General features: G+C 69.1%; 58 protein-coding genes (2 of these 58 only partly in view). 17 read left to right on the top strand and 41 right to left on the bottom strand.

From position 1 onward, the window contains the following. Both groL and groES read right to left on the bottom strand, forming a co-directional pair. On the bottom strand, positions 1-92 hold the start of the coding sequence (groL, locus tag BJ970_RS11730; protein ID WP_184726285.1) for a chaperonin GroEL. It extends 1,531 nt beyond the left edge of the window; 92 of the gene's 1,623 nt are visible here — the first part of the coding sequence; it begins with the start codon at positions 90-92; the stop codon falls past the left edge of the window. A gap of 113 nt (positions 93-205) precedes the next feature. Further along, entirely contained in the window at positions 206-496 is a 291-nt protein-coding gene (gene groES, locus BJ970_RS11725; protein WP_010316109.1) for a co-chaperone GroES, read from the bottom strand. A 798-nt stretch (positions 497-1,294) separates the two neighbouring features. On the opposite strand from groES, the gene BJ970_RS11720 reads away from it, so the two are divergent. Both BJ970_RS11720 and BJ970_RS11715 read left to right on the top strand, forming a co-directional pair. After that, complete coding sequence (locus BJ970_RS11720) at positions 1,295-1,882, top strand: SanA/YdcF family protein (protein WP_312864216.1); 588 nt, start codon at positions 1,295-1,297, stop codon at positions 1,880-1,882. A gap of 149 nt (positions 1,883-2,031) precedes the next feature. Then, a complete protein-coding gene (locus BJ970_RS11715; protein WP_376775024.1) occupies positions 2,032-4,848 on the top strand; it encodes a PQQ-dependent sugar dehydrogenase in 2,817 nt (938 codons plus the stop codon). Positions 4,849-4,926: 78 nt separating this feature from the next. Here the strand turns inward: BJ970_RS11715 and tsaD are convergent, their stop codons facing one another. The 6 genes from tsaD to BJ970_RS37735 all read right to left on the bottom strand — a co-directional run bounded on the left by tsaD (position 4,927) and on the right by BJ970_RS37735 (position 10,261). Continuing rightward, complete coding sequence (tsaD, locus tag BJ970_RS11710; RefSeq protein WP_184726284.1) at positions 4,927-5,982, bottom strand: tRNA (adenosine(37)-N6)-threonylcarbamoyltransferase complex transferase subunit TsaD; 1,056 nt, start codon at positions 5,980-5,982, stop codon at positions 4,927-4,929. Beyond that, positions 5,979-6,476: a ribosomal protein S18-alanine N-acetyltransferase gene (rimI, locus tag BJ970_RS11705; RefSeq protein ID WP_184729038.1), complete on the bottom strand. Its 498-nt coding sequence runs from the start codon at positions 6,474-6,476 to the stop codon at positions 5,979-5,981. Before rimI ends, tsaD begins: the two co-directional genes overlap by 4 nt. A 20-nt stretch (positions 6,477-6,496) precedes the next feature. After that, positions 6,497-7,153 (bottom strand): tRNA (adenosine(37)-N6)-threonylcarbamoyltransferase complex dimerization subunit type 1 TsaB, encoded by a 657-nt coding sequence (gene tsaB / locus BJ970_RS11700; protein ID WP_184726283.1) that lies wholly within the window; start codon positions 7,151-7,153, stop codon positions 6,497-6,499. Between the two features lie 77 nt (positions 7,154-7,230). Further along, positions 7,231-8,595, bottom strand: coding sequence for an allantoinase AllB (gene allB, locus BJ970_RS11695; protein ID WP_312864215.1), 1,365 nt, complete (start codon positions 8,593-8,595; stop codon positions 7,231-7,233). A 101-nt stretch (positions 8,596-8,696) separates the two neighbouring features. Beyond that, positions 8,697-9,818, bottom strand: a complete 1,122-nt coding sequence (locus BJ970_RS11690) for a glycerate kinase (protein WP_246470818.1) — start codon at positions 9,816-9,818, stop codon at positions 8,697-8,699. A 203-nt stretch (positions 9,819-10,021) separates the two neighbouring features. Then, positions 10,022-10,261, bottom strand: a complete 240-nt coding sequence (locus BJ970_RS37735; RefSeq protein WP_246470817.1) for a hypothetical protein — start codon at positions 10,259-10,261, stop codon at positions 10,022-10,024. A gap of 4 nt (positions 10,262-10,265) precedes the next feature. Here BJ970_RS37735 and BJ970_RS11680 point away from each other — a divergent pair, with 4 nt between their 5' ends. The 6 genes from BJ970_RS11680 to BJ970_RS11655 all read left to right on the top strand — a co-directional run bounded on the left by BJ970_RS11680 (position 10,266) and on the right by BJ970_RS11655 (position 14,477). Then, the gene (locus BJ970_RS11680) at positions 10,266-10,523 is read left to right on the top strand and encodes a thiamine-binding protein (protein WP_184726280.1); all 258 of its coding nucleotides are present in this window, start codon (positions 10,266-10,268) and stop codon (positions 10,521-10,523) included. A 10-nt stretch (positions 10,524-10,533) separates the two neighbouring features. Continuing rightward, on the top strand, positions 10,534-10,884 hold the full coding sequence (locus BJ970_RS11675) for a helix-turn-helix domain-containing protein (protein ID WP_184726279.1): 351 nt from the start codon (positions 10,534-10,536) through the stop codon (positions 10,882-10,884). A 124-nt stretch (positions 10,885-11,008) separates the two neighbouring features. After that, positions 11,009-11,518, top strand: coding sequence for a 2-oxo-4-hydroxy-4-carboxy-5-ureidoimidazoline decarboxylase (gene uraD / locus BJ970_RS11670; protein WP_184726278.1), 510 nt, complete (start codon positions 11,009-11,011; stop codon positions 11,516-11,518). Further along, positions 11,515-11,880, top strand: coding sequence for a hydroxyisourate hydrolase (gene uraH / locus BJ970_RS11665; protein WP_184726277.1), 366 nt, complete (start codon positions 11,515-11,517; stop codon positions 11,878-11,880). The genes uraD and uraH overlap by 4 nt, the downstream gene beginning before the upstream one ends. A 4-nt stretch (positions 11,881-11,884) precedes the next feature. Next, positions 11,885-12,775 carry a factor-independent urate hydroxylase gene (gene pucL / locus BJ970_RS11660; RefSeq protein WP_184726276.1) on the top strand — a complete coding sequence of 297 codons (891 nt, stop codon included), beginning with the start codon at positions 11,885-11,887 and terminating at the stop codon, positions 12,773-12,775. Between the two features lie 790 nt (positions 12,776-13,565). After that, a complete protein-coding gene (locus BJ970_RS11655) occupies positions 13,566-14,477 on the top strand; it encodes a serine/threonine-protein kinase (protein ID WP_184726275.1) in 912 nt (303 codons plus the stop codon). 21 nt (positions 14,478-14,498) lie between these two features. Here BJ970_RS11655 and BJ970_RS11650 read toward each other — a convergent pair whose 3' ends face one another. From BJ970_RS11650 to aceB, 3 genes are all read right to left on the bottom strand, one after another. Next, positions 14,499-14,831, bottom strand: a complete 333-nt coding sequence (locus BJ970_RS11650; protein WP_184726274.1) for a hypothetical protein — start codon at positions 14,829-14,831, stop codon at positions 14,499-14,501. A 90-nt stretch (positions 14,832-14,921) separates the two neighbouring features. Beyond that, complete coding sequence (locus BJ970_RS11645) at positions 14,922-16,175, bottom strand: DUF6986 family protein (protein WP_184726273.1); 1,254 nt, start codon at positions 16,173-16,175, stop codon at positions 14,922-14,924. Between the two features lie 26 nt (positions 16,176-16,201). Further along, complete coding sequence (aceB, locus tag BJ970_RS11640) at positions 16,202-17,794, bottom strand: malate synthase A (protein ID WP_184726272.1); 1,593 nt, start codon at positions 17,792-17,794, stop codon at positions 16,202-16,204. Positions 17,795-18,023: 229 nt separating this feature from the next. On the opposite strand from aceB, the gene BJ970_RS11635 reads away from it, so the two are divergent. Then, positions 18,024-18,803 (top strand): IclR family transcriptional regulator, encoded by a 780-nt coding sequence (locus tag BJ970_RS11635; protein WP_184726271.1) that lies wholly within the window; start codon positions 18,024-18,026, stop codon positions 18,801-18,803. A 45-nt stretch (positions 18,804-18,848) separates the two neighbouring features. On the opposite strand, the gene BJ970_RS11630 is transcribed toward BJ970_RS11635, so the two are convergent. The 6 genes from BJ970_RS11630 to glmS form a co-directional block, all read right to left on the bottom strand. After that, positions 18,849-19,454 (bottom strand): DedA family protein, encoded by a 606-nt coding sequence (locus BJ970_RS11630; RefSeq protein ID WP_221467118.1) that lies wholly within the window; start codon positions 19,452-19,454, stop codon positions 18,849-18,851. Continuing rightward, positions 19,451-19,927, bottom strand: a complete 477-nt coding sequence (gene tsaE / locus BJ970_RS11625) for a tRNA (adenosine(37)-N6)-threonylcarbamoyltransferase complex ATPase subunit type 1 TsaE (RefSeq protein WP_246470816.1) — start codon at positions 19,925-19,927, stop codon at positions 19,451-19,453. Before tsaE ends, BJ970_RS11630 begins: the two co-directional genes overlap by 4 nt. Further along, entirely contained in the window at positions 19,924-21,018 is a 1,095-nt protein-coding gene (locus tag BJ970_RS11620) for an alpha/beta fold hydrolase (protein WP_184726270.1), read from the bottom strand. Before BJ970_RS11620 ends, tsaE begins: the two co-directional genes overlap by 4 nt. Continuing rightward, positions 21,015-22,160: an alanine racemase gene (gene alr, locus BJ970_RS11615; RefSeq protein ID WP_184726269.1), complete on the bottom strand. Its 1,146-nt coding sequence runs from the start codon at positions 22,158-22,160 to the stop codon at positions 21,015-21,017. Before alr ends, BJ970_RS11620 begins: the two co-directional genes overlap by 4 nt. Positions 22,161-22,290: 130 nt before the next feature. Continuing rightward, positions 22,291-23,811: an NAD(P)H-hydrate dehydratase gene (locus BJ970_RS11610; protein WP_184726268.1), complete on the bottom strand. Its 1,521-nt coding sequence runs from the start codon at positions 23,809-23,811 to the stop codon at positions 22,291-22,293. A 95-nt stretch (positions 23,812-23,906) separates the two neighbouring features. Further along, entirely contained in the window at positions 23,907-25,769 is a 1,863-nt protein-coding gene (glmS, locus tag BJ970_RS11605; protein ID WP_184726267.1) for a glutamine--fructose-6-phosphate transaminase (isomerizing), read from the bottom strand. 115 nt (positions 25,770-25,884) lie between these two features. Between glmS and BJ970_RS11600 the strand changes: the two genes are divergently transcribed. Next, positions 25,885-26,721 carry a dienelactone hydrolase family protein gene (locus BJ970_RS11600; protein WP_184726266.1) on the top strand — a complete coding sequence of 279 codons (837 nt, stop codon included), beginning with the start codon at positions 25,885-25,887 and terminating at the stop codon, positions 26,719-26,721. 81 nt (positions 26,722-26,802) lie between these two features. Here BJ970_RS11600 and BJ970_RS11595 read toward each other — a convergent pair whose 3' ends face one another. The 4 genes from BJ970_RS11595 to BJ970_RS38815 all read right to left on the bottom strand — a co-directional run bounded on the left by BJ970_RS11595 (position 26,803) and on the right by BJ970_RS38815 (position 30,748). Continuing rightward, positions 26,803-27,210, bottom strand: coding sequence for a hypothetical protein (locus BJ970_RS11595; protein WP_184729396.1), 408 nt, complete (start codon positions 27,208-27,210; stop codon positions 26,803-26,805). A gap of 6 nt (positions 27,211-27,216) precedes the next feature. Beyond that, complete coding sequence (locus BJ970_RS11590; RefSeq protein ID WP_184726265.1) at positions 27,217-29,934, bottom strand: hypothetical protein; 2,718 nt, start codon at positions 29,932-29,934, stop codon at positions 27,217-27,219. After that, a complete protein-coding gene (locus BJ970_RS11585; RefSeq protein WP_184726264.1) occupies positions 29,934-30,239 on the bottom strand; it encodes a type VII secretion target in 306 nt (101 codons plus the stop codon). Before BJ970_RS11585 ends, BJ970_RS11590 begins: the two co-directional genes overlap by 1 nt. 380 nt (positions 30,240-30,619) lie before the next feature. Continuing rightward, a complete protein-coding gene (locus BJ970_RS38815; protein WP_281399437.1) occupies positions 30,620-30,748 on the bottom strand; it encodes a hypothetical protein in 129 nt (42 codons plus the stop codon). Positions 30,749-30,796: 48 nt separating this feature from the next. Between BJ970_RS38815 and BJ970_RS11580 the strand changes: the two genes are divergently transcribed. Next, a complete protein-coding gene (locus BJ970_RS11580) occupies positions 30,797-30,946 on the top strand; it encodes a hypothetical protein (protein WP_184726263.1) in 150 nt (49 codons plus the stop codon). A gap of 18 nt (positions 30,947-30,964) precedes the next feature. On the opposite strand, the gene glmM is transcribed toward BJ970_RS11580, so the two are convergent. From glmM to BJ970_RS11535, 9 genes are all read right to left on the bottom strand, one after another. Further along, a complete protein-coding gene (glmM, locus tag BJ970_RS11575; RefSeq protein WP_184729035.1) occupies positions 30,965-32,299 on the bottom strand; it encodes a phosphoglucosamine mutase in 1,335 nt (444 codons plus the stop codon). A gap of 166 nt (positions 32,300-32,465) precedes the next feature. Then, the gene (rpsI, locus tag BJ970_RS11570; protein ID WP_312864214.1) at positions 32,466-32,993 is read right to left on the bottom strand and encodes a 30S ribosomal protein S9; all 528 of its coding nucleotides are present in this window, start codon (positions 32,991-32,993) and stop codon (positions 32,466-32,468) included. After that, positions 32,990-33,436 (bottom strand): 50S ribosomal protein L13, encoded by a 447-nt coding sequence (rplM, locus tag BJ970_RS11565; protein ID WP_184726262.1) that lies wholly within the window; start codon positions 33,434-33,436, stop codon positions 32,990-32,992. Before rplM ends, rpsI begins: the two co-directional genes overlap by 4 nt. A gap of 371 nt (positions 33,437-33,807) precedes the next feature. Next, complete coding sequence (locus BJ970_RS11560) at positions 33,808-34,098, bottom strand: WXG100 family type VII secretion target (RefSeq protein WP_184726261.1); 291 nt, start codon at positions 34,096-34,098, stop codon at positions 33,808-33,810. Between the two features lie 62 nt (positions 34,099-34,160). Then, positions 34,161-34,472: a WXG100 family type VII secretion target gene (locus tag BJ970_RS11555; protein WP_184726260.1), complete on the bottom strand. Its 312-nt coding sequence runs from the start codon at positions 34,470-34,472 to the stop codon at positions 34,161-34,163. A 140-nt stretch (positions 34,473-34,612) separates the two neighbouring features. Continuing rightward, entirely contained in the window at positions 34,613-34,963 is a 351-nt protein-coding gene (locus BJ970_RS11550; protein ID WP_184726259.1) for a hypothetical protein, read from the bottom strand. A gap of 65 nt (positions 34,964-35,028) precedes the next feature. Next, on the bottom strand, positions 35,029-36,849 hold the full coding sequence (locus BJ970_RS11545; RefSeq protein WP_184726258.1) for a type VII secretion-associated protein: 1,821 nt from the start codon (positions 36,847-36,849) through the stop codon (positions 35,029-35,031). A gap of 220 nt (positions 36,850-37,069) precedes the next feature. Beyond that, positions 37,070-37,252 carry a DUF397 domain-containing protein gene (locus BJ970_RS11540; protein WP_184726257.1) on the bottom strand — a complete coding sequence of 61 codons (183 nt, stop codon included), beginning with the start codon at positions 37,250-37,252 and terminating at the stop codon, positions 37,070-37,072. Then, a complete protein-coding gene (locus BJ970_RS11535; RefSeq protein WP_184726256.1) occupies positions 37,249-38,091 on the bottom strand; it encodes a helix-turn-helix domain-containing protein in 843 nt (280 codons plus the stop codon). The genes BJ970_RS11540 and BJ970_RS11535 overlap by 4 nt, the downstream gene beginning before the upstream one ends. Before the next feature lie 111 nt (positions 38,092-38,202). Between BJ970_RS11535 and BJ970_RS11530 the strand changes: the two genes are divergently transcribed. Together BJ970_RS11530 and BJ970_RS11525 are read left to right on the top strand one after the other, a co-directional pair. Then, the gene (locus tag BJ970_RS11530) at positions 38,203-38,415 is read left to right on the top strand and encodes an HC3 family zinc finger protein (RefSeq protein WP_184726255.1); all 213 of its coding nucleotides are present in this window, start codon (positions 38,203-38,205) and stop codon (positions 38,413-38,415) included. A 63-nt stretch (positions 38,416-38,478) separates the two neighbouring features. Next, positions 38,479-38,784: a hypothetical protein gene (locus BJ970_RS11525; protein ID WP_184726254.1), complete on the top strand. Its 306-nt coding sequence runs from the start codon at positions 38,479-38,481 to the stop codon at positions 38,782-38,784. 176 nt (positions 38,785-38,960) lie between these two features. Here the strand turns inward: BJ970_RS11525 and eccCa are convergent, their stop codons facing one another. Continuing rightward, on the bottom strand, positions 38,961-43,064 hold the full coding sequence (gene eccCa / locus BJ970_RS11520) for a type VII secretion protein EccCa (RefSeq protein ID WP_184726253.1): 4,104 nt from the start codon (positions 43,062-43,064) through the stop codon (positions 38,961-38,963). Positions 43,065-43,355: 291 nt separating this feature from the next. On the opposite strand from eccCa, the gene eccD reads away from it, so the two are divergent. After that, the gene (gene eccD / locus BJ970_RS11515; protein ID WP_184726252.1) at positions 43,356-44,792 is read left to right on the top strand and encodes a type VII secretion integral membrane protein EccD; all 1,437 of its coding nucleotides are present in this window, start codon (positions 43,356-43,358) and stop codon (positions 44,790-44,792) included. Positions 44,793-44,803: 11 nt separating this feature from the next. Further along, a complete protein-coding gene (mycP, locus tag BJ970_RS11510) occupies positions 44,804-46,207 on the top strand; it encodes a type VII secretion-associated serine protease mycosin (protein WP_184729033.1) in 1,404 nt (467 codons plus the stop codon). A gap of 176 nt (positions 46,208-46,383) precedes the next feature. Here the strand turns inward: mycP and BJ970_RS11505 are convergent, their stop codons facing one another. The 3 genes from BJ970_RS11505 to eccB all read right to left on the bottom strand — a co-directional run bounded on the left by BJ970_RS11505 (position 46,384) and on the right by eccB (position 49,710). Continuing rightward, positions 46,384-47,652, bottom strand: a complete 1,269-nt coding sequence (locus BJ970_RS11505) for a WXG100 family type VII secretion target (protein ID WP_184726251.1) — start codon at positions 47,650-47,652, stop codon at positions 46,384-46,386. Positions 47,653-47,654: 2 nt separating this feature from the next. Then, a complete protein-coding gene (locus tag BJ970_RS11500; protein WP_184726250.1) occupies positions 47,655-47,966 on the bottom strand; it encodes a hypothetical protein in 312 nt (103 codons plus the stop codon). 157 nt (positions 47,967-48,123) lie between these two features. Further along, complete coding sequence (eccB, locus tag BJ970_RS11495) at positions 48,124-49,710, bottom strand: type VII secretion protein EccB (protein ID WP_184726249.1); 1,587 nt, start codon at positions 49,708-49,710, stop codon at positions 48,124-48,126. Between the two features lie 175 nt (positions 49,711-49,885). Here eccB and eccE point away from each other — a divergent pair, with 175 nt between their 5' ends. Together eccE and BJ970_RS11485 are read left to right on the top strand one after the other, a co-directional pair. Then, positions 49,886-51,190, top strand: coding sequence for a type VII secretion protein EccE (gene eccE / locus BJ970_RS11490; protein WP_221467116.1), 1,305 nt, complete (start codon positions 49,886-49,888; stop codon positions 51,188-51,190). Beyond that, a complete protein-coding gene (locus BJ970_RS11485) occupies positions 51,187-51,918 on the top strand; it encodes a hypothetical protein (protein WP_184726248.1) in 732 nt (243 codons plus the stop codon). The genes eccE and BJ970_RS11485 overlap by 4 nt, the downstream gene beginning before the upstream one ends. Before the next feature lie 84 nt (positions 51,919-52,002). Here the strand turns inward: BJ970_RS11485 and BJ970_RS39415 are convergent, their stop codons facing one another. The 7 genes from BJ970_RS39415 to rpsM all read right to left on the bottom strand — a co-directional run. Continuing rightward, positions 52,003-52,680 carry an endonuclease domain-containing protein gene (locus BJ970_RS39415; RefSeq protein ID WP_184726247.1) on the bottom strand — a complete coding sequence of 226 codons (678 nt, stop codon included), beginning with the start codon at positions 52,678-52,680 and terminating at the stop codon, positions 52,003-52,005. Between the two features lie 375 nt (positions 52,681-53,055). Beyond that, a complete protein-coding gene (gene truA, locus BJ970_RS11475) occupies positions 53,056-53,937 on the bottom strand; it encodes a tRNA pseudouridine(38-40) synthase TruA (RefSeq protein ID WP_184726246.1) in 882 nt (293 codons plus the stop codon). A 20-nt stretch (positions 53,938-53,957) separates the two neighbouring features. Further along, positions 53,958-54,503 carry a 50S ribosomal protein L17 gene (gene rplQ / locus BJ970_RS11470; protein WP_184726245.1) on the bottom strand — a complete coding sequence of 182 codons (546 nt, stop codon included), beginning with the start codon at positions 54,501-54,503 and terminating at the stop codon, positions 53,958-53,960. 49 nt (positions 54,504-54,552) lie between these two features. Further along, positions 54,553-55,632 (bottom strand): DNA-directed RNA polymerase subunit alpha, encoded by a 1,080-nt coding sequence (locus BJ970_RS11465; RefSeq protein ID WP_184726244.1) that lies wholly within the window; start codon positions 55,630-55,632, stop codon positions 54,553-54,555. A 151-nt stretch (positions 55,633-55,783) separates the two neighbouring features. Next, positions 55,784-56,389, bottom strand: coding sequence for a 30S ribosomal protein S4 (gene rpsD, locus BJ970_RS11460; protein ID WP_184726243.1), 606 nt, complete (start codon positions 56,387-56,389; stop codon positions 55,784-55,786). A 23-nt stretch (positions 56,390-56,412) separates the two neighbouring features. After that, entirely contained in the window at positions 56,413-56,817 is a 405-nt protein-coding gene (gene rpsK / locus BJ970_RS11455) for a 30S ribosomal protein S11 (RefSeq protein ID WP_009948668.1), read from the bottom strand. Positions 56,818-56,842: 25 nt separating this feature from the next. After that, a protein-coding gene (gene rpsM / locus BJ970_RS11450) for a 30S ribosomal protein S13 (protein ID WP_184726242.1) crosses the window boundary here: on the bottom strand, positions 56,843-56,849 show its final stretch. The gene runs 374 nt beyond the window's last position; only the last 7 of its 381 coding nucleotides appear in the window; its start codon lies off the right edge, out of view; the stop codon is at positions 56,843-56,845.

Below are 56,849 nucleotides of genomic sequence, written 5' to 3'. Positions count from 1 at the left end.
CCGAGGGTGACCTTCACCGCGTCGGCGAGCTGGTTGACGCCGCGCTCCAGCGCGCGACGTGCCTTCTCGTCGAAGGCGATCTGCTTAGCCATGGTTCCAACAGCCCTTCATGGATGCCTTTGGGGTATTCCGCCCCGGACATGCGACCGCCCCGGAGGTCCCGCGGTCGGGACCGCCGGGGCGGCATTGCTCGCGTGGTGTGGCGTCAGTTGACGACGGCCAGCACGTCGCGGGCGGAGAGGATCAGGTACTCCTCACCGTTGTACTTGACCTCGGTGCCGCCGTACTTGGAGTAAATAACGACGTCGCCTTCCTTGACATCCACCGGGATGCGGTTGCCCTTGTCGTCGACGCGACCCGGGCCGACGGCAAGAACCTTGCCCTCCTGGGGCTTTTCCTTAGCGGTGTCCGGGATCACGATGCCGGACGCAGTCGTCGTCTCGGCCTCGCTCGCCTGGACCACGATCTTGTCCTCAAGCGGCTTGATGCTCGCCACGGTGTGACCTCCACCTTCTGGGGCCTTCGAAGCGTTGGCTGGGATAAGACGGCTCCGTGGCTCCCCGCCGTCGCGGGTGCCGGGGCGCTCCGGCGCCGTTCTGCTAGCACTCTACCCATGAGAGTGCCAACGCTCAACAACCACCCGCATCGTCGGAATGTCGGGGCGCCAGCCGTCCCGGAATTTCGAGCCCGGAGCCCGCCGCTCGGTCGCGGCGAACCGGCCCGCGACCCGGCGACCGCCCTGGCAGCCAAAGACCCCGCCGACCGATAGTCAAGCAGAAGAACCGGCGGCGCGAGTCCCCGACGGCCGATTGCGGCGGTTCGATCAGCCCAGCCCCCGCCGCTACTCGTCGGATTCGATTCGGTTCGGAACGTAGCGGGACCGCCCATCGACCCTGCCACCTGCGAAGTTGTGACAAACGATCAGCCCTGCGTGATCATCGCTGGTAGATCGGCATGCGGGAAATGTCACCAATGCCACGAGGTGGTTTACGCCAAAGCAGTTCGGTGCCCTAGGTTGCCAGGCATGCCAGCCCTCTCGAAGCCCGCCAACCGCCCTTGGGAGCGCCGCCCCCGGCCCGCGCGACCTCCCGGCCCGCCCGGACCGCCGACCCGGTCGAGCTGGCGTCCGAAGTGATGCCGCCGCCACCGCGCGGGGCTCGCTGCTCCGGCTGGTGGCGGTAGAGCTCCGCGTACCGCTGCGACCGGCGTTTCACCGCCGATTTCAATGGACGTCGGCGCGCCGATCTCCATTGAAATCGCCATCGGACCGGGGTTCTCGGTGGACACTTGGCCGGTGCGTGGACTGTGGATGGGGCTCGCCGCGCTGGCCGGGCTCGTGCTGGTCGCCGCGCTACCGTCGGGGTGGGTAATGGCGCGCAGCTTTCGCCGCGTCCGGGCGGTGCCGGACGTGCCCGCCACCGAGTTCGCGTTGGTGTTGGGGGCGGGTGTGCGCTGGGATGGCAAGCCGAGCCGGATCCTGCAGGGTCGGTTGAACGTGGCTCGGGCGTTGTTCGAAGCGGACAAGGTCCGGCGGATCATCGTCAGCGGCAGCCCGGAATCACGCGGGCACAGCGAGCCGGTCGTGATGCGCCAGCACCTCGTCTCGCACGGAGTTCCCGCCTCCGCCGTGACGCTCGACGAGTCCGGTGTAGACACCTGGTCGTCCTGCCGCCGCGCGGCCGAGGCTTTCGGCCTGCGCGAGATTACCGTGGTGACCACCCGGTTCCACCTGCGCCGCGCCGTGGCGTTGTGCCGCCGCGCCGGCATCGACGCCTACGGCGTCGGCCACGACGCGGCCGCCGAGGGCTTGCGCCGGGTCTCCGCCCGCGGTGCCCGCCGCGAATTTCTCGCCACCACCAAAGCCTTCTGGTGGAGTCGCTGACCATCGGCGGTCTCCCGCACCGGTCTCGATCACATTAGGCGACCACCCGTGACGCAACGAAATGTTGCCGGAAACTCGGGAAAATGGGGCAACCCACGCGGAAGTTCGGGCGATACCAGCACGTCCTTTGTGAATAGGGGTGTGTCATCGTGATCGCTCGAAGAGCCCGCGGCTGGTTAAGCGCCTGCTGCGTGGCGTTGCTGTCCATCGGCCTGTTAGCGGCCTTACCGACTACCCGCGCGGAGGCGGCGGTTCCCTCCGGTTTCGTCCTGCGCAACCAACCCAGCGGACAGGCCGCCTTCGATCTGACCGACTTCGCCTACCTGCCCGACGACAGCATCCTGACCACCGGCAAGAAAGGCACCGTCACGTGGGTGGCGGCCGACGGCCGGACCCGCACCATCGCCACCCTTCCCGTCGACCCCAGCCAGGACCTCGGCCTGACCGGCATCGCGATAGCACCCGACTACGAGACCTCGCGGCACGTCTACCTGATCCGCTCGGTCCCCGCCGGCACCGGCGGCTACCTGCTGCGACTCGCGCGCTGGACGGTCACCGGCAACCCCGAACCGACCGGCCTCGGCGGCGAACAGGTGCTCTTCGAATTCCCCAGCACCAACGCGGTCCACGCGTTGACCGGGGTCGTGGCGGCCAACGACGGCACGCTGTGGGTGTCGATCGGCGACCTCTCCGACTTTTCCCGCACCGACCGGAATGCGTTGCAGGCCATGAACCTCGACGCGCCCAACGGGAAGATCCTGCACGTCACCGCCACCGGCCAGGGCGTGCCGAGCAACCCCTACTACCAGGCGTCGGACCCTTCGTCGTGGCGCAGCCGGGTGTACGCCAGCGGTTTCCGCAGCCCGTTCCGGCTGTCGCTGGACCCCAGCACCGGTACCCCGATCGTCGGCGACGTCGGCTACAACACCTGGGAGGAGGTCGACCTCGTCCGCCCCGGCCAGAACTACAAGTGGCCCTGCTGGGAAGGCAACCACCCGACCCCGGGCTACACCGACCTGCCCGAGTGCGCGTCCGTGGTGAACACCCCGCCGCTGTGGGAGTACCGCCACGGGGGCGGCCTCGACCAGGGAAACAGCGTCACCGGCGGCATCGTCTACCAGGGCGAGAGTTACCCGGAGGCATACCGGGGCGCGTACTTCTTCGGCGACTACACCACCAAGAAGCTCTGGACGCTGCGCTTCGACGCGCAGGGAAAGCTGGTGCGGGCGCCGGAAAGCCCGCCGTTCGCCAGTGACATCGGCGGCCCGGTGAAGTTCGCGGCCGCGCCCAACGGCGACATCGTGTTCGCCGACATCTACTCGGGCACGCTGCGCCGGCTCAGCTATCCGCAGGGCAACTCCGCGCCGGTGGCCGCGGCCGAGATCACCACGGACCCGGCGACCCGCACGGTCACCTTCGACGGATCGGGATCGCAGGACTTCGACGGTGATGCGCTGACCTACCGCTGGGACTTCGGCGACGGCACCACGGGCACCGGCGTGCGCACCAGCCACACCTACCCGACCGGCGACCGCTTCACCGCGCGGCTGACCGTGACCGATCCGCTCGGGGCGTCGGACAGCGCGGATGTGGTGGTCGCACCGGCGAACAATTCGCCGCGGGTGGTGCTGACGACGCCGGGAGAACGCACCTTCGCCGTCGGCGAGACCGTGTCGCTGTCCGCGCAGGCCACCGATGTCGAGGACGGCACGACACCGGTGACCTGGACCAGCGCCGAGGTGCACTGCCCGGAAGAGGCGACCTGCCACCGGCATCCCGGGGTCGGGGGCACCGGCGAGTCCTTCCAGATCGCGTTCACCGACCACCCCGACTCGCGGATGGAGATCACCGCGACCACGACCGACAGCGCCGGGGTAGTCAGCAGCCAGACCTATGCGGCGATGCCGCGCGAGCACCTGCTGACGTTGACCAGCAACGTGCCTGCGGTGCTGCAGATCCCCTCGGAGGGCGGGCGGAGTTCGGCGATGGTCACCGAGGGGGCCACCTTCGATGTGATCGCGGCGACGACGGCCACCGACGGCGTGGCGAGTTTCGACGGGTGGGGCGACGGCGTGGGCAACCGATCGCGGGTGCTGACGATGGGCGCGAGCGACCAGACGCTCACCGCCCGGTATTCCACGCCGATCGACCAGCGGTACGCGGCCGAACCGCAGCTGCGCAGCCTGCTCGGGCAACCCACGGGACCGGAGATCGCCGAGGACGGCATCCGCTACCGCGGCTACGAACGCGGGCGGCTTTACTGGACCGCGCAGACGGGCGTGCACTACGTCTACGGCGGGAACCTCGCGAAGTACCTGCAACTCGGTGGGCACGGCAAGTTCGGCCCGCCGACCACCGACGAACTGTCCACACCGGACGGTGTCGGTCGGTACAACCACTTCGCCGGTACGCCCACGACCCTGACGGCGTCGATCTACTGGAGCCCGGACACCGGATCGCACGCGGTGTGGGGCGCGATCCGGCAGAACTGGGCGGCCAACGGCTGGGAGCAGGGCCCGCTCGGCTACCCGACGACCGACGAGGTGACCACGCCCGACGGCGTCGGCCGGTACACCCACTTCTCCAAGGCCGGTTCGATCTACTGGACGCCGGGTTCCGGGGCCCACGCGATCTGGGGCGCGATCCGGGCGACGTGGTCGCAGCTGGGCTGGGAGCTCGGCCCGCTGGGGTATCCGACGACCGATGAGCGGGTCACCCCGGACGGAGTGGGGCGCTACAACCACTTCACCAAGGCCGGCTCGATCTACTGGACGCCGGGCACCGGTGCGCACGAGGTGTACGGGCGCATCCGCGAACGCTGGTCGGCACTCGGCTGGGAAGGCTCGTATCTGGGCTACCCGACGAGCGGCGAGTTCGCGGTCCCGGGCGGTCGTCGCAACAACTTCCAGCGCGGCTACATCCAGTGGTCCGCGGCGAACAACTCGACGATCGACCGGCGGTACTGACCCGCCCGGTCTGACCGCGGTTTGAGCTGAGACCGCGGTCAGACCGGCGGCCGGTGCGCGGTTTCCATCGCAACCGCGCTACTGGACGACGATGGTGTGCACCGGGAGGCCGGGGTTGGCGGGCATGTCCAGCGGCGAGGGCTTGGCGCCCGCGGCGAGGACGTGGGCCCCGAGGGCGGCGATCATCGCGCCGTTGTCGGTGCACAGGCGCGGGCGCGGCACCCGCAGGGTGATCCCTGCTTCCGCACACCGCTGGGCCGCCAGTTCCGACAGCCGCGAGTTGGCCGCCACGCCGCCGGAGATCACCAGCGTGTCCGCGTCCAGGTCCCGCGCCGCGCGCACCGCTTTGGCCGTCAGCACGTCGGCCACGGCCTCCTGGAAGGAGGCGCACACGTCGGCCACCGGGATCTCCCGCCCGGAGCGCTGCTCGGTCTCCACCCAGCGCGCGACCGCGGTCTTCAGCCCGGAGAAGGAGAAGTCGTATTTGGCGTCCCGGGGCCCGGTGAGCCCGCGCGGGAACGCGATGGCCTTCGGGTTGCCCAGTTTGGCCTGCTTGTCGATCGGCGGACCGCCGGGGTAGGGCAGGTCGAGGATGCGGGCGACCTTGTCGTACGCCTCGCCGGCGGCGTCGTCGATGGTGGAGCCGATCTCGGTGATCTGCTCCCCGATGCCCTCCACCAGCAGCAGCTGCGTGTGCCCGCCGGAGACGAGCAGCGCCAGGCAGCGCGACGGCAGCGGCCCGTGCTCCAGGGTGTCGACCGCGACGTGCCCGCCGAGGTGGTTGACGCCGAAGAGCGGCACGCCCAGCGCTGCCGCGTAAGCCTTGGCCGCCGCGACCCCGACCATCAGCGCCCCGGCCAGCCCCGGCCCCGCCGTGACCGCAATAGCGTCCACATCGGACAGTTCGAGGCCGGACTCGTCCAACGCGCGGCGCATCGTCGGGGCCATCGCCGCCAGGTGCGCGCGGCTGGCGATCTCCGGCACCACACCGCCGAAGCGGGCGTGCTCGTCGACGCTGGAGGCCACCGCGTCGGCCAGCAGCTCGACCGTGCCGTCGGCGGCCAGCCGGACCAGGCCGACGCCGGTCTCATCGCAGGAACTCTCGATGCCCAGCACCACTCGGTCCGCAGTCATCCCCCGGCCTCCGTAGTCACCGTCTCCGCGGCTTGCGTCGGGGCAGCCGATGCGGGGCGCCGCATGGTGTGCGCATCCGCCCCGGACGGCTGGTAATAGCGCTTGCGCAGGCCCACGATCTCGAAACCGTGCTTCCGGTACATCTCGATCGCGGTTTCGTTGTCGGTGCGCACTTCCAGGAACGTCGTCGCGCGCTGCTCGTCGGCCCGGGCCAGCAGGTCCCGCAGCAGCGCCTTGCCCACGCCGCGCCCCTGGTGCACCGGGTCCACGCCGATGGTGTGTACCTCGGCCTCGGCGTGCGGCGCACGACCGACGACGGCGAGCCCGGCGTAGCCGATCAGCCGCTCATCGGTGTAGGCGCCGACGTAGTAGTGGCCCTGGTCGAGCTCGGCGGCGAAGGCGGACCACGACCACGGGTCATCACCGGGGAAGAGCATCCGCTCCAGTTCCGCGCAGCGCTTCAGATCGCCGCGACGCAGTTTCAGCACGCGCAGCGCGGTGGTCGCGTAATCGGTCACTTCCCACCTCTGGTCAACACGGACTTCCGCTTGCCCGGGGCCTCGGCGTCCGGCCGCCGCAGGTAGAGCGGCACCAGCGGCGCCGGTTCGCCCGGCAGCGCAGCGACCGCCGCCGCGACCAGCCCGACCGGCGTCGGATAGCGCGGCTCGACGACCTTGACTCCCAACGCCTCGGCCATTTCCCCTGCCGCCGCGGCGAAATCGCGGGTCGGTACCTCCGCCGGGCGCTGGACGTGCGGGCCGTCGAGCCGGTTCCGCGCGGCATCGTAGGCGGCCCAGTAGACCTCCTTGCGGCGCGCGTCGGTGGCGACCAGCAGCGGGCCGTCGGCCGGGGCCTGCGCGGCGATCGCGTCGAGGCTGCACACCGGGTGCACCGGCCGACCGCAGGTCTGCCCGAGCGCCGCGGCGGTGACCATGCCGACGCGCAGGCCGGTGAAGGGGCCGGGGCCTGCACCGACGACGATCGCGTCGACATCCGCGAGTTCGTGTCCGGCCTCGGTCATGACGTCCAGCAGCTGCGGCATGAGGAGTTCGCCGTGCGCGCGCGGGTTGACCGTCACGCGCTCGGCGAGGGCGCGTGGCGGACCGCCGTCCAGGGCGACCAGCCCGGCCGTGACCGCGGGGGTCGAGGTGTCCAGCGCAATGACGAGCACGGTTACTCAGCGTACGTCAGCCCTGCTCACCGGGGTTACGTGGGGAACACCACGACGGGCGCGGCCAGCGGTGCTGTTCAGCCCTGCCGGATGAGCAATTCGCCTCGCGGCCCGCTCGATTCCACATCGGCCCCAACGATCCGGCGACCGCGCAGCCAGGTTTCGCGCACCACACCGGACAGCGGACGCCCGTGGTAGGGCGAGACCGGATTCCGGTGGTGCAGCTTGCGCACATCGACGACGAACGCGTCATCGGGGGCGAACACGCAGAAGTCGGCGTCGTGGCCGACCGCGATGGCTCCCTTCCGGCGCAGTCCGGCGAGGTCAGCGGGCTTGTGGGCCATCCACCGCACGACGTCGGCGAGGCCGTGGCCGCGCACCCGCGCCTGCGTCCACACCGCCGGAAGCCCCAACTGGAGGCTGGACACCCCGCCCCAGGCCACCCCGAAATCGCCGATGTCGAAACGCTTGAGCTCCGGGGTGCACGGGGAGTGGTCGCTGACCACGCAGTCGATGATCCCGTCGGCCAGCCCCTGCCACAGCAGTTCCCGGTTGCGGGCCTCGCGGATCGGCGGGCAGCACTTGAACTGGGTGGCGCCGTCGGGGATCTCCTCGGCGCTGAAGCTCAGGTAGTGCGGGCAGGTCTCGACGGTGACCCTGACGCCGTCGGCGCGCGCGGAGGCGATCATCGGCAGCGCGTCCGAGGACGACAGGTGCACGATGTGCACCCGCGCCCCGATGCGCCGCGCCAGCTCGATGACCTGCGCAATCGCCAGATTCTCGGCGCCGCGCGGCCGGGAGTTCAGGAAGTCGCCGTAGGCCTGGCCGTGGGCCGCGGGCGCGTGCTCGATGGCCTCGGAATCCTCGGCGTGCACGATCATCAGCGCGTCGTAGCCGGTCAGTTCGCGCAGCGCCTCGTCGAGTTCGGTCGGGCTCAGCGGTGGGAATTCGTCGACCCCGGAATGCGGCAGGAAACACTTGAAGCCGAACACCCCGGCCTCATGCAGCCCGCGCAGCTTGGTGCGGTTGCCGTGCACCGCGCCGCCCCAGAACCCGACGTCGACATGCGCCTTGTCGCGTGCGGTCTTGCGCTTGATCTCCAGTGCGCCGACGTCGATGGTGGGCGGCAGGCTGTTCAGCGGCATGTCGAGGATGGTCGTGACGCCGCCGGCTGCCGCGGCGCGGGTGGCCGTGTCGAAACCCTCCCACTCGGTGCGGCCCGGGTCGTTGACGTGCACGTGGGTGTCGACCAAACCCGGCAGCAGGACCTCGTCCCCGGCGAGCTCGATGGTGCGGACGGCGTCGAGCTGGGCGTCCAGCGGCTCGACGGCGGCGATCCGGCCGTCGCGGACACCGACGCTGCCAGCCATCTCCCCGTTCGGGCCGATGAGCCGTCGCGCACGGAATACGACGTCGAAAGCCCCGGTGGCGGTTTCGGGCACCGCGGTTACCTCCTCGTCGCAGACGCGCTGGCTTCCATTGAAATCGCCACGATGGTTCCGGGCCATCGGGGGCGTGTCCGGATGGCTGCCCGCCCGCGCGGCTAGAGCCAGTCGTGGGCGAGGCGTTCGCCGAGGTCGGCCAGGAGGCTGGCTGCGTTCGCCATGCAGCGTTGCGGATCGGGTTCGATGTCGGTAAGGGCGTAGGCGCCACGGATGCCGACCTCGTGCAGGCGTTCGGCCGAAAGCCGGCAGCGGCCTGCGATGGCGACCACCGGGATGCCCGCTTCGACGGCGCGGGCGGCGACGCCGGCCGGGCCCTTGCCGTGCAGGGTCTGTTCGTCGAGGGCGCCTTCGCCGATGATGACCAGCCCGGCCCCGGCAAGGCGCTGATCGAAGTCGATGAGTTCCAGGATGACGTCGACCCCCGGCCGCATCCGCGCGCCGAGCACGGCCAGCGCCCCGTAGCCGACTCCGCCGGCCGCGCCGGCGCCGGGCTGGCCGGCCACGTCGCGGCCGCCGGCGGCCAGCACCGCGCGGGCCCAGTTGCCCAGCGCTTCGTCCAGCAGCCGCACCTGCTGCGGGTCGGCGCCTTTCTGCGGGCCGTAGACGTGCGCGGCACCGCGCTCGCCGAGCAGCGGGTTGTCCACGTCCGAGGCCAGGATGAAGTCGGTGTCGGCCAGCCGGGGATCCAGGCCGGAAAGGTCCACTGTGGCCACTCGGGCCAGCGGTCCGCCTCCGGGAGGCAACGGATTACCCGCAGCATCCAAAACCCGTGCCCCCAGGACGGTGAGCAAACCGGCGCCGCCGTCGGTGCTGGCGCTGCCACCGACGCCGAGCACCACGGTGCGCGCGCCCGCGTCCAGGGCCGCCAGGATCGCCTCGCCGGTGCCCTCGCTGGAGGCCGCCAGCGGTGCGAGCTCGTCGTCCTCCAGCAGCGCCAGCCCGGAGGCCGAGGCGAGCTCGACGACGGCGGTGTCGCCGTGGATAGCGATCTCGGTGTCGACCGGCTCACCGACCGGTCCGGCGACCCGCACCGGGATCGGCAGGTACCCGCTGGCCAGCGCGGCCTGCACGGTGCCGTCCCCGCCGTCGGCCACCGGCGCCAGCCGGACTCCGACGTCGGCGCGGCCCCGGCGCAGTCCGGCGGCGACCGCCTCGGCGACCTGCGGCGCAGTCAGCGAGCCCTTGAACTTGTCCGGTGCGATGAGGACAGGACCAGGCAAAACGAACTCCCGAAAAGTCGCGGGGCGGTGTCCTCCGCCGAGCCGCCCGGCACGTGCCCGGCGGAGGACACCGGGGTCACCGGGTATTCCACCCGAGGACTCGGTCATGGGGAAGTGCGGGGTGCGCCCGCCAACACACCACGCGTCCCGGCGCCGGGCCTGCCCAGTGGTCCGTTATGCGTTGGGGACGGGCTCGGGCTCGCTCATGGCGTCGACGCGAGCCTCGCGGGCGGCCGCCTGCACGATGCCCCATGTCCTTGTGGTGCGGCTCGATCCGGAATCCCGGGGGCGAACTCGCGGTTGCGCATTTTCTCGCCCTTGGCGTCGAGCACCGCGCTGCCGGCGAGCCCGCCGCCGAGCACCTTCAGCCCCGCCTCGGTCAGCGGCGAAGTCCTCGCGAGCCACGAGCAGCTTCGGCCGATACGGTTCAACTGGGAGGTCACTTCAATGATCTTGCGAGCCGAGTTCACCACCGAACCCTTCGAGGGGGAAGGCGAGCCACCGGCACACGCCGTAGCCGCCCGAGACTGTCTCCGCGCCGCCGGACTGGAGCCCGAATTCGGCCCGCTGGGCACCTCGATCACCGGCGACCGCGAGGCCGTGCTGCCCGCGCTGGCGGCCGTGCTGGACACCGTCCTGGACAACGGCGGGCACCGGATCACCCTGCAAGTAAGCGTCGGCAACGCCGACGAGGGTCAGGTTTAGGCTGGCCGGCGTGCATCCGCTCGCCCATGCGATCGCACCGCTGCTGGAGCACATAGGCGGCACCGCCGTGCCGGCCGACGAGTGCGAGCCCGGTGACATCGTCCTGCACTGGGAGGGCGCCCCGGCGATTGCCGTCCGGCTGCCCGGCGAGGAGTTGACCAGCGCCCTAGACCGGATGATCCGAACCCTCGAAGGCGAACTCGGCGGACGCCTGCCGGACCTGCCGCGCGCGGACAAGCAGCGCGCCGTCCGGCTGCTGGAGGAGCGCGGCGCGTTTACGCTGCGCAAGTCGGTCGAGACGGTGGCCAAGGCACTCGGCGTCAGCCGCTTCACGGTCTACAACTACCTCAACCGCGAGTAGGCCGACCCCACCACCAGGGGATTTCAACAAAATGTTGACACCTCGCGGAGCGCGGTTCAAGCTTTTGCCACACCAAAGCGCGTAACGGCAACCGCCACTCCCGAGCACCCACTGGGGATTCGCGATGTCAACAACCACCGGCCCGGACCGGCTCAACGACCTGCCCCGGGCAGAACTCATCCGGCAGCTGCTCGCCTGCCTGGACGTGCCGCGCTGGGCCGCCGACGTCGCCGACCGACGCCCCTTCGCCGACGTCAAGGCCGTCTACCAGGCGGCCGACGCCGCCGCGCCGGAACTGACCGCCGGGGAGATCCACGCCGCACTCTCCGCCCATCCCCGCATCGGCGAATGCGCGACGGGCAAGGACACCTCGGCGAAGTGGTCGTGCAACGAGCAGTCCGGGGTGGACGGCGGCGACGCCGAGCTGGCCCGCGCGCTGCGCGAGGGCAACGAGGCTTACGAGCGCCGGTTCGGGCACGTGTACCTGGTGTGCGCCAGCGGCCGCAGCGGCACGGAGCTGCTGGAGATCCTGCATTCCCGCCTGGACAACGAGCCGGAGACCGAGCTGCGAATCGTCGCCGACGAGCTCCGCAAGATCGCAGGTCTGAGATTGGCAAAGGTGATCGAAGGATGAGTGCCGTCACCACACACGTGCTCGACGCCGCGCAGGGAGCTGCCGCGGCCGGGGTCTCGATCCGGCTGGAGGCCGCGAAGTCCACCGAAGACCCGCTTGCGGGACCGGGCAGCCAAGTGTGGACACTCCTGGCCGCTGGGCTGACCGATGACGACGGCCGGATCGGGGATCTGGGACCGGACCGGCTGGACGCGGGGGACTACCGGCTCACCTTCGAGACCGGCGAGTACTTCGACCGCCACGGCGTCGCGACCTTCTACCCACGGGTACAGATCACCTTCCGGATCGCCGACCCCGAGGAGCACTACCACGTCCCGCTACTGCTGAGCCCGTTCGCCTACTCCACTTATCGAGGGAGCTGATCGCATGGGCATCGTCATGGGCCGCAACCAGTACGGCAAGGCCGAGGTCCGCATCTTCGCGGTGAACCGGGACAACCCGCGGCACACCATCAAGGACCTCAGCGTCAGCACCTCGCTGCGCGGTGACCTCGACGCCGTGCACCTCACCGGCGACAACAGCCACTGCCTGCCGACCGACACCCAGAAGAACACGGTCTTCGCCTTCGCCAAGGAAGCGCCCATCGGCGAGATCGAGTCCTTCGCGCTGCGGCTGGGCAAGCACTTCGTCGGCACCGCGGACGGCATCACGGGGGCGCGGATTCTCATCGACGAATACAGCTGGCGGCGGATTCCGGTCGGCGGCACCGGCCACGACCACTCCTTCGCCCGCTCCACCGACGAGAAACGCACCACCGCCGTCACCATCGACGGCGACCGGGCCCACGTGGTGTCGGGACTGAAGGACCTGATGGTGCTGAAGTCCACGGGTTCGGAGTTCTGGGGCTACCCCAAGGACAAGTACACGACGCTGGCCGAGACCAACGAACGGATCCTGGCCACCGCGGTGACCGCCCGCTGGCGCTACCGGCACCCCGACGTGGACTGGGGCAAGAGCTTCGAGTCGATCCGCGCGACGATGCTGGAGACCTTCGCCACCACGCACAGCCTGGCCCTCCAGCAGAGCCTGTACGAGATGGGCAAAGCCGCGCTGGACAAGCACCCGGAGATCGCCGAGGTGCGGTTGTCGTTGCCGAACAAGCACCACTTCCTGGTCGACCTCGAATTCTGCGGGCTGGAGAACAATAATGAGGTGTTCTTCGCCGCAGACCGTCCGTACGGTCTGATCGAAGGCGTCGTCACGCGCGACGACGTCGAGGAGGCGCCACAAGCCTGGTACAGCCTGCCCGAGTTCTGATCGGGACCGGCCGTCCATCGCGTTCAACGCCGCGGTCTTTCGGGACGGTCGCGAGCGACCTCCCTTCGAACTACTGGCGCACGAGACCGATTCAAATGATCCACTGTGGATATTTATATCCACAGTGGACCATACAGACTCCGGCAGCACGAGAAGGAATACCGGCGTTGAAATCGACCTGAACCGATTCCTGCGGCCCAGGAGCCCTCATGGTCCTCTTCAAGGTCCGCCGCAACCGCGGCTCCCGAAACGGAAACCGCGGTGCACCCGGCTGCCCGCAAGCCGCTTGTTCGCCTGCGGCTCGCCACCAGATACGGGGGCGCGTCGGCGAGGCAATGGCCTGCCGCCGTGGAATGACCCTGCTGACCGTGGCGAGCCTGTTCACCGCGGAGCCGAACGCTGGACGGGTGGGAAATCGGCACCCGGCTGTCGCCGGAGGCCCCAGTCCCGGTTGAGAGCCGGAATGCGCACCACATACCGCAACTCGGCTGAATACGCGAATGGTGCAAAATTCCTCGACCGCGCGTCCTAATCCGGGAACAATGATCAGTGCACCGCGCGACCGCGCGGATTGCCGACCGATTCGGGAGCGTGGGCCGATGGACCTTTCGAAGCTGTTCAAGATGGTGTCGCCGGCGAAGCACCACTCACATAGGCCCTCCAGCAGCGGGCACCGCCGTCGGTACGAGAGCAGCGGGCATGGCTACCGTCGGCACCATTCGCGCAGCAGCAGCCACGGCCACTACCGCCGTCGCAGCCACAGCTGACCGAGCGCAATCGGCTTCGTTCGGTGCTAATCGACTCGTTGAGTTCCTATTACTACGGCGAACCGGACGAGGGCTGGGGGCCGCCGGGATCGCCGCTGTCGCCGGGTGATCCGCTCGCGGCCGGTTACCGGGTCATCGGCCATCTGCGCCGCGGCAGTCGGCTCGACGTCTACGACGTGTGGAGCGAGCAGCGTTCCTGTCGCTGCATCGCCAAGACCGTCCGGCCGGAGCGCGCCGCGGACGAGCGCGCGGTGGGCTGGCTGCGCAATGAAGGCGTGCTGCTGACTCAGTTCACGCATCCGCACCTGGTGCGCGGCTACGAGATCGTGCGGACCGAGCCGCCGGAGCGGCCAGCGGTGATCACCGAAACGCTGTCCGGTCACACGCTGAGCTTCCTGATCGAGGAGCTCGGCCAGCTGCCGCCGATCGACACCGCGGTGCTGGGCATCCAGTTGTGCTCGGTGCTGGGTTACCTGCACCGCCGCGGCTGGGTGCACATCGACGTGAAACCGTCCAATGTGGTCGAAGTCGGCGGCCGGGCGGTGCTGCTCGACCTGAGCCTTGCCTGCCGAATCGGCGAGCACAGCTCGGCCGGGACCTTCGACTACCTCTCACCCGAGCAGGCCAACGGCGGCGAGATGACTCCGAAGGCCGACACGTGGGGCCTCGGCATCACGTTGTACGAGGCGCTTTCCGGCACCACCCCGTGGGCGGCCGTGTCGCACCGGGAACGCAGCAGCAACGGCACCCGCTACTACCCGCAGCGGCACACCACCGCCGCGCCGCTGCGAACCCACCGGAGGCTGCCCGCCGCGCTGTCCCGGATCGTTGACGCGTGCCTCGCCCCGAATCCGAAGGACCGCCCGACCGTCGAAGAAGTCTCGGCGCGGCTGATCGCCTGGTCCGGCATTGATCCGGAAACCAGCGGCACCTGATGCAGGTCGCCTGATCCGCTTTCAGCGCTTGCGGCGAAACGCGATTGCCAAGGCGATGAGGGCGGCGGCGAGCGCCAGCTGACCGCCCCAGACGATTCGGTTGACGTTGACCGCCGGGTGCCAGGCGACCTGGCCGTCGGGCGAGATGGAGAACGCGCCCACCGGCCGGGAGATCACTCCGATGCCGCGGCCGTCGTCATCGCGGCGACCACGACGGCCGCCACCGACACGGATGCTCGCGACCGGCAACAGCGTGGTGTCGCCCTGCTGCACCGGGTCACCGAAGACCTGGTGCTCGCCCAACCGTTCGGCCAGCGTCTCCAGGATGTCGGCGTGGTCGGTTCGCTCTCCCATGATCATCCCCTTCGCAGCATTGTCAGACTGACCCGACGTTAGCCGCTCCGACGACGGGGGCGTCGTCGATTTCACTGGAAATCAGCACGTTCAGAGCCGCCCGAGCTGGCGAATCTCCGCCTCCGCCAGGCCCGTCATCGCCTTGACTTCGTCGGCGTCGGTGCCGCCATTGTCCAACGCACGCACGAACGACGCCGCCAGCGCACGCGCCGTCGCGGGCTCGTCGGCCACTGTGCCGCCGCTGGCCGAGACGTACGCGGACAGCCGCGCCGCCTCGGCCGGTGCCGTGTCTCGGAAGGCCGCGAACACCGCGGCGTACCGGGTCACCAACTGCGCCGGGTGCAGGTCCCAGCCCTGGTAGAAGCCGTGCTCCAGGGAGCGGCGGGTGAGCTCGTAGTGGGTGCGCCAGCCGAGGTGCACCTGATCGCCGACCGGCAGCACGTTCGTCGAGCCGTCGGACAGGAACACCCCGGTGCCGGCGGCCGACACCTGCATCGCGTGCCGCGCGAAGTCGCAAGCGCGGTGCGCGAGGTGCTGGTGCGCGGCGGTCAGCCCGCAGCTGGCGGTGTAGTCGTAGGTGCCGAAGTGCAGTCCGGTGACCCGGCCACCACCGGACCGCAGGAACACCGGCAGCGCGAAGCGCCCGTAGGAATCCACGATGGATTGGGGGGTCTCCACCTGGATCTCGAAACGCAGCGACTTCTCCGGCATGCCCAGCTGGTGCTCCAAGAGCTCCAGCAGTTCGACGAATACCTCGACCTGCGCGGCGTCGACGACCTTCGGGAAGGTGAGCACGAACCCGGCGGGCAGGCTGCCCCACTGCTGCAATAGCGCGGTGAGGAAGACGTCCAGCGTGCGCACCGACCGGGCCCGCAGCTCGGGAGTGTCGAAGGACTTCACCCGCAGCCCGAAATTGGCGGGTTCCATGCCGTCGCGCAGCCACTCGGCGACCACCCCGGCGGTGCGCTCGGCGTCGGCGTCCTCGACGTCGTCGCCGGGACGGCCGTAGCCGTCCTCGAAGTCGATGCGCAGGTCCTCCACCGGGGTGTTGCGCAGCTTCGCCCGCACCCGCGGGTGCACGGCCCGGGCGATCTGCGCGTCCAGCCCGAGGACTGCCACGAAATCCTCGGGCCGAGCCGCGTCCCGGTCGAACGCGGCCAGCGCCTCCTGACCCCACCGCCGCACCGTTTCGGCGTCGACGCCATTCGCTGGCACGTAACACGTGTGCACCGGTTGCCGGGCCCCGCTCGGCCCCGGGTACATGCGCGCGATGTGCTCGTCCAGGGCGGCCAGGCGGGCGAGCCGTTTCGCGATATCGGCGGATTCCAGCGAGGTTCTGGCCACTTTCGCTCCCTTCGAAAGGGCCCGGGTCAGTCGATCTGCTCGTAGGCGGGCAGCGTCAGGAAGTCGACGAACTCGTCGGCCACCGCCACCCGCTCGAACAGCTCGATCGCCCGGTCCAGGTTGTCGACCGGGAAACCGTCTTCGGCGCGCAGCTGCTTCTCGGTGTCGGCCAGCACCTCGCGGACGAGATCCGCGGTGACCTGCTCGCCACCGGCAAGCACCACATTATTGTGCAACCACTGCCAGATCTGCGATCGCGAAATCTCGGCGGTCGCAGCGTCCTCCATGAGATTGTGGATCGCGGCCGCGCCGTTGCCACCGAGCCACGACACGATGTAGCGGACGCCGACGTCGACCGCGGCGCGCAGGCCCTCGATGGTCTTCTCGCCGGGAGTCTCGGCCACCGAGAGCAACTGGTCGGCGGTCACCGAGACGTCGTCGCGGGTGCGGTCGATCTGGTTGGGCTTGTCGCCCAGCACCGCGTCGAACTCCTCGAAGCAGATCGGCACCAGGCCGGGGTGGGCGACCCAGGAGCCGTCGAAGCCGTCGTTGGCCTCGCGCCTCTTGTCGTCGCGAACCTTGGCCATCGCCTTCTCGTTGGTGGCCGGGTCCTTGGTCGGGATGAACGCGGCCATGCCGCCGACCGCGAACGCGCCGCGCTTGTGGCAGGTGCGCACCAGCAGCTCGGTGTAGGCACGCATGAACGGCGCGGTCATGGTGACGGAGTTGCGGTCCGGGAGGATGTATTTGTCCGAGTCGCGGAAGGTCTTGATCACGCTGAACAGGTAGTCCCAACGACCGGCGTTGAGTCCCGCGGAGTGGTCGCGCAGCTCGTAGAGGATCTCCTCCATCTCGAACGCGGCCGGGAAGGTCTCGATCAGCACCGTGGCGCGCACGGTCCCGTGCGGGATGCCGAGCGCCTGTTGGGCGTGCGTGAACACGTCGTTCCACAGCCGCGCCTCAAGGTGGCTTTCCATCTTCGGCAGGTAGAAGTACGGCCCGCTGCCCCGGCTGATCAGCTCGGCGGCGTTGTGGAAGAAGTGCAGGCCGAAGTCGACGAACGCGCCCACCACCGGCTTGCCGTCGACCAGGATCTGCTTCTCGTCGAGGTGCCAGCCACGGGGCCGGACCAGCGGCACGGCGTGCTTGACATCGTCGCGCAGCTTGTACTGCTTGCCCTCGGGCGTGGTCAACTCGATCTGCTTGCGCACCAAGTCGTAGAGGTTGACCTGCCCGGAGACCACGTTGCTCCAGTGCGGGGTGTTGGCGTCTTCGAGGTCGGCGAGCCAGATGCGCGCGCCGGAGTTCAGCGCGTTGATCGCCATCTTGCGGTCGGTCGGGCCGGTGATCTCGACGCGCCGGTCGGCGATGTCGGCCGGGGGCGCGGCCACTTGCCAGTCGGATTCGCGGACGTGCCGGGTCTCGTCGAGGAAGTCCAGCCGACCCTTGCGGGCGGCCTCCGCGCGGCGCTGCTTGCGGCGGGCGAGCAATTCGTCGCGCCGGGCGCCGAAGGCGCGCTGCAGACCGGCGAGGAATTCGAGTGCTTCCGTGGTGAGGATCTCGCCCCCGCGCTCGACGGCACCGCCGAGCACCTGCACTCCTGCTGGCGTTTCGGACATGGGAAGTCCACCTCTTTCTGCTGCCGGATTCCAGACGGTGGCTGATGGCTCACCTTGCCGCGTGACGGACTGTCCCGCACCCGGCGGCCGTTCCGCTTGCGGTACGCCTGTGAATGTTTTCTGCATCGTGGATGTTAGTTTCCACATGGCGCTCAAGGCAACATGAGCTGGCGCACCCACCACGGACTAGACTTCTGCTCAGCCGGCACGGCGGAAAGGGAGTTCTGCGATGACCACTGGCCCGCAGCGGGCGAATCAGGGCGGAGGTGTGCAGTCGGTCGAGCGCACCTTCGAACTCCTGGAACTGATGGCGGACGCCGGCGGTGAAGTCGCCCTGTCCGAGCTCGCCGAGAAGTCCGGCTTGCCGCTGCCCACGATCCACCGGATCGTCCGCACCCTGGTGAGTAACGGCTACGCCCGCCAGCAGCCATCGCGGCGCTACGCGCTCGGCCCCCGCTTGATCCGGCTCGGCGAGACCGCCAGCCGGGCGCTCGGCTCCTGGGCCCGCCCCTACCTGGCCGAGCTCACCGAGGCCACCGGCGAAACCTCCAACATGGCGGTGCTCGACGGCGAGCAGGTCGTCTACGTCGCGCAGGTCCCCTCGCAGCATTCGATGCGGATGTTCACCGAGGTCGGCCGGCGGGTCGACGCGCACGCCACGGCCGTCGGCAAGGCCGTCCTGGCCGGCATGCCGCCCGAAGCGGTGACGCAGTTGCTCTCGCGAACCACGATGCAGCCCAAGACCGAGCGCACCATCACCACGGTCGAGGCGATGCAGGAGGAGCTCGACCGCATCCGGCAGCAGGGTTACGCGCTGGACGACGGCGAGCAGGAGGTCGGCGTGCGCTGCTACGCCGTCGCCGTCCCGGGCGCACCGGCGGGCACGGCGATCTCCATCAGCGGCCCGGAGGGCCGGATGACCCGCATCTCGACCGACGCGGTCATCCCGCTGATGAAGCGCCTGGCCAACGACCTGTCCGCCGAGCTCAGCGTCAGCAACTCCGCCTGATCCCGCGCACAGCCGGAACGCAGTTTCGGCGGAAACCGCGGGTCCTCACGACATCTTGCCGGGCTCCGTGCGACGGCGGAGCCGCCACACCGCGAGCGCGATCAGCGCGGCGATGGCGAGCAGCGGCAGACCCATGAATCCCACGACGGCCTCGACTTGCTCGTACGCCGCGCCCGACCAGGCACCGAGCAGCACCAACGCGGTCGCCCACCCGGCGGCCACCGGCACGTTGCAGATCGTGAACCGCAGGTGGCTCATCTTGGCGCGACCCGCTAGCCGAGGCACCAGCGTCCGCACCACCGCGAAGCACTGCGACGCCGCTACGGTCGCCTCCGCGCGTCCGTCCAATGCGGACTCCACGCGCCCGAACCGCCGCTCGCCCAGCCGTTTGACGAGCCGACGTCGCAGCAGCCCGTCCCGGCGACCGCGGAAATACCCGTGCTGGGAGCCCACAACCGTCGCGCCGAAGGCGCTGACCGCAGCCGTCCACACTTCCACGACATCGTGCCCGGCAAGCCACCCGAGTGCCAGCACGGTGCCCGCGCCAGGCAGGAAAACCCCGATCAGCAGGCCGGATTCGGCGAACAGCAGCACCGCGACCGCGACGAGCGCGAGCGGGCCGGGTATTCCGGCCAGCAAATCCGTTATCAAGACAGGAGCTCGGCCAGCCGCGGGGCCCAGGTTTCGCCGTGCGGCTCCAAGGTGATCTCGCGGACGTCGTCGTCCCGGCGGCGGATGCGCAGCAGCAGATAGGCATCGGCAAGCCGCTCGGCGAGGCCCTCACCCCACTCCACGACCACCGCCGCATCAGTCAGATCGGTGTCCAGGTCCAGATCGTCGATCTCGTCCAACCCGGCCAGCCGGTAGGCGTCGACGTGCACCAGCGCCGGGGGAGCGCCCGATGCTGGCCGGTGCACCCTCGCGATCACGAACGTCGGTGATGTCACCACGCCGGTAACGCCCATGCCCGCCGCGATCCCCCGCGCGAGCGCCGTCTTCCCGGCACCGAGCGGCCCGTCCAGCAGCACGAGATCACCCGCGCGCAGAACTGCCCCCAGCCGTCGGCCGAACTGCACCGTGTCGGACTCCTCGGGCAGCTCCACGGTCTGCAGTGCGGAGCTCAACCTTCGGTCACCTCCCCGCTTTTCGCGCCAACCGCCCTGCGCACCAACGCGATCAGCTCCTCCGTGACCAGCTCGGGACGCTCCAGCATCACCGGATGCCCGGCGCCCTCGACCCGCACCAGCGTCGCCTTCGGCAGCTCCGCGGCGAGCACCTCGGCATGCGGCGAGAACGGGGTGACCCGGTCGACGTCACCGCTGAGCACCAGCACCTCGCAGGTCCGCAGCGCGGCCAGCGCGGTCTTGCGGTCATGCAGGTTGATCGTCTCCAAGAAGTCGGTGACCACCTCGACGGTGGTGGCACCGATCATCTCGGCCATCAGATCCACGATCTTGGGCGAGATGTCGCGATCCCCGAACGACAGGTTGCGCACCAGGTTCCAGGTCAGCTTGTCGCCGATCCGCCGGGTGAGTTCCACCAGGCCAGGCTGGAAATCCGCCAACAGCGCGAGGCTGCGCGGCACCGGGTTGTACTGGTTCAGCCACGGCCGGGGCAGCCCGGACGCGCCGACCGCGCCGGCGGAGGTGCCGATCAGCGCCACCGCGCGGACCCGATCGCGGAACAGCTTCGGGCGCTGCTCGGCAAGCGCCATGATCGCCATCCCGCCCATCGAATGCCCGACCAGCACGATCGGCCCTCGGCTCGCCGCCGCGCGCAGCACCGCATCGAGGTCCCTGCCGAGCTGGTCGATCGTGCTGTTGCGCTTGGACGAATGACCGGAGCGGCCGTGGCTTCGCTGATCGAACAACACCAGCCGAACCCGAGGCTCGGCGAGCTCCGGCAGATCCCGGCGCTGGAAGTGCCAGCAGCGGGAGTCGAGCGCGAACCCGTGCACGAACACCACGGTCAGCTCGGCTTCGCCGCCATCAGCCGGCTGGATCTCCTGCACCGACAGCGGAACCCCGTCGTCGGCGGCCACAGTGGACTGCCGGTCCGGGCGGAGCCGGCCAAACGGTTCGTCGGCGTAGGGATCCTCGGCCTTGCGCTGCGCGGCGACCCGCGAGCTGTGCGCGGCAACGCCGACGGCGGCGCCGGTGATCGCGGCACCGAGGACACCGCTCGTCCAGGCCAATGCCTGCCAAATCGGCTTCACGGCGCCTCCGTATCCACGACGGTGCGCGTAACCCGGGGCCGGTACATGCCGGTGACGATCTCGTAGTGGATCGTGCCGATGTCCTCGGCCCACCCCGCGGCCGTCGGCTCGCCCCGGTCCCCCGGCCCGAACAACAGCACCTCGTCGCCCTCGCGGACTTCGTCGTCGCCGCAGTCCACCACCAGCTGGTCCATGCACACCCGCCCGACCACCGGGCGCCGCTTCCCGGCCAGCCACACCGACATCCGGCCGGACAGGGTGCGCGGCACCCCGTCGGCGTAGCCGACCGGCACCAGCGCCAGGTTCGCCGGGTGGTCGGCCGTCCAGGTCTGCCCGTACGAGACGCTCTCGCCTGCCGCGATGCGCTTGGTCAACGCCACCGAGGAGCGAAACGTCATGGCCGGGCGCAGCTCGTGATTTCCGTGCTGCGGCACCGGATCCAGGCCGTAGACCGCGATGCCGGGCCGGACGAGGTCGAAATGCAGATCGGGGCGGGTCAGCACGGCCGCCGAGTTCGCCAGGTGCCGGATCGGCCTCAGCCCGGCCGCCCGCGCCTGCTCGTAGGCCCGGTGGAAGCGTTCGGCCTGCCGGTCGATGGAGGGGTGTTCGAGCTCGTCGGCGCACGCCAGGTGCGACCACACCGCCACGACTTCCAGGTGCCCGTCGGCCTCCGCCTTCGCCGCGTCCTCCACTAACGCGGGCCACAACTCGGCCGGGCAGCCGTTGCGGCACAGCCCGGTGTCGATCTTGAGGTGCACGCGGGCGACACGCCCCCGTTGCTCGGCTGCGGCGGCGATGCGGTGCAGGCTGGCCTGCGATGAGGCGGAGAGCTCGATGTCCTCGGCGACCGCCGGGGCGAAGTCGTCGCCTTCGGCGTAGAGCCAGCACAGCAGCGGCGCGGTGATGCCACCGGCGCGTAGTTGCCGGGCTTCGTCGATCGATGCGACACCGAGACAGTCCGCACCCGCTTCGAGCGCGGCGCTGGCGACCGTCAACGCGCCGTGACCGTAGCCATCGGCCTTCACGATAACCATCGTGCGGGCGCCCGAACTGCGGGCGCACGCCGAGAGCACCCTCACGTTGTGGCGGATCGCGCCGACGTCGATGCGCAGGTCGGCGCGGTACGCGGGCTCGTCACTCATGGCAGTGTCATGGTCGCATACCGCCCCGGCGGCCCCTCGCTCCAGCCCAGGTCACCGGACCAACAGGGCCGCAGCCGTGCGACCCGGGCCCGCACGGCTGCCGGAGCCCATCAGCGGCAGAGCTGCGGACTCACGACAGGGCCGATCCGCGAACCGACCGGATGGCGGTGGGTACCGCCGCGAGCAGGGCGGACGCTCCGATCGGGGCGCCGACCTCGGCAGGCGTGTGGTCGGTGGGTGTGCCGTGGGCGGCGAGATCGGCCGCCAGGGCGTGGACGTAAGCGGCGTAACCGCAGGCAAGCCAGGGATCGATGCCGCTGGCCAGGAGCGCGCCGATGATGCCGGTGAGCACGTCGCCGGAGCCTGCCGTGGCGGGCCAGGCGTGCCGCGAGTCGTTGATGAGCACCCGGCCCTCCGGCGCGGCGACGACGGTCGTGTTGCCCTTGAGCAGCACAACCGCGTCGAAGCGCGCCGCGACCTCCCGTGCCGCCCCGACCCGGTCCGCCCCAAGTTCCGCGCCGGCCAGCCGCGCGAATTCGCCCGCGTGCGGCGTGAGCACCAGCGGAACATCCGGGTCGCGTGCGTCCCAGAGCGTGTCGTCCTCGGCGAACAGCGTGATCGAGTCGGCGTCCGCGCACACCGGCCGACCGGATTCCAGCACGTGCAGCAACACCTCGCGGCCGCTGGCCCCAGTGCCGATCCCCGGCCCCACCGCCCACGCCTGCACCTGCCCGGCGTCGCTGACCGATCCGGTCGCCACCACCTCCGGCCAGTGCGATCGCACCACATCCGCGGCGGGCCCCGCGTAGCGCACCATGCCCGCGGTCGCCTGGACCGCAGCGCCGCTGGCGAGCACCGCAGCGCCGGGATAGGTCGCCGAGCCGGCCGCGACCCCGACCACGCCCTGGCTGTACTTGTCGTCAGTCGGCCCTGGCACCGGCCAGGCCGCCCCGATCTCGGCGGCTTGCAGCAGGTAGAGCTCGGGATCGGCCAGATCGTCGGCGAGCCCGATGTCGGTCACTTCGACATCCCCGGAATGCACCACCCCGGCACCCAGCACGTGGCAGGGCTTGAGCCCGCCGAAGGTCACCGTCACGTCTGCCGGCACTGCCGGGCCGTCGACCACGCCGGTGACCGGATCGACGCCGCTGGGCAGGTCGACGGCGATGATCGGCACGTCCACCCGGCGCACCAGTTCCGCGGCCGTCGGCCGCAGCGGACCACGCGCGGACAACCCCACGATTCCGTCGATCACCGCGTTGGCACGTTCGACCGCATCCGCCGCCTCGGCCCCGATTCCCGCGGTGTCCGCGCTCGCCCCCTCGGCAGGCACTGCCCGACCACCTGCGCGGCGCAACGCGGCCAAGCCCGCGGCGTGCGCCTTCTCCGGGGCGAGCAGGACGGCCGTGACGCCGACACCGCGCCGCCGCAGGAACGCCCCCGCCCACAGCGCGTCGCCGCCGTTGTTGCCCGCGCCGACGAGCAGCGTGACGTGGCGGCCGGAGACGCCGCCGGTGAGTTCGGTGAGCAGTCGAGCGGTGCGGACGGAAACGGCGTAGGCGGCGCGGCGCATCACTGCCGGTTCGGGGGTCCGGGTGAACAGCCGCTGCTCTGCGGCGCGGATCTGTTCCGGGGTCCAAACTCCGTGCATCGCGTTCTCCCTCATCACCGGTCGACGGCGCTCGGCGGCGATTTCAATGGAAACCGACTCGCTGATCTCCAGTGAAATCGCCCCGGCACAAACGATCACTCGACCGTGACGGACTTCGCGAGATTCCGCGGCTTGTCGACGTCGAAGCCGCGAGCACGGGCGATCTCCGCCGCCAGGACCTGCAGCGGGACCGTGGAAACCAACGGCTGCAGCAGCGTCGGCACCGACGGGATCGTGATCAGCTCGTCGGCGAACGGGCGGACGTCTTCGTCGCCCTCCTCGGCAATCACGATCGTGCGGGCGCCGCGCGCCTGGATCTCGCGGATGTTGGAGACCATCTTGGCGTGTAGGAGCGCGCGCCCCTTGGGCGAGGGCATGATCACGACCACCGGCAGGTTGTCCTCGATCAGCGCGATCGGCCCGTGCTTGAGCTCGCCTGCCGCGAAGCCCTCGGCGTGCATGTAGGCGAGCTCCTTGAGCTTGAGCGCACCCTCCAGCGCCACCGGATACCCGACATGCCGCCCCAGGAACAGCACCGCCTTCGCGTCTGCCAGCTCCCGGCCCAACTCCCGCACCTGATCCACCGTGGACAGCGTGCGGCGCACCGCCTCGGGCATCGCGGACAGTTCCGCGAATTCCCGCGCCACCTCGTCGGAGTACTTCGTGCCGCGCGCCTGCGCCAAGGCCAGCCCGACCAGGTAGTTCGCGGCGACCTGAGCCAAAAACGTCTTGGTCGCCGCGACCCCGATCTCCGGCCCGGCATGGGTGTAGAGCACCGCGTCCGACTCGCGCGGGATCTGCGCGCCGTTGGTGTTGCAGATCGCCAGCACGCGCGCCCGCTGGGTGCGCGCGTGCCGCACCGCCTCCAGGGTGTCGGCGGTCTCGCCGGACTGCGAGATCGCCACCACCAGCGTGTCCCGCCCCAGGACCGGGTCGCGGTAGCGGAACTCGCTGGCCAGCTCGACCTCGACCGGCACCCGGCACCAATGCTCGATGGCGTACTTGGCGAGCAGCCCGGAATGGTAGGCGGTACCGCAGGCGACCACGAAGACCTTGTCCACATCCCGCAGGTCCTGCTCGGTGAGCCGGAGCTCATCGAGCACGATGCTGCCGTCGGCGAAGTGCCCGCGCAGCGTGTTCGTCAGCGCCTCGGGCTGCTCTTCGATCTCCTTGAGCATGAAGTAGTCGTGGCCGCCCTTCTCGGCGGCCGACAGGTCCCAGTCGACGGTGAACGGCTTGGCCTCGACGTCCGCGGCGGAGAAATCGGTCACCCGGTAGCCGTCGCGGGTGATGGTGACCACCTGGTCCTGGCCGAGCTCCACGGCGTCGCGGGTGTGCTCGATGAACGCGGCCACGTCCGAGGCAACGAAGTGCTCGCCCTCGCCGACCCCGACCACCAGCGGCGACGACCGGCGAGCGGCGACGATCTTGCCCGGCTCGGCGGCATGCGTGACGACGAGCGTGAAGGCGCCCTCCAGGCGCCGGGCCACCGCGCACACGCTGCCGGTCAGGTCGCCGGCGGTCGGGCCGCTGGTGTAAGCGGCGGCGACCAGGTGCGCCGCCGTTTCGGTATCGGTGTCGCTGGCCATTTCGATGCCCGCCGCTTCCAGCTCGGCGCGCAGCGCGGCGAAGTTCTCGATGATGCCGTTGTGCACCACCGCGACCTGACCGCTGGCGTCGCGATGCGGATGGGCGTTGCGGTCGGTCGGCGGCCCGTGGGTCGCCCACCGCGTGTGGCCCATGCCGCTGTTGCCGGCGAATCTGCTGCCGTCGACCTCGGTGAGCCGTTTCTCCAGGTTCGACAGCGCGCCCGCGGCGCGCTCCACCGCGAGGCTGCCGTCGCCGTCGAGCAGCGCAACCCCGGCCGAGTCGTAACCCCGGTACTCAAGCCGCCGGAGTCCGCCGAGGACGACTTCGAGCGCCTGGCGATGTCCTACGTAACCAACGATGCCGCACACCCGCACCAGCGTAGCTACTCCATATGGTCTGTACCTGTCCGCATCGGCCAGATCGGCAACTCCCACCCGAGCGGCTACCGCGCGCACTCGCGCAGGTCGGCTACCGTTGCTGACCATGGCGCGAACTGCCAAGAAGGCTCCTTCCGCGAAGAACGCGTTCGAAGAGCTGTCCCGACGCGGACCACACGACGTGCTGCACGGTGATCTGGCCCTCGTCGGCCTGCCCGGCATCGTGTGCACGCCGCGCAGCGGGCTCGGTCTGCCCGCGATCGCGTTCGGACACGGCTGGTTGCAGCCACCGCAGCGCTACCTCGGCCTTTTCCGGCATCTCGCCTCGTGGGGCATCGTGGTCGCCGCGCCCGGCACCCAGCGCGGCGCGCTCGCGTCGCACCGGCTGTTCGCCACCGATCTGCGGACCGCGCTGGACATCTGCGTCGGCGTCCGGCTCGGTGCGGGTGAGATCAGCGTCGATGAGAAGCGGCTCGGGGTCGCCGGACACGCGATGGGCGGCGGCTGCGCCGTGCTCGCGGCGGCCGAGGACAAGCGGATCTGTTCGGTCGCGACGCTGGCCCCCGCCGAGACCATGCCGTCGGCGTTCGCTACGGCGAGCCAGGTCACGGTGCCCGGCCTGCACATTGCGGCGGGTAAGGACCTGGTGGCCCCGCCGGTCGCCAACGCCGAACCGATCGTCAGCGCATGGGGTGGCCCGGTACAGCTGCGGACGGTGAAGAAGGCCAGTCACCTCGGCTTCACCGAGGGGCGGCACTGGACTCAGCTGCTGCTGCACGGCAAGCCGGAGTATGCGACGCAGCGCGTCACCAAGGCCCTGCTCACCGCGTTCTTCCTGCGCACAATGGTCGGCGACCGGCGCGGCGAGGCGCTGCTGAGTGCCGACATCGGCGGTAGCAGCATCGATCACAAGCACAGCCGCGGCGATCTCGCGGCGGCGTGACGCGCGCTTAGGCGATCCGCTGGGCGGACCGCGGCTTCAATTGAAACCGCGGTCCACCTCGCGCCTCGGGGGAGGCTGTTCTCACCTCAGCCAACTCTGATTCTCGAAATCGTCGTCATCGTCGTAGGCGGGCCGTCGCCGCGGCGCCGGTTTGGGGGCTGCGGGCGGTGGTGGCGACACAGGCCGGGCCGCCGTTTGCTGCGGCGCGTCCTCGTAGTCGTCGGCGGCACCGAAGCTGATCTCGTTGCTGTCCGCGTTCCGCTTCCCCGCCCAGTCGTTGCGCGGCTTGTCGTCCGGCGGCTGGGCATTGGCGGCCCGGTCCACGAGCTCCTGCTTCCGCGCGTCCGCCGCGGCCTTCATTTCCTCGTTCTTCTGCGCCGATGCGGATTCCGCCGCGCGGACCGCGTCCATGCTGTCCTCGACGCCGTAGCGGTGCCGCGCGACCAGCGTGGCGATCTCGTCCGCGACCCGCTGGTTGATCAGGACCACCAAGCCTCACCTCTCCCGGTCTTCGCCCAGGACCGACCGGAACCGGACGTTCGACGCATCGACGCCGTCATCGAAGAGCTGGCCCTGGGTACGCCACGGACTGCTGTTGGTGCGTTCCTGTTCGCCGCCCTGCTGGCCGCCGTGGCCGCCCATCGCGCCCATGCCACCCATCATCCCGCCGCCCATCGCGGCGCTCTGGTTGGACCCTTGGCCGGACCCACCGCTCGGGTCACCCAGCGAGGACATGCCGGTGGCCCCCTGCGGGCTACCGGCGGCGGAGTCGCCCCACGAGGACAGACCGACCGAGCCTTCCGGCCCGGGCTGGCCTTCCGGTCCGGGCTGGTTGGCGCCGCCATGGTTGTCCGGCTGGTCCGGGCCGCCGGCGCCGAACAGCTGACCGGAGGCGCTGCCGAACGAGTTCTGCACCCCTTCGCCCATGCCGCTGAACGAACTCAGACCGGCCGACTGCGGAGTGGTGGAAGCCGGTGCACCCGCCGCCGCGGGCTCAGTACCCGCCGGAGCGCCACCGCCGGTGTCGAAGGCGGGCATGGTGCCCACGCCGCCGGCGTACGCAGGCATCGTGGTGCCGCCGTTCGCCGCGGGCATGGCTCCCGCGCCGCTGTCAAAAGCGGGCATGGTGCCGACTTCCGCCGCAGGCATCGGAGCACCCGGCGCGGGCATCGTGCCGGCTTCCGGCGCGGCCGGTCCCGCGTCGGCCCGGAACGACTCGGCGAACTCGCCAGGCCTGGGCCCTTCGGCGGGGGCCGGCATGGGCTGGCCGAGGTCCGGGGGTTTCGGCGGCGCGGACCGGTCGTCGCCGAAGTCGACGGTCTGGTTCAGCGGGGGCTGACCGCCACCGTTGTCCGCAGTGACCTTGACCTGGCCGTCCGGCGTGCGCTCCAGGGTGATCGTGCGGTCGCCTTCGTGGATCACCGCCTTGCCGTCCTCGCCGGCCTGAACCGGAATCGGCGGCTGACCGCCACCGGGCGCGGCCGTCATACCGGGGGGCATCTGACCGGGGGCGGGCATCGTCTGCACGCCGCCCTGGGCCGGGTTCTGACCGGGCATGGGCTGACCGGTGCCGCCCTGCGGGCCGAAGTCGACCGCGTAGGTCTTCGGTTTCCCATCCGGGCCCATCACCTCGACCTGCATCTTGCCGTCCGCGCCGGGCTCCTGGAGGGTGACCGCGTCCTTGCCCTCGCCGAGGGTTACCTTGTTCTGCTCGCCCGGCGCACCGGCACCGCCCTCGCCGGGCATGCCCGGCGGTTCCGGCATCTTCGGCGGCTCCGGCATTTCTGGCTGCTGCGGGGCGCCACCACCGGCACCCGCGCCGCCACCACCGGCACCGGCACCCGCGCCGCCACCGGCACCCGCGCCGCCACCACCGGCACCGGCACCCGCGCCGCCACCGGCACCCGCGCCGCCACCGGAGCCCGCGCCGCCGCCTCCGCCGCTACCGCCGCCTCCGCTGTTGTCGCCGCCGCCCTTCTTGCTCTCGTCGAGGCCCTTGAAGGGGTCATCGCTGACCTTCGCGGCCTGCAGCAGCTTGTCGTACGCGCCCTTGACGGCGTCCTGGGTGGCCTTGCTCTGGTCCTGGAAGCCCTTGTATTTCTGCTCCATCTCGGGCTTGAACGACTCGTTGAGCCATTTCTTGGCGTCGTCGATCAGGCCCTTGCGGATCTCGTCGCAGGCATCCTTGGCGCCGATGAACTGGCCGATCAGGCCGCCGATCGGGCCGCCGAGAATGAGGCCGATCGCCTGGTCCTTGATGATGGACCACGCGCCCGAGAAGATGTCGTCGACGCCGATGTCCTTGAGATCCTCAAGGTTGATGTCACCGCGCGCCTTGCGGATCTCGTCCTTGGTGTCGTCGGGGTCCTTGCCCGCGCACTTGATCTCCTTGCCCAGGTCCAGGACGAACTTGGCGTACTCGCGCACCGTCTGCTGAATGCCATCGATAGCGGGCGTGATCGCCCCGGCGATGTTCTCGGTCTCATTGGTGACCGTCGTGCCGGCCGAGCTGTACTTGCCGACCTTGCCTTCGGCGGCGTCCGCGGCCCGCCCTTTCCAGGTCTGCTTGGCACCCCGGAACGCCTGCCCCATCGAGTCGTTCTGGTCGAGCAGCGTCTTGTGCACGCCGCCTAGCCGCTCCGCGTCTTCGCGGAACGCGGCGAAGTCGATCTCGCGGAGCTGGTCGTACTCCTTGACGACCTCTCCCTTGAAGTCCGGTCCCTTGCCCGCCCAGTCCCGGTACAGCGGGAGGAACTGCTCGAAAAAGTCCAGCCCCATCTTGCTGTCGTCGAGCAGTTCGTCGGAGGTCTTGACATCGCCGGTGCCTTCGAGCTTCTGCTTGGCATCGTCGAACTTGCCCTTGCGCTCCTCGGCCGCCTTTGCCTTCTCCTGCAGGGCCGAGAAACCGCCGTCGGTGATCGATTCGAAAAGGGCGCCGCCGATGGGGTTGGCGATGGTCATGGCGGTATCGGCGATGCTGCCCGCGTTGTCGACCAGCCAACTGCCGGCGTCGGAGACCTTGTCCCCGATCCATTCGCCGGCGTCTTCGACGGCCCCGCCGACCGCCTCACCCATCGCCGAGCCGGCCTTGTAGCCGGCCACCGTGCCGAGCGGGCCGAAGGCGGAACCGGTCACGGCGCCCTGCACCCCGCCGAGGAATTCGCCCGCATCCTCGACCCAGCCGCCGTCGTCGTTCTTCTTGTCGTTCGCCATCAGGCCTCAACCTTCCCGACCTCGTTGGCACCGGCCTCGTCCCGGGCCCGGTACTCCTTGGCGGATGACGAGAAGCTTTCGGACAACTTCGTGCCGTGCTCGGCGAACGATTCGATGTTCTTCCCCAGCTTGTCCAGCGCGTCTTTGTAGGCCTTACCGGCCTCGTGGAACTTCTTTCCGGCCTTCTCCGCGGTCACCTTGGTCTCGGTGGCCTTCTTGGCCTGTTCCTTGATCGACCCGGCGCCGTCGGAGAACGCGTTTGCCGCCTTCTCGATGTCACTGCCCGAGGTCTCCGCCCCGCTCATCGCGCCCCCTTCAACGGACCTGTCACGCACGCCACAGCAGGGGTGTGACGGCGCATGCGGCTCACCGGTTCCTCATCTTGGCAGGTTCCGCAGACCGAAACGCCCGATCCGCTTCAGGTGCTTGCATCCGCGAAGGGTGCCGGGGTCGCTGCGGCGGGTAGGGCCCCTGCGCGGCTGGCCGAAGCCCGGCGGAGGCGGCTGCGGGCCCAAGCACTGATGCGGATATGGCGCGGGCCGTTGGGCGCCGCCGTACCGGAATCACGCACCGCGAGCGCGACAATGCCAGCGACCAGCACACGGCCGTCGAATACCACCGGGAACGCCGACGAACTCCGGGAATCCGATCGCGGCACCATATGCCGCCGGACCGGCGAGCGGGATCAGCCGAAGATCGTGTGCAGGCCCCAGCCCTGCGCCAGCACGACGGCCAGCACGAAGGCGCCAACGATCATGAGCACCAATGGCAACACGAACACGATCAGCAGGTCACCGAAGATCCGTTCGCGCATGGCTCGTTAACTCCGCCCTCGCCGGTTGATAAACCTGGACCGACTCTCATGTGCGGCATTGACGGCCTTCATGCCGGCCAGCGCAAGCACGGAGAAGATCACGATAGCGAGGACGAGCCCGACAGCGACGAGCCCTACTACCACGGCGACAACGATGGCACCCATGTGACCATGGTCTCACAAATTTCGACCATGTGAGAGAGCAAAGTCACAACATCACCGGATTGCGGCAACGATCTCAGCCAGTTGCTCCGCGACAGCCTGCGCGCTCTCCTCGCTCGGTGCCTCGACCATCACCCGCACCAGCTGCTCGGTGCCGGACTGGCGCAGCAGGATACGGCCGGTGTCACCGAGCTCCGCCTCGGCCGCAGCCACCGCCGAAGTCACCTCCGGCGCCGCGACCACGGCGGCCTTGTCCGCCACCCGCACGTTGACCAGCACCTGCGGCAGTCGTCGCATGACCTTGGCCAGCGATGACAGCGGCGTGCCGGTGGCCGACATCCGCCCCATCAGCCGCAGCGCGGTGAGCAGGCCATCACCGGTGGTGGCGTGGCCGGGCAGCACGACGTGCCCAGACTGCTCGCCGCCGAGCGCGAAACCGCCGGCGCGCAGTTCCTCCAGCACGTACCGGTCGCCGACGGCGGTGGTGCGCACCGCCACGCCGTGCTCGCGCATCGCCAAGTGCAGGCCGAGGTTGCTCATCACGGTCGCGACCAGCGTGTTCTCGGTGAGCTCGCCGGCCTCGTGCATGGCCACCGCGAGGATCGCCAGGATCTGGTCGCCGTCCACCACGGCCCCGCTGGCGTCCACAGCGAGGCAGCGGTCGGCGTCGCCGTCGTGCGCGATGCCCAGATCCGCACCGTGTTCCAGCACCGCGGCTTGCAGCACGTCGAGGTGGGTCGAGCCGACGCCGTCGTTGATGTTGATGCCGTCGGGCTCGGCATTGATCGAGACCACCTCGGCACCCGCCTTGCGGTATGCCTCCGGGGCCGCGGCCGAGGCCGCGCCGTGGGCGCAATCCACGACGACCTTCAGCCCGCCGAGCGGCTGCGGGGCCGCAGCCAGCAGGTGATCGACATAACGCCGCACCGCGTCGGGAACGTCCCGGACCCGGCCGACGTGAGCCCCGGTGGGCCGGTCGACCTGCTCGCTCAGGCGTGCCTCGATCTCGTCCTCGACGGCGTCCGGGAGCTTGTGCCCACCGGCCGCGAACAGCTTGATCCCGTTGTCCGGCATCGGGTTGTGCGATGCGGAGATCATCACGCCGAGATCCGCGCCCAGCTCCGCGACCAGGTGCGCTACCGCCGGGGTGGGCAGCACGCCGACGTGCAGCACGTCGGCACCGGCCGAGGCCAGGCCCGCGGTGACGGCCGCCGCCAGCATCTCGCCGCTGGCCCGCGGATCGCGGCCCACCAGCGCCACCCGGCGCTGCGAGTCGTCCCGGTCATAGAGCACCCGCGCCGCCGCGGCGGCCACTGCCATCGCCAACTCCGGGGTCAGATCGGCATTGGCCAATCCGCGCACGCCGTCAGTACCGAACAACCGAGCCATCAGCAGCACGTCCTCCTCGTGTGACGCGGAAACCTCCGCGGGGCGCGCGACAACGCGCCGCGATGAGTTCTTGTCATGCCTTGGGACCTGGCAGCACATACGACTGCGGGAGCAGCCCCGTCCCCAGTGGACGAATGACTGCTCCCGCAGATCGTATGGAAAGACGTCAGCGCTTGCTGTACTGCGGCGCCTTGCGTGCCTTCTTGAGGCCGTACTTCTTGCGCTCCTTCTCCCGCGCGTCACGGGTGAGCATGCCGGCCTTCTTCAGCGCCGGGCGGTCGTCGGCGTCGTAGGCCACCAGCGCACGGGCGATCGCCATGCGCAGCGCACCGGCCTGGCCGGACGGGCCACCGCCACGCAGGGTGGCCAGCACGTCGAAGTTCTCCACGCGCTCGACGGTGACCAGCGGCTCCTTGATCAGCTGCTGGTGGACCTTGTTCGGGAAGTACTTCTCCAGGCTCTTCCCGTTGAGCTTGAAGCCACCGCTGCCCGGCACCAGCCGGACCCGGACGACGGCTTCCTTGCGGCGACCCACGGTCTGCACCGGGCGACCGGTCGGCACCGGGAGCGGGGCGGGGGCGGCCGCCTCGGCGGTCTCCTCGACCGCAGCGGGGGTGGTCTCCTCGACCGCGGCCTCGGCGGTCTCCTCCGGAGCCGGGGTCACGTTCTCTTCCTGCTGAAGTTCGTCAGTCACTTCTCGACCTTCGCGTTGATCTCGAACGGCTGCGGGTTCTGGGCCTGGTGCGGGTGCTCCGGACCGGCGTAGACCTTGAGCTTCTTGCCCATGGCGCGGCCGAGCTTGTTCTTCGGCAACATGCCCTTGATCGCCTTTTCGAGCAGCCGCTCGGGGTGCTTCTGCAGCACCTCCCCGAAGGACTGCTTGCGCAGACCACCGGGGTAACCGCTGTGCCGGTAGTGGAACGCCTGTTCGCGCTTGTTACCGGTGAGGGCCACCTTCTCGGCGTTGACGATGACGACGAAGTCACCGGTGTCGATGTGCGGCGCGTAGGTCGGCTTGTGCTTGCCGCGCAGCAGCGTCGCGGCCTGAGTTGCCAACCGGCCGAGCACCACATCCTCGGCGTCGATCACATGCCAGGCGCGAGTCACCTCGCCGGGCTTCGGGCTGTACGTGCGCACGGATCTACCTCGTCGTCGTTCGCGTCGGAATCGTCAGTGCGGAGCCCGTCTCGATCACGCCGGTCGGTTCCCGCAGGAACTCCCCTGGGAACCGGCCCGTCCGCCAGAACGCCGCCGGGACCGTGATCCACATTCAGCAGATCCGATCCGCTGGCGCGAACTGCAGCCGCGCACCGCACAACAAAGAATGAGGGTACTTGGTGGCTTCCGGCCCGGTCAAAACGGGTCCTCGGTATTTGCTCCGAGGTTGCTGACCTGGCACATCGCCGGACTCAGGATAGCTAATGCCGGGCGCGGTACCCGCGCGGCCCCGGACAGCATCGCGGCCCCGGCGCTCGCCGGGGCCGCGGATCGCTTTTCAGCGGGTGAGCTCAGCCACCGAAGCGACCGGCGTTCTTCTTCTCACCAGCCTGGAACGACTCGTTGGCGGCACCAACGGCCATACCCATCTTGGCGGCGGTCTCCTGCATGCGAGCCGCTTCCTGGTCCCAAGTCTTCTGAGCCTCCTGGTACGCGGCCACGGCCTCGCCCTCCCAGGTGGAGACGAGCTTCTGGATCTTGCCCTCCAGATCGTCCAGCTCACCCTGGATCTTCTGGGCGGCGGCCTGCAGGTCGTCGGACGCCTGCTGGAGCTCGGCGAAGTTGACTGCAATCTCGCTCATTGCTTATCCCCTCGAAATACCTATGGTCAAGATTTCGGAATGTGCGACGTCGAAGCTCGGGCTCAGCCTTCGAGCATGCTCGTGATCTTGGAGATCTCCTGGGCCTGCTCCTCCTGGGTCTGCGCGTAGTCCTGACCGGAGCTCTGCACGTTCTGACCCAGCTCGTCGAGCTTCTGCAGGATCTTCTTGCCGCTCTCCTCGTACTGCTCCATCAGCTTGCGGAACACGTCCGCGGCCGCGCCCTTCCAGTTCGCGACCGGCCCCTCCAGCTGGCCGCTCAACTGCTGGAGCGCCTGCTCGACGGAGTTGCGAGCCTCGTCGATGTCCACCGACGCCTGCTGAATCGCCTCGGTGTCCGCACCAATTCCAGCCATCTCTGGATGACCCCCTTCAAACTCGTGACATCAAGTTCGGATGTACCTGCGACGCAAACATTGCCATGTCCGGTTCCAGGTTGTCCTGGATTTCTGTGCAACCCGTTGCTGATGTAAACGCCGGGCGCGAAACTCGCAGGTCAGCGCATGATTCGCGCTTGCGAAAAGTCGAGATCACTGCCATCGGAAGGCGTTTGCTCCGGTGAATTCCCGGCCGCCGCACCGTTTGGAGCAGTGGCCGGGCGCACATTCGGTTCGTTTTCGGAGAACTCCTCGATTTCCAGCCCCATCCGGATGCGGTAGGCGGCCGCCGCGGCCCGCTGCGACGATTCGACGGCCGACCCCGGCGACTTGCTCCTGGCGAGTTCCGTTGTGCTCCTTTGGAAATCCTCGGCTCGCTGGTGCGCTTCGCCGCGGGCCCGCCCGCTGCGGCTGACCGCGTCGGCGAGCGCGGCCCGGAATCTTCGGACGGAATCCGCTGGATCCGCCATGGCATGCCTCCCTGTCCTAGCCTCGCGGGCGAAAGCCGTTCCGCGGCAGCGAATTCACCGCCGGTTCAGCGAACCTTGACCGAACCGATGACCTGTTCGCAGGCGCGCACCACATCGCCCTTGCCGACGGCGCCGTACTTGCAGCCCACGCTGACCCGGAATTGCCCTTGGTGCAGCACGTACCACTCGACCGTCGTATCCGGCAGTTGTTCCCGGTAGTACACCACGTCCCGGCCGGCGAAACTGGTCGATGCGTTGAACAACGAGAATTGTTCGCCCGCGGCCACGCGTTTCTCGTACTCGCTGCGCAGTTGCTGCACCGCCCTGGTCCGGTCGGCGTCGGTGTCGAAGCCGAGCTTGCCCTCCTCGATCGCGACCAGCGAGCCCTGGGCGCCGTCCTGGGGACCGATCAGCGTCTGCCACTTCTGCGGGTCGCCGCCGACCTGCTTCCAGTCCGCGGGGTAGGAGAATTCGTAGTCGTACTGCGCGACGTGCCTGGCCGGATCGTCGGGCTCGGCACGCGGCTCGCCGCCGCTGGTGAAGATCAGCGTCGCGACCACTCCTGCGGCCACCACGACGCCCGCGCCGGCGCCGATCAGCCACGGCAGCTTGCGATCCTTGCGGCGACGGCGCTTGCGCGCGACCGGCATCGTCGGATCGCTGCCGCCGATGACGACGGTGCGGGCTCCGCTGAGCGAATCGCCGACGGTCCCGCCGGGGCCGACCGGGTGGCCAACCGAAGGCGGGCCGACGACCGGGTAGGCGCGCACCGTCGAGGCACCGGCCCAGGCGCCGGCGGGCGCCAATCCGCCGCTGCGATCCGGATCCAGCCGCACCGCGCGCAACGCACCGCGCGCCACCACGGTTTCCGGCTGGTCCAAAGTGGTCGGCACCACGCCGCTTCGCTCATGAATCAGCCGCGCCACCAAGGGGATCCGGCTCGACCCGCCGACCAAGAACACCCCGGCCAGCTGCTGCCGAGGTACCTTGCCCTCGCGCAGGGTGGTCAGCACCAGGTCGGCGGCCTTGCCCAGCGGCCCGGCGATCAGCGCCTCTAGGTCGACGCGGGTGACGTGCGCGTCCGAGAACGGCGGCGGCAGCGGCACATCGGTGTAGGTGTGCCGGGAGAGGGTTTCCTTGGCCCCGCGGATGTCCTGCCGCAGCACCCGGCGGCGTCGGCGATCGGCCATGTCGCGGCCCTCGACGAGCCTGCGCCACGCCTCGGAATCGCTGCCGGAGACGAGTTGGCCGACGTGATCCAGCAGCGCCTGGTCGATGTCCGCGCCGCCGAAGTTCGGTTCGCCGCGGGTGGCCAGCACCTGAAAGGACGACCCCTGCTTGCGCACTACGCTGGCGTCCACGGTGCCGCCGCCGAGGTCGAGCACCGCCAGCGCGCCGCCGTCGGGCAGGCCGTGACCGGCCGAGTGGAAAACCGCCGCCGCAACGGGTTCCGGCACCATGACGATTTCCTTGCCGAGACCGGTGGCGGCCTGCCGCAGTTCGGCGGTGCGCACCGTGCCCCAGTCCGCCGGGTGGGTCAGCACCAGCAGGTCGACGGTCGCGCCACCGGCGAAGCGGCGGGCCTCGCCGACCGCGCGTTGCAGCACGGCCCGGATCACGTCGCCGACCTTCAGCACGCTGCTGCCCAGCAACAGCTCGCCTTCGTCGATGCGGCGCTTCGGGTGCGGCTCGAAGCGAGCCGGGTCCACCGCGGCCTGCCGCTCGGCCTCGTGCCCGACGAACAGCGTGCCGTCTGCCGCAGCGAATACCGAGGACGGCACGAGCGGCTGCCCGTCGATGACTACCACCTGTGGTTCGGCACCGCCGACCGACACCACCGTGCAAGTGCTCGATGTGCCGAAGTCGATCGAGACGTGCAGGGACACCCAGAACTCCTTCACCGTCGCCGGAGCGCTATTTCCGGCGATCTCTCGGCGCGCCGACTCCCCCCGAGCACCCTAGATGCTAAGGGTGCGAGCGCACCAACAGTCTGCCCCTGACCGGGTTAGCAACGCGAGCCCCCCCATCACCGAATGTCGCCATTCGGCGGGCGCGCGGCGGCACGCCCAACTGACCGGGTCACAGTTGCCCCTCACCCATCCGTCGTCACTCGCCACGCAACCCGGCGACGAAAGACCGCCACTGCGAACGGCGGAACACCAGGGTGCCGCCATCCCGATCCTTGGTATCCCGAACCCCCACCAACTCGAATCCCACGGCAACCTCGACGCAGTCGCCTTCGGCGCCACTCCGGCTGGATTTACGCCATCCGCCTAACTCGGCTTTCATCTCGCCTCACTCTCGTACTGCTGCACGTACTCGTTCAGTATCTCGCTCGAAGCAGTCGGATCGGATGCCTGAACATCCAACAAATTCACTGCGTCCGAGAACATGGCGACGTCATCCGGAGCGTCGATGAACGCGCCTGACCTGCGCGCCTCCAGGTAAACCACGGAACGGGCCTTGACGAACTCGAACAGCACGAACGCCCCGCTCAAACCCGCATGAGCTCCCAGCGAGCGGGGAAGGACTCGGACGGTCACGTTTGCCGCATCGCTCGCGGACAGGACTTGACGAAGTTGGTCGGCCATGACACGCGGTCCGCCGACCGGCCTCGTGAACACAGTCTCGTCGATGAACGTGCACAGTTCGACAGGGTCGCGCTTGCTCAGAATGCCCTGCCGCATTTGACGAATCGACACCCGATCCTCAAGATCGGGGTCCTCAACGCCGGAAGCTTCCATGATCTGCCGTGTGTACGCGCGAGTCTGCAACAAACCGGGAATCAGATCGAGCGAGACGTTGGTAATCCGTTTGGCACGCTGCTCGGCGTCGATAAGTGCGGTCAACTGATGCGGGAGGTCGCGCCCGAGTTCCCACCACGCAGGTTCGTGGATATCGCGGGCCATCTTCAGGAGACGTTCGCGGTCCTCACCGTGAACGTTCAGGACATCGAGCAGCGCTTCGACGGCGTCGACCTTGACACCACGTCGCGCGGTTTCGATTCGACTGATCTTCGCTTCGGACCAGCCCAAGATTTCGCCGAGCTGGTGCAGGGTCAGACCTGCGGCCTTCCGAGCAGCACGAAGCTCTTTCGCAAGCGCTCGCGACCGTGGGGTGTCCGCCATGCGCACAGCTTACGGATCTCCGACCACCCTTTTGATCTCCCTCTTTTGTGTAGTTGAGCATCTTGCCAAGATCTTGGCAAGATTTGCCAAACGGCTTTGGAGGGAGAACCTATGAGCGAGTACCCGAGCTACGTCTGGCGTCCGGTCACCGGCGGCCGCCACGCTTTTCCCATCGCCGCAACGAAAACTTCCGCCGGGGAACCGGTGTCGGCGTTCTGCGGCGCGGAGGTGGACGCGGCGGAGCTGCACGACAGGTCCGAAATGGACTGGATCCGCGAAGGCACCTGCATGCGCTGCTCGCGCACCCTCGCCAATCACCCCTGACGATCCCTACTGCGGTGCGATTCCGCGCGAAAAACGCCCACCCCCCACCAAAGGCAGACCGTCATGTTCTGGATCCAGCTCAGCACCTTCGTCCTGTTCAACCTGCTCATCGCCGCATTGCTGGTCAGCCAGGCACCGATGCGCTCGCTCCTGCTTTCCTCGGCACAGCACGCAGGCACAGGACAAGGCACCTACTCCGTCTGGCACCTCATCGCCGACATCGAAGCCGAAAACAAAGCCAAGAAGGACGTCCAAGCCCAACGCGACACGCACTCCGGACACCGCGCGCAACCGGAACGTCCCGGCATACCCGAGTTCCCCACCACCGACCCCGACGAACCCACCGGCCGCCACCACCTGCGGACCTAGACCCGCGCGACTGAGAACAGTCGCTAATAACACCGTCCCCACTCACGACCCCAGTGCACCCCCAGACGGGGCCGATGCGGCGACTTCCCGACCCACCGCACCGGCCCACCAACCCTCGCAACGAAAAACCTCCCTCCGACCGAAGCCGGGGGAGGTTTTTCCTTGCGAGGGGTCGGTTACTCCGGCTGGATGAACGCCGTCTGGATCATCTGCGGGCCGCCACGCAGGCTGCGGCTGACCAGGGTGCCTCGACCAGGCGGCAGCTGCCGCGACTTGATGTTGGCCACCAGCTGACCGTCGTCCTTGTTCGCGCTCATCGCCAGACCCGGCGCGGACGTTTCGCGCATCTTGCCGATGATCGGCTCGTACAGGGCGCGCCCGGCACCGCCGGAGTTGCGCACCAGCACGATGTGCAGACCCACGTCGCTGGCCTGCGGCACGAACTCCGCCAACGGCGCCAGCGGGTTGTTGCCCTGCGGCGCCACCAGCTCGTAGTCATCGACGATGACGAACAACTCCGGGCCCTTCCACCAGGAGCGGTTCCGCAACTGCTCCTGTGTGACGTCCGGTCCGGGCAACCGCTTCTTCAACGCCCCGACGACATCCTTGACGTTGCCCTTGAGCTGGTCCGCGCTGACCGCGTACTCCAGCAGGTGCCCCGAGTCGAGGAACCCGAGCATGCTGCGCCGGTAGTCGACCAGCAGGATCAGCGCTTCCTTCGGCGTGTACCGCTCGGTGATGCCGCAAACAATGGTGCGCAGCAACGCCGTCTTGCCGGACTCCCGCTCGCCGAACGCGTAGAAGTTCGGCTCGGCGCTGAAGTCCAGGTACACCGGGTGCAGGCCGTCCTCGTTGATGCCGATCGGCACCAGCTTCGGGTTCGGCTGCTGCTCCGGACGCGGCAGCTGGTTGTGCGGCAGCAACTCCGGCAGCAGCCGGACCTGCGGCGCCGGACGGCCCTTCCAGGAGCTCTTGACCCGGTTGACCAGGTCGGCGACGCCATCGGAAACGTCGTCGTTGTACAGCTCCCAGCCCATGCGCGGGGCGCGCACCGGCTTGCCCTCGTCGATCTCCCGCTTGACCTGCTCGTGCTCCGCCTCGACGCGGTCACCGATGGTCTCGCTGTCCACGCGGGGCAGGGCGGTCAGGAAGTGCAGCTTGCTGCCGTGCATACCGCGACCGGGGCGTCCCGGCGGGACCTTCACCGCGAACTTGCGGTCGATCTCCGACTCGCTCGGGTCACCGAGCCGCAACTCGACGCGGGTCTGCATCAGGTCCTTCATCGCCGGGCGGATCTCCGCCCAACGCGCGGCGGTGACGAAAACGTGCACGCCGTAGGCCAAACCGTTGGCCGCGAGGTTCAGCACATCCTGTTCCAGCGACTCGAACTCTTCGCGGAACGTGCGCCAACCATCGATGATCAGGAACGCGTCGCCGAACAGGTCATCCTCGAACTCGCCGCGCCGCTTGCGGTTGCGGTAGTCGTTCATGCCCTCGACGCCGTGCTGCTGGAACCGGGCTTCCCGCTCGGCCAGCATCGTCTTGAGCTCCGCGATCGTCCGCCGAACGGTGTCCTGATCGCGCCGGGTGCCGTAACCGCCCACATGCGGCAGGCCGCGCAGCGCGGCGATCGAACCACCACCGAGGTCGATGCAGTAGAACTGCACCTCCCGCGGGGTGTGGGTCAGCGCCATCGAAGCGATCATCGCGCGGACCGCGTTCGACTTGCCCGCGCCGACACCGCCGACGAGCGCGCCGTGCCCGCCCTGACCGCTCAGGTCCAGCGTCATCGGATCCTGCCGCTGGTGATACGGCACGTCGATCAGGCCCACCGGGAACTGCAACCGGCCGCTGCCCGCGAAGCCCGCCGCCGTGTAGCCGCGGTCGTCGGTCTGCTGCAGCGGCGGCAACAGAGTGTCCAAAGTGGGCGGTGTGTCCAGCGGCGGCAGCCACACCTGGTGGGCGGGCGGGCCCTGGCCGCGGATCTTGTCGATGATGATCTGGAAGTCGGTCGGCGCGAGGTCGTCCTTTTCCTCCTTGACCTCCTCGACGACCGGCTTCTCCGGCTCCGGCGGCTTCTCGATGAAGTCCGGGATGAAGAACCGCGGCATCTTGTCGCCGGTGACCGGCGACGCGCCGCCCTTCAACGTGGGGCGACGACCACTGGTCTGGTGCATGTGGCCGGACACGAACGCGGCGCGGAACCGCTCCATGCCGTTGGGGTGCTTCAGATATCCGTGACCACCGGTCGCGGGCAGATCGGCCGCGTCGGGCACACCGATGGCCGCGCGGGAGTCCGCCGCGTTGAACGTCTTCAGACCGATCCGGTACGACAGGTGCGTATCCAGGCCGCGCAGCTTGCCCTCTTCCAGCCGCTGGGAGGCCAGCAACAGGTGGACCTGAAGCGAACGACCCAGTCGACCGATCATCACGAACAGCTCGGCGAAGTCCGGCTGCTGAGACAGCAGCTCGGAGAACTCGTCGATGACCACGAACAGCGCGGGCAGCGGCTCCTGGCAACGCTCGTCGCCGGCCTCGCCCATCTTCCGGTAGTCCCAGACGTTCTTCGCGCCCGCCTTGTTCAGGACCTCCTGGCGGCGGTTCATCTCACCGGCCAGCGCGTCCTGCATGCGGTCGATCAGTGAGCCGTCGCCCTCCAGGTTCGAGATGCTCGCCGAAACGTGCGGCGCGGGCTCGAAGCCGTTGAACGTCGCACCACCCTTGAAGTCGACGACCACGAAGTTGAGCATCGACGACGAGTGGGTGGCCATCAGGCCGAGCACGATGGTCCGCAGGAACTCGGACTTACCGGAACCGGTCGAACCGATGCACAACCCGTGCGGGCCCATGCCGCCGGACGCGGTCTCCTTGATGTCCAGGTGCACGATCTCGCCCTGCTCACCGGGGCCGATCGCGACGCGGTACAGGTCATCGCGAGACCGGGGCCGCCACGCCTCGTTGAGGTCGAAGGTGACCACGTCACCGGCCAGCCCCAACTGCTCGATGTAGTTCAGCGGCGTGGTCAGCGGCTCGTAGCCGCCGCTGTCGGCGTCCGCCGCCGAGTACCCACCGGCCACCCGGTACGGGGCCAGCTGGCGGGCCAGCGAGGTGGCCTCTTCCATGGTCAGCGAGTCCGGCTTGCCGAACCACTCCACGCCGGTGCCGCCGCGGGCACCGATGCGGTCCTCCTCGACGACCATCCGCATGCCGCGGCGCGAGGTGAGCTGGCCGAGCAGGTCGGACAGGTCGATCATCGTCACGCCGGCCAGGCCGCCTTCGACGAAGAGCGCCTCCTCGCGGCTGATCTCGGCGTCGTCGATGATGATCACGATGTGCGGCTGGCCATCCGGCGGGGCCGCGTTGCGCTGGAACCGGGGTCGCTCGGCCAACTGCTCGGAGAGCATCTGCTCGATGGCGCTCAGCGAACCGGCCATCAGCCGCATCTGGCCAATGCCGTCGGTCTCGGTCGGGTGCTGGGCGTGCGGCAGCCACTTCACCCAATCCCACTCCGTGCGCGCGCGCCCGCTGCTGGCGACAGCGATCATCACGTCGTCCGGGGTGTGGAAAGTGGCCAGCTGGCACACGATCGCGCGGGCCAAGCCGCGGACCATCTCCCGGTCGCCCTGCAGGCCGACGGCGGCGAAGCCGCGCAGCGACGTGGCGATCGGCAGGTCCGGAACCAGCGAGTGCGCCCGCACAAAACGACGCAGCGCGAGCGTGGTGATCGGCTCCAGCTCGTCGACCGGGCCGGTTTGCGGTGGCACCAGGCGGGTTTCCAGCCGCTGCGAACCGCGGCCGACCCGGACCTGGCAGAAGTCGTTGTCGTTGGGGCGTCGTTCCCACATTCGCCGGCTGCCGGCCGCCAGCGACCACAGGGTCTGGGGGTCGGGGTGCACCCACTCCCGGGCCAGCCGCTGCTCGTCGGCGGCCTCCCGCGCCCGGTCGCGCATCTGCCCGAGGTACCGCAGATAATCCTTGCGGTCCTCGTCCATCTCGGCCTTCTTCTGGCCGCCTTCCTTGCCGCCGCCGGCCATCATCCCGAAAGTTGAGATGAGCATCATCATCGGCATCATCATCATCATCGGGTTGTCCTTGGCCCGCTGGAGCATGAAGACCATCATTCCCAGCGAGGCGACGATCATGACGCCCGGCAGCACCTTCTGGACGATGTTGCCCGGAATCGTCCGGGGAATCTCCGGCGGTGGTTCGAGGTGCACCTCCCCGCCCGGTGGCCTGGGAGCGGCCAGGCGTGGCGTTCGCTTGAACTGCAGCGTGCTCACCGGACGCAACAACCTTTCCGTATCAATCGTGCTCTCGAATGTCGCAGCCAGCATTCTGTACCGCTGCGGCCCCACCGGCGGCGGGGTGGTAGTCGAGCGTGACCAACCAGATATGAAGTCGTTGGCACGAGTTCCACCAAACCCATCACCCCTCGACGGTCGGTGTGGCCATACTAGGGGCGCTCTTGGACCGGGCGGGTGGGTTTCGGAAGAAAAACCGGCCTTGGTTGGATCGAGCCCGACGACACATATGAATGCAAGGCAATCAACCTCAGGGAGTAGGGGGCCCAAGTGGCGACCGGGACCACGGTGTTCAGCCGCGTGACGGTGGTGGCGCCTACAACTCGTATCGACCTGGCGCTTCCCGCGGACGTGTCGGTAGCGGACCTGCTGCCGATGCTGCTGGATATGGCCCGCGAGATCACCCCGGACGGCGGTTCGCGGCACGGCGGCTGGTGCCTGGCCAAACTCGGGGAGAGTCAGCCCCTCGACCCGAGCCAGACGCTGTCCTCGCAGGGCGTCGTGGACGGCGACATGCTGCAGCTGCGCCGGCGATCGGACGACCCGCCGCCGCCGTTGTACGACGACGTCGTCGACGCGCTCGCGGAAGCTCAGCCGGGCAGTTATCGCCCGTGGACAAAGGAAACCGCCGCCAGGATCGGGCACACCGCGGGAGCGCTGGCGCTCATCGGCGCGGCCGTCGCGCTTGGACTGGCCGGTCCGGCCGGGATGCTGCACCGCGAGTTGCAAGGCACGACGCCGATCGTCTACCAGATCATGGCCGCCGTCGCGGCGGTAGTGGTGGCGATCTTCGCCACCGGCGTCGGCTCGATCGTGACCCGCGCCTACGCGGCGCCCACGACCGGCACGGTGATCGCCGCTGCCGGCGGGCTGCCGATGGCCTTCGTCGCGGGCTTCAACATCGTGCCGGGCAACGCCCTCGAACCGAGGCTGTTGCTGGCCAGCGCGCTGATGCTGATCTTCGCAGCGGTGTCGATCATGGTGATCGGCGCGGGCATCGTGACGTTCATCGCGGCCGCCACGGCGGCGGCGTTCGGCACCATTGCCTTCCTCGTCGCGACGCTGGTGGAAGCCGCCAGCACCGCGGGCATCGCCGCGGGCGCCGCGGCCGTCGGCCTGGCCGGAATCTCGCTGCTGCCGCGCATCACCATCCAGCTCGCCAAGCTGCCACTGCCGCACGTGCCGGGTAGCGCCGAGGATCTCAAGGAAGACACCGGTTTCCCGGACTACCGGATGATCGAGAAGCAGACCGGGCTGGCGCACCAGTACATGACCGGCCTGATCATCGGCTGCGGCGCGGTCGCCGCGCTCGGCTCGATGCTGGCCGCCGCGGCCAGCATTTGGGGCGCCGTGTTCGCGATCGTCGTCTCGGCGGTCCTGCTGCTGCGCGGTCGCAACTACGCCAACGGCAGCCAAGCGATCGCGCTGCTGCTCAGCGGTCTGCTCTCGTCTCTGGGCGTCAGCGTCGGACTGCTGGTGCAGGTGGCGCAGATGCCGATGGCGGTGGCCTGGGTGTTCCCGCCGTTGCTGCTGCTCGGCATCCTGGCGATCATCTTCGGTGTGGTGTTCCCGCACCGCCGGTTCTCGCCCGTGCAGCGCCGCATGGTGGACCTTCTGGAAGCCGTCCTGATCGCACTGGTGCTGCCGCTGGCGCTGGCCGCGATGGACCTCTACATGTACATCCGCGACCTCAACCTCAACTTCTGAGGGGCAGCGTGATGCGCTCTAGTTACTCCCGCTCCCGCGGCGCGCTGCGCGGTTTCGCGCTGTGCGCCGCGGTGGGCACGCTCGCGCTGGGCGGACCGACCGCACCCGCGGTCGCGCAGACCGTCGGCCCGCCGCCGTTAGATCCGTCCAGACAGGCCAGTCATTCGCTGCAGTCGTTCCCCTTCCCGCAGAAGCAAGGGTGTATGCGGGGCAACACGGGCAACTCCGTGATCGAGGAGAAGCCGTGGAGCCAGCTGGTGCTCGGCTTCGAACAGGCCCACGACCAGAACTTGACCGGCCGCGGGCAGACCGTCGGCGTCATCGACACCGGCGTGAACGCGACGCATCCGCGACTGCGCGGCAAAGTCCAGAACGGCGGGAGCAGCGTCGCCCGTGACGGGGGCGGGGACAAGGACTGCGACGGGCACGGCACGATCGTGGCCGGCATCATCGCGGCGGCCCCGGACCCGACCGGCCAAACCGGTTACGTGGGCGTCGCGCCGGACGCCTCGATCCTTTCCATCCGGCAGTCCTCCAAGCTGTTCGTCGACGACGCGACCAACCAGACGATCGGCAACACCGAAACGATGGCGCAGGCCATCAACATCGCGGTGGACCGGGGCGTCAGCGTCATCAACATCTCGCAGTCGTCGTGCCAGTCGATCGCGCAAGCCAGCAACTACAGCGACTCCGGCAACCAGGAACTGCACAACGCGGTCAAATACGCCTACGAGAGAGGCGTCGTGGTGGTCGCCGCGGCCGGCAACGTCGGAGAGGCTTGCCAGAAGAACCCGTCCGGCAGCCCGACGACCGCAGTGCTGCCCGCCTGGTTCGACGACTACGTGCTCACGGTTGCCTCCGTCAACCAGGCTGGTGCGCCGTCCGAGTTCACCGTACCGGGCCCGTGGGTGGACGTTGCCGCGCCGGGCGAAAACCTCATCGCCCTCGACCCGGGTGTCAACGGCAACGGCCTGGCGAGCCAGATCGCCACCGGGGACAACGGACAGATGGGCCCCATCCAGGGCACCAGCTTCGCCGCCCCGTACGTATCGGGGCTGGCCGTGCTGATCAAGCAGAAGTTCCCGGACCTCACGGCCGAGCAGGTCATGGACCGGATCAAGGAGACGGCCCTGCACCCCGGCGGCATCAACGGGCGCAACGACATCGTCGGGTACGGCATGGTCGACCCGGCGGCGGCGCTGGGCGACGTGGTGCCCGCCGAATGGGGCAAGGCGGTTCCGCCGCCGAAGCCGAAGAAGCTGGAGGCCGACGTCATCCCGCAGAAGGACTTCCCTGCCCTGATCGTCGCGATGGGCGGCGCCGGAGCGGGCATCGCGGCAATCATCTTCACCGCGTTCTTGGCTAATGCGGTCCGCAATGTCCGAGCGCGAGCTCGCGAGAACAGCAGCCGCTGAGTAGTTCGAGCGAAACGGCCCGGTGTCCACTATGGACGCCGGGCCGTTTCGCATCGACCGGGAGCTGCTGCCGGTGACTCGCGTGGCCGGTCCGGCGTTGTCGCGCGAAATTGAAGATCTCGGTGCGGGACTGGCAACGTTTTCGCGGAAATTGCCGTCAGCCCACAGACACGGCCCTAGTCTCGGCGCTTCGGTGGCGGGGCGTCGCCGACGGATGCCGTGCCGGTTCTGGGCTTCGGTGGCAAGGCATCGCCCACCGAAGCCCCGCTTGACCTCGACTTCGAGCCTGTGGCGTCACCGGTCGTCGGCTTCGGGTGCAGGGCGTCGTCGATCGAGGGGCGCGGGGCGGCGGGCTCGACGACCGACTGGATGCCAAGCGTCGACGGCGACTGCGGGCTGGTCGGCTTGGGCGGTTCCGGGTTCTGCGCCCCATCCTTCGGGGGTGCGCCGAAGACCGCCGGCGCCGCGTCGGGCGGCGCGCCGAACAGTTCCGCCGGCTTGGACTTGAACCGCGACTGGTTCTTGCGCTCCTGGCCGGCGCCTTGGGCGCCACCCATCATGCCCATCATGCCCATCGGCACCATGCCGCCCACCATCCCGCCGCCCGCCACGCCGCCTGCGGCGCCGGCCACCGCAGCGCCGCCGGCAGCGGGTGGCATCTCCGACGGCTCCCCGCCCCGCGTGGTGCCGCCCGGCGTGAGTTCCTTCTCTGCGCCTTCACCGGGCGCCGCACCGGAAACACCCGTCGCAGCGCCACCCGCAACTGCAACTCGGCCCCGGTCGGCGCTGCCACCCGCACCGGCTGGTTCGGCAGGGGCCGGCGCTGCTGTCGGCTCGGGAACGTTGAAGTCCCAAGACTGCGCGGGCATCCGGCGGTCGAACTTGACCGATCCGGCCGACCGGCCCGCCACCACGTCGTCGCAGAAGCGCGCGAACGCCCGGTAAGTGTCCGAAATGGACTCTTCGAGCTCGCGAGCGGGCTGGGCGAGATCCGCGAGGTGCTTGCGTGCCCGCGCAGGCCCCTCGGTGGGCGCAAGCAGGGCAGCGGACACCGAATCCGCCGCTGCCGCGACCAACGCGCCCAAGTCCCCCAACTGCGCCTGCACGGCATCGACCGTGTGATCCAACACATCTGCCAGCCCGTGCATCGTGTCGACCAGGTCGTTGCCCGCCAGGCCCACCTCCTGGATGTGCGCGAGGAACGCGTCGGCATCCTGGCCCTGCCAAGCCGAATCGATGCCACCCAGACGGCCCTGCACGTCCGCCGAGGCGTTCTCCACGCCGTCCGCGGCGGTGCGCCAAACCCGGGCGGCCGCGCGCAGATCCTCCTGGCGTCCCACCAGGTCGGCGAGGTCGGCGGGGATCCAGTGCGCGACGTCCAGCTCGTCGGCAATACCGGACAGGTAGTCGAGGTGTTCGGCCATCTCGGAACTGGTGCGCGACATGCTCATGCCTCCTGCTTGCGCATCGCGGCGGCACTGTCGTCATCGCCACCGGCGTGGAAATCCACGACCTGCCCCAGTTCGTCCCCGGCACGGGTCAAGGTCTCGCCGGCACGGCGGTTCTGGTCCAGCAGCAGGGTGCAGATTCGTTGGTACGCCTCGCCCGCGCCCGCCTCGCGGCCGAGCCGGCCGAATGCCTCCGGGGCGAGTTCGGCAGCCATCAGACCCGGCTGCGCGCTGGTGATCTCCCCGCCGGCGGCGCGCACCTCGCGCGCATACGTCGCCAGCCATTCGACGTCGATCCGGATCCCCGACATCCGGCACCTCCCACGTAGGTCGCTCTGATGACGATCCGCCCGCAGCTCACCGTGGGCTGCGGGCGGATCGCTTGTTCCTCGGACGTTCGAGCCGACCTATTCGGTTCCCGGTCTTAAGCGGTCGTGGCTGCTCCGGCGGCCAGCACCGCTCACGACATCAGCTACCTGCTTGGGCGGCTCCCGCCTGCTGTTGCTGCTTGTTCTGCGGCGGGCGGTTCACCCCGCCCGGTGCCACCGGAACCGAGTCGTAGGTCATGCTCGCGTTCGCCGGGTCGAGGAAGTCGCCCCTCGGCAGCGTCCGCATCAGCCAGGACGGTCCCGCCTTGATGTCGCCGCCACCCCGGATCACCCCGAGGCCCTGCGCGGTCGCGACGTCCTTGATGCCGTACTGCACGCCCTGGTCGGACACCAGGAAGATCGGGCCGCTGTCCGCACCGGCCTCGTTCGAGGACCCGCGCACCACCGCCGCCTTGCCGGCCGGCATGTAGAAATAGTCGACGTTCGGCCCGGCACCGTCGTACTGGGCCAGCTTGACCGGCGCCTTCGCCGCCGGCGAGCCCTTGCTCAGGGTCACCGTGATGTTCTGGTCACCGTTGACGTTCTTCCAGCTCAGGCAGGAAGTGTCGGCCTGCTGGAAGGTCACCGGCGTAGGCACGGCCATGGGGAAGTTGGAGAGGTTGAGCTCTTCGCTCGGGTCCGCCTTCGGGGCATCCGTGACCGCACCGGTGGCGTTCGGGATGTCCTGGCTGTTGTACTTCGACGCGTGCAGCACGGCCGCCGCACCCTCGTGGATCTCCTGCTTTCCGTTCTGCAGCAACAGGAAGTACTGGAAGGGCTGCCCCGGGACGGTGCGCTTGACCACATCACCGACCTGGTAGCGGGGCATGTACGACAGCTGGCCCGAACCCGCAACGTTGGGGACCCGCAGCGCCGGAACCTCCGGGATCGAGTTCAGCATGTTGGTGCTGATCGTCCGCGGCGTCTTGCCGTTGAGCCCGAAGATGTCCATCACGGTGGTCTGCGTGCGGTCCACCCTCGACTTCACCGTCTGCGTGTGGGCGCGACCCGGCAGGTCATTCACCCGGTAAATCAGGAAGTCCTGCCCGGAAGTCTGGTCGCGGACGAACAGCGACTGGTTCGGTGCGAGCTCGGTGCCGTGGGCGCCGTCGCCCCCGATCACCGTGCTCTCCACCTTCGTCGCGGCCTCCACCCGGGCATCGTTGAGGGTGTCCTTGACCTGCCCGACATCGCAGATGGCCCAGAACGGATCCGCAGCGTTGCTCGCATCCGGCAAGTACGTAGGCGCGTTGACCATTCCGGTCACTGCGCCGCGCGGGAATTCCCCGAGCGCGGACTGCTTCACCACGGTCGGCTGCACCGGGCCACTGCCCTGGGCACCGCCCTGCGCCATGACCAGCAAGCGCGCCGAGGTCATGTTCAGCATCGGGATCAGTCGCTTCTGCGCGTCCTGGTCCGAAGTGACAACGAAAACGCTGCCGCTTTCCTTGGCGATGATGATCGACCCTGGATCCGGCACCGAACCCTTGCCGCCGAACAGGCCCCACACCAGGAACCCGATCATGCCAACGGCGGCAAGCACGGCACCCGCGACCGTGGCCCGCTTGTGCGAGCCCATCGGATCGTGGAGCATCACCGCGTCTTTTCGCACCAGCGCCGACTCCATGCGGCGTAGTACGAACCGATACGCCTGAACCTGTGACTTTGTTGTGGGTGTTGATGCCATTCTTCGCCTACAGCTCTCCCGTCCGAGGTACGGTTTCGCAGGATAGTCGCAGAGAGATACCGAATGGGTGCGGTTCGACCGAGTCCGTCAGTATTCTCATCACGCGGCTGCCTCCAGAACGCGTCCCAGCGGGGCCTTGCGCCGCACCTACCTGCGAGGGGGAGAGACCGAACGGATGTCCGTGCCTACACAACATCCGGCCCAGCCGAAAGCTCCCGGGCCCGCCAACCCGCCCCGCGCCCGAATTCGCGCGCGTCGGCGACGGATCAACGGCGTGACGCTCGGCGGCATCCCTGCGGCCAACATCGTGCTCATCGAGGTCGGCCTCGCCATCGGCCTGATCCTCTTCCTGGCCAACCAGATGCTGCTGCCGGTCAGCGCGGGAGTGGCGGCGCTGGCGATCATCCTCGCGCTGTTGCGGCGGCGCGGCCGGTGGTTCACGCAGTGGTTCGGGCTGGTACTCGAATACCGCGGCCGTAACCACACGCGGGTTTCCCACCCGGCCAACGTCGACGCGATGGAACCGGCCGAAGACAAGGACGGCGACGGCATCATCGGCCCGGACGAGAACCACCGGGTCGCGCTGCTGCGGCTGGTCGTCGAGGACCTGGTGATCGCCCGTACGCAGGACCACGACCGCAATCCGGTCGGAATGTCCTGGCACAACGGCAAATGGACCGCGGTGCTGATGGTCGAGCCGACGCCGTCGCTGCTGAACCCGGTCGACAACGCGCCGAACCTGCCGCTGGGCGTGCTGGTTCCGTGCCTGGAAGACCGTGGCGTGGTGCTCGACGCGGTGCAGGTCATCTGGCACTGCTACCCGGGTAGCGCCGCGCTGCCGTCGAATTCGCCGGCCCTGAACTCCTACCTTGAGGTCCTGGGCCGGCTGCCCGCGGCCGCAAGGCGCACCACCTGGGTCGCGGTCCGCCTCGACCCGCAGCGCTGCGCCAAGGCGATCGGCGAACGCGGCGGCGGTGTCATCGGCGCGCAGCGGGCGCTCATCGGAGCCTTGTCCCGAGTGCGCAATGCGTTGGAGCGGCAAGGCGTGCCGACCCGCCCGCTGGACCCCGACGAGCTGCTGCAAGCGGGGATTTCCTCGGCGGAGCTGCACAACGTGCTCGGCTCGCAGCGCCCGGTGGGGCTCAAGGAACGGTGGGACGGCGTGACGGCCGGCGGGGTCGGGCACTCCAGCTACGCCATCACCGGCTGGCCGAACCAGATGAACGACAGCCTCAACGCGCTGACCGGTATCCGCGCGCTGTCCACCAGCATCGCGCTGTCCGTCTCGCCGGTCGGCGAGGAAGGCGAGGTCGGGCTGCGCGGCCTGGTCCGGGTCAGCGCCCGCACGCCCTCCGAGCTGGACGCCGCCGACGAGCGGTTGAAGGCGATCAGCCACAACCTCGGGTTGACCCTGACCCCGCTGCGCGGCTCGCAACTGGCGGGTTACGCGGCGACTTTGCCGCTGGGAGGTGCGGCATGAGCCGAAGCAGAACGATCGATGTGCCCGGTAGCCGCGGTGCGGCACCGGAATTCCTGGTCACCCCGGAAACCCTGGACGCCATCAGCCCGTCCGGCGACCGTGGTGGCGTCATCATCGGTTCGGATCCGCAGGGCGAGGCGCAGGCCGCCTCGATGCTGCGCCCGCACCCGACCCGCATGGTCAACGTCGGCGGCCTGTACCTCGCCCGGCAGCTCGCGCTGCGTGCGATGGCCACCGGCGCCTGGGTGATCGTCGCGACCGGACGTCCGGCGGCGTGGAAGATGCTGGAGCGGGCGGCCGGGCAGACCCCGGACGGCAAGCCGGTGCCGCTGGCGCAGATCCGGCGGCTTGCGCCGTTCGACCTGCCACGGTCCTCTGAGGACAGTCCGCTGCTGGTGATCCACGATGGCGGCGCGGTGCCGCAGGAGCTGTTCCCGCCGCGTGCGCCGTGGCAGACCACCATGTACGTGCTGCCCTACCTGCACCCGCAGGTCAGCAGCGGCACGGCGGCGAACACGGCGGATTTGGTGCTGCTGCAGCGTCTCCCGCTGAACCAGGCCCAGCTCGCCCAGCGCATCTGGAGTCTGCGGGGCCCCCAGGTCCAGCAGCTCACCCAGCTCGCGGACGACCAGGTGATCGCCCTCGGCAACATGACGTGGCGGATGATCCGGCTGGTGACGAACAAGAAAGAGCAGGAAATCCTGGGCCCGATCCGCCGCGGCGACTAACCCGCGGCGAGGGTGGGGGGCCCAATTTTAGGCAAAATCGGAACCCCCACCCCCGTCGCGTACCGCGCGTCTCGCGTCCCAATTTTAGGCAAACTTGGGTTTCCGGCTCGAGACCGCAGCCTTGACCTCCTCCACAATCCGGCGCGGCGCCTTCGCAAGATCCTCGGCCGTGACCACGATGACGTGCCAGCCGTTGGCCCGCAGCCACCGAAGCCGCTGTTGATCCCGGTAGAACTGCTCGGGGTCCGCATGCCAAGCGCCGTCGTACTCGACCAGCACCTTCGCCTCCTCGAATCCCAGGTCCCCCCGGAGCATCGAGCCGGTCTCACCGGGAATCTTTAACTGCGGCACCGGATTGAGTCCAGCCAGCACGAGCATGACGCGAAGGACCGACTCGGGTATCGACTCGGCCCGACGATCCAGGAATCCGAATGCCCGTCGCGCCCGGCGGATTCCGTGGTCATGTCTCCCCACCATGTACTTCCCGATCGTTTCCTCGTCGATCAGCCCGGCGTGCAACAACGCATCGCAAAGCCCGACCGCCTGGTGGAGTCCGTTTCGCATGAGCAGGTCGAGTGCGGTCCGCTCCAACGTCGCGAGACGGATGCCGAACCACGGAGTGCTCTCGAACCCGTAGTGCCGCACGGCCCAACTCCGTATGCCGTGCAGCCGTTTGCAGCCCTTGATGAGGACCTCAACCGGGTCCTGCGGTCGGGCCACCGGGACGCCATGTAGGGTCGCCGCCGATTTGCCCGTGATCACTGCTCCTGGCGGAAGTTTCATGGCTGCAGCCCGACATCGGAGCTCATGCGTGAGGGCCGTTTCCGCCGTTCGGTAAACGCCGTGGATCACCCGGCGATACTCAGATTTCCTCAGATCATCATCGGTCAACCCGGCTTGGAGCGCTTCGACCCGGGTGAAAATGCCGGGACACGTACCGATGGCACGCACGTTGGTAACCATGAACCCAGGGTTCTCAATTGGTCACCCCGGGTACAAGACGGTATCGGGAATCCGTGGATAACACAGGCCACTGTGGATCGTTCGCGACCACCCTGCCGGGTGCCCAGAGCGAGAATGCGCCCAATTTTAGGCAAAATCGGGACCGCATACGGGGCAAACTAGGGAAGCTTGTCCTTAGGGGAGGGTGCGGAGGGCTCGGGTTTGGGCGGCTCGGGCTTCGAGGTCTTCGTCCGACGGGTAGTCGATGCCCGTCAGGGTGAGCCCGTGGGCCGGGGCCACCGCGGTAGTCCGGGTGGTGGACCCGAGAATTTCCGTCGGCCACGGTTGGTTTCGGCGGCCGTCTCCGACCATCAGGAGCGTGCCCACCAGACTCCGGACCATCGAGTGGCAGAACGCATCCGCGCTCACGTGCGCGACGATAAGGTGCTCCGCCACCCGCTCCCACTCGAAGCGCTGCAGTTCCCGCACCGTTGTGGCGCCCTCTCGCGGCTTGCAGTAGGCAGCGAAGTCGTTGAGGCCCAACAACTCCTGTGCCGAGGCGTTGAGCGCGGCCACATCCAGCGCGCGATTCCAGGCGAGCGTGTCCCGGCGCCGCAGTGGGTCCACACCCCACGGCGCATCCGAAACCTGGTAGCGGTAATGCCGACGCAGCGCGGAGAACCGCGCGTCGAACGCCGCTGGCACCACCCGCGCACCCAGCACGCGCACATCCGGCGGCAGGATCCGGTTCCACCGGTGGGCCATCCGCCCCAGGTCCGGAATCCCCTGCGCGTCAACGGAAATCCGCCCGGTTCCGGCTGGGTCGTGCGGAACCACGTCGAAGTGCACGACCTGTCCCGTGGCGTGCACACCGGAATCCGTCCGCCCGGCGACCACCACCGAGGCGGGCACCGCCCGACCCGGCGGCTGCTTCGCCAACGCGTCCTCGAGCAGGCCCTGCACCGTGCGCTGGCCCGGCTGCTTCGCCCAGCCGCAGAAATCGGTGCCGTCGTAGGACAGATCAAGGCGCACGCGAACGAGCCCGCCCTCCCCAGCGGGAGAAGCGGGCTCGTGCACGGCAGCACTACGTGCCGGAATCAGGACTCGTCCTTCTTCTCGGCAGCGGTGTCCTCGGCCTTGGCCTCGGTGGCCTCGGCGGTCTCCGCCGGTGCCTCGGTGGCCTCGGTCTCCTCGGCCTTCGGGGCCTCGGTGACCTCTGGCGCGGCCGCTTGCTCGTCCTTGGCGAACTTCGCGCCGCGCGCGGCCTCCGCCTCGGCGGTGACGGTCTTCTCGGCCACCAGGGCGATGACGGCCATCTTCGCGTTGTCACCCTTGCGCGGCATCGTCTTGGTGATGCGGGTGTAACCGCCGTTGCGGTCCGCGAAGAACGGGCCGATCTCCGCGAAGAGCTTGTGCACGACGTCCTTGTCGCGGATGGTCTTCATGACCTCGCGACGGTTGTGCAGGTCGCCCTTCTTGGCCTTGGTGATGAGCCGCTCGGCGATCGGCCGCAGCCGCTTCGCTTTCGCCTCGGTCGTGGTAATCCGGCCGTGCTCGAACAGCGCGGTGGCGAGGTTGGCCAGAATGAGCCGCTCGTGCGCCGGCGACCCGCCGAGACGAGGACCCTTGGTCGGGGTGGGCATCGGTTGCTCCTCTCAGGGCGCGCCGGTGAACCCCGGACGCGCAACACAGCTACAGCTGCTCTGTCTCCGCGTAGTCCTGACCGTCGTCGTAGCCGTTGTCCTCGACGGGTCCGACCGCGCCGACGGTGGTCTCCTCGGACGACCATCCCTCGGACGGGTACTCGGCCGCCGCGGCCGACGGGTCGAATCCGGGCGGGCTGTCCTTGAGCGCAAGTCCGAGCCCGGCCAGCTTCATCTTGACCTCGTCGATGGACTTCGCACCGAAGTTGCGGATGTCCAGCAGGTCGGCCTCGCTGCGCGAGACCAGCTCGCCGACGGTGTGGATACCCTCCCGCTTGAGGCAGTTGTAGGAGCGCACCGTCAGGTCGAGGTCCTCGATCGGCATCGCGTAGGCCGCGATGGTGTCGGCCTCCGCCGGCGACGGACCGATCTCGATGCCTTCGGCGTCGACGTTGAGCTCGCGGGCGAGCCCGAACAGCTCGACGAGAGTGCGTCCGGCCGAGGCCACCGCGTCGCGCGGGGTGATCGACGGCTTGCTCTCCACGTCGAGGATCAGTTTGTCGAAGTCCGTGCGCTGCTCGACACGGGTGGCCTCGACCTTGTAGGTCACCTTCAGCACCGGCGAGTAGATCGAGTCCACCGGGATGCGGCCGATCTCGGCGCCGGTCTGCTTGTTCTGCATCGCGGGGACATAGCCACGACCACGCTCGACGACGAGCTCGATCTCCAGCTTGCCCTTCGCGTTGAGGGTGGCGATGTGCAGATCCGGGTTGTGCACCGTGACGCCCGCCGGCGGCACGATATCGGCCGCGGTGACCTCACCCGGACCCTGCTTGCGCAGGTACATCGTCACCGGCTCGTCTTCCTCGGAGCTGACGACCAGCTCCTTGATGTTCAGGATGACGTCGGTGACGTCTTCCTTCACACCCGGAATAGTGGTGAACTCGTGCAGCACACCGTCGATGCGCAGGCTGGTGACCGCCGCCCCCGGAATCGAGGAGAGCAGGGTACGACGCAGCGAGTTGCCGAGGGTGTAGCCGAAGCCCGGCTCCAGCGGCTCGATGACGAACCGGGAGCGCGTCTCCGACACCGCCTCTTCGGACAGTGTGGGTCGCTGGGAGATGAGCACTTCGTTTTCCTTTCCTCACGACGCCCGCTATTTGACGCCGATGGAATGGCGTTGCCCGCGTTGCGCGGGCCGGTGGCGGATTCCTGCACCGCCACCGCTGGCTGCGACCGCCGGCGGCCGGACCCCGGGGGAAGGCCGCCGGCGGAACGCGTCACTTCGAGTAGAGCTCGACGATGAGCTGCTCGGTGACCGGCGTGTCGATCTGCGCGCGCTCCGGGCGCTGGTGCACCAGGATCCGCAGGTTCGAGGGCACGACCTGCAACCAGGCCGGCACCGGACGCTCACCGAACGTCTCCTTGGCGATGATGAACGGCGTGGTGGGCACCGACTTCGGCTTGACGTCGATGATGTCCCACTTCGAGACCTGGAAGCTGGGGACGTTCACCTTCTTGCCGTTGACCGTGAAGTGGCCGTGGCTGACCAGCTGCCGCGCCATCCGGCGGGTGCGGGCCAGGCCGGCACGGTAAACGACGTTGTCCAGCCGGGACTCCAGCAGCTGCAGCAGGTTGTCACCCGTCTTGCCGGGGCGCCGGTTGGCTTCCTCGTAGTAGTTGCTGAACTGCCGCTCGAGGACGCCGTAGGTGAACTTCGCCTTCTGCTTCTCCTGGAGCTGCAGCAGGTACTCGGTTTCCTTGATGCGCGCGCGGCCGTGCTGCCCCGGAGGGTAGGGCCGGCGCTCGAACGCCTGGTCACCACCGACGAGGTCAACCTTCAGACGGCGGGACTTGCGGGTCGCGGGACCGGTGTAACGAGCCATCTTTGTTTACTCCTTCCCGCGGCTCAGACCCGACGACGCTTCGGCGGGCGGCAGCCGTTGTGCGGCTGCGGGGTGACGTCCTGGATGGTGCCGACCTCTAGACCGGCGGCCTGCAGCGAACGGATCGCCGTCTCCCGGCCCGAACCCGGACCCTTGACGAAGACGTCGACCTTCTTCATGCCGTGTTCGGCGGCCTTGCGGGCCGCGTTCTCGGCGGCCATCTGCGCGGCGAACGGGGTGGACTTGCGGGAGCCCTTGAACCCGACGTGTCCGGCCGAGGCCCAGCTGATCACCGCACCGGTGGGGTCGGTGATCGAAACGATCGTGTTGTTGAACGTGCTCTTGATGTGCGCTTGGCCGTGAGCGACGTTCTTCTTTTCCTTGCGCCGCACCTTCTTGACGGCACCGGCGCGAGACTTGGGTGGCATAGCTTTAGCTGTCTCCTAGCGAGGCTTACTTC

The organism is Saccharopolyspora phatthalungensis (genome assembly GCF_014203395.1).
Taxonomy (GTDB): domain Bacteria; phylum Actinomycetota; class Actinomycetes; order Mycobacteriales; family Pseudonocardiaceae; genus Saccharopolyspora; species Saccharopolyspora phatthalungensis.
The sequence above is the reverse complement of the archived record's forward strand: the minus strand, read 5'-3'. Positions and strand labels throughout refer to the sequence as shown.

Excerpts from the sequence above, each read along its gene's own strand:
- BJ970_RS38815 (WP_281399437.1), bottom strand. The coding sequence starts at position 30,748 with ATGCGCGAACGGATCTTCGGTGACCTGCTGATCGTGTTCGTGTTGCCA.
- BJ970_RS11505 (WP_184726251.1), bottom strand. The coding sequence starts at position 47,652 with ATGTCGCGCACCAGTTCCGAGATGGCCGAACACCTCGACTACCTGTCC.
- tsaD (WP_184726284.1), bottom strand. The coding sequence starts at position 5,982 with ATGACTGCGGACCGAGTGGTGCTGGGCATCGAGAGTTCCTGCGATGAG.
- BJ970_RS11530 (WP_184726255.1), top strand. The coding sequence starts at position 38,203 with ATGAGCGAGTACCCGAGCTACGTCTGGCGTCCGGTCACCGGCGGCCGC.
- rpsK (WP_009948668.1), bottom strand. The coding sequence starts at position 56,817 with ATGCCACCCAAGTCTCGCGCCGGTGCCGTCAAGAAGGTGCGGCGCAAG.
- glmM (WP_184729035.1), bottom strand. The coding sequence starts at position 32,299 with ATGGCTCGGTTGTTCGGTACTGACGGCGTGCGCGGATTGGCCAATGCC.
- BJ970_RS11610 (WP_184726268.1), bottom strand. The coding sequence starts at position 23,811 with ATGCACGGAGTTTGGACCCCGGAACAGATCCGCGCCGCAGAGCAGCGG.
- BJ970_RS11635 (WP_184726271.1), top strand. The coding sequence starts at position 18,024 with ATGACCACTGGCCCGCAGCGGGCGAATCAGGGCGGAGGTGTGCAGTCG.
- mycP (WP_184729033.1), top strand. The coding sequence starts at position 44,804 with ATGCGCTCTAGTTACTCCCGCTCCCGCGGCGCGCTGCGCGGTTTCGCG.
- BJ970_RS11555 (WP_184726260.1), bottom strand. The coding sequence starts at position 34,472 with ATGGCTGGAATTGGTGCGGACACCGAGGCGATTCAGCAGGCGTCGGTG.
- BJ970_RS11600 (WP_184726266.1), top strand. The coding sequence starts at position 25,885 with ATGGCGCGAACTGCCAAGAAGGCTCCTTCCGCGAAGAACGCGTTCGAA.
- BJ970_RS11680 (WP_184726280.1), top strand. The coding sequence starts at position 10,266 with ATGATCTTGCGAGCCGAGTTCACCACCGAACCCTTCGAGGGGGAAGGC.
- BJ970_RS11540 (WP_184726257.1), bottom strand. The coding sequence starts at position 37,252 with ATGAAAGCCGAGTTAGGCGGATGGCGTAAATCCAGCCGGAGTGGCGCC.
- rplQ (WP_184726245.1), bottom strand. The coding sequence starts at position 54,503 with ATGCCCACCCCGACCAAGGGTCCTCGTCTCGGCGGGTCGCCGGCGCAC.
- uraD (WP_184726278.1), top strand. The coding sequence starts at position 11,009 with ATGTCAACAACCACCGGCCCGGACCGGCTCAACGACCTGCCCCGGGCA.
- BJ970_RS11550 (WP_184726259.1), bottom strand. The coding sequence starts at position 34,963 with ATGGCGGATCCAGCGGATTCCGTCCGAAGATTCCGGGCCGCGCTCGCC.
- BJ970_RS11485 (WP_184726248.1), top strand. The coding sequence starts at position 51,187 with ATGAGCCGAAGCAGAACGATCGATGTGCCCGGTAGCCGCGGTGCGGCA.
- BJ970_RS11525 (WP_184726254.1), top strand. The coding sequence starts at position 38,479 with ATGTTCTGGATCCAGCTCAGCACCTTCGTCCTGTTCAACCTGCTCATC.
- eccE (WP_221467116.1), top strand. The coding sequence starts at position 49,886 with ATGTCCGTGCCTACACAACATCCGGCCCAGCCGAAAGCTCCCGGGCCC.
- BJ970_RS11650 (WP_184726274.1), bottom strand. The coding sequence starts at position 14,831 with ATGGGAGAGCGAACCGACCACGCCGACATCCTGGAGACGCTGGCCGAA.
- rpsD (WP_184726243.1), bottom strand. The coding sequence starts at position 56,389 with ATGGCTCGTTACACCGGTCCCGCGACCCGCAAGTCCCGCCGTCTGAAG.
- BJ970_RS11535 (WP_184726256.1), bottom strand. The coding sequence starts at position 38,091 with ATGGCGGACACCCCACGGTCGCGAGCGCTTGCGAAAGAGCTTCGTGCT.
- BJ970_RS11590 (WP_184726265.1), bottom strand. The coding sequence starts at position 29,934 with ATGGCGAACGACAAGAAGAACGACGACGGCGGCTGGGTCGAGGATGCG.
- BJ970_RS11500 (WP_184726250.1), bottom strand. The coding sequence starts at position 47,966 with ATGTCGGGGATCCGGATCGACGTCGAATGGCTGGCGACGTATGCGCGC.
- BJ970_RS11580 (WP_184726263.1), top strand. The coding sequence starts at position 30,797 with ATGTGCGGCATTGACGGCCTTCATGCCGGCCAGCGCAAGCACGGAGAA.
- BJ970_RS11585 (WP_184726264.1), bottom strand. The coding sequence starts at position 30,239 with ATGAGCGGGGCGGAGACCTCGGGCAGTGACATCGAGAAGGCGGCAAAC.
- uraH (WP_184726277.1), top strand. The coding sequence starts at position 11,515 with ATGAGTGCCGTCACCACACACGTGCTCGACGCCGCGCAGGGAGCTGCC.
- alr (WP_184726269.1), bottom strand. The coding sequence starts at position 22,160 with ATGAGTGACGAGCCCGCGTACCGCGCCGACCTGCGCATCGACGTCGGC.
- aceB (WP_184726272.1), bottom strand. The coding sequence starts at position 17,794 with ATGTCCGAAACGCCAGCAGGAGTGCAGGTGCTCGGCGGTGCCGTCGAG.
- BJ970_RS11560 (WP_184726261.1), bottom strand. The coding sequence starts at position 34,098 with ATGAGCGAGATTGCAGTCAACTTCGCCGAGCTCCAGCAGGCGTCCGAC.
- eccB (WP_184726249.1), bottom strand. The coding sequence starts at position 49,710 with ATGGCATCAACACCCACAACAAAGTCACAGGTTCAGGCGTATCGGTTC.
- pucL (WP_184726276.1), top strand. The coding sequence starts at position 11,885 with ATGGGCATCGTCATGGGCCGCAACCAGTACGGCAAGGCCGAGGTCCGC.